A 57,671-nucleotide genomic window follows, 5' to 3' on the forward strand; every position below is an offset into this window, starting at 1 on the left:
TTTTGCCATCTCCAATTTTGCCGGTATAAGCCGCCTTGCAAATGGCATCAATTGCAGCTTCCACCATCGTATCAGGCAACGCCAGTTCAATTTTAATCTTTGGAAGAAAATCAACGACATATTCCGCCCCTCGATACATTTCAGTATGGCCTTTCTGGCGGCCAAATCCCCGGGTTTCAGAGATAGTAATTCCAGGTACACCTATTTCCATCAGTGCTTCGTGGACATCATCAAGTTTAAATGGCTTGATAATTGCGGTCAGCATTTTCATCATGATTCCTTTTAGATATTACATGACTAAAAGCCTTAAATTTTGCTAGACTGTCAGCCATTAGAAAACACGCAGGAGATTTGCATGTTTAACACCAGACAACTTGACGAGTTAGCAAAGAAACTGCTCGCCACCTTGCCCTTAAGTGTACAAAATTTTGAAAAAGAGATTCAACAAAAATTCAAAGAAGTTTTACAAGCCAGCTTTGCACGACTGGATCTGGTGACCCGCGAAGAGTTTGATATACAAACTAAAGTTTTGGCAAGAACGCGGGAGAAACTGGACGAATTGCAGATAGAAATTGAAAATTTGATAGCAAAGAATAAAACAACCAAGTAAACTCCCTGGTGCAATAAAAATAACATAACAAGTAGTCAAGATGCGCTTGTTAGTCCAACTATCAGGAAGAATAATGAATCTCGCTTTTAGCAAAACGCGCAGTGCCGTAGGCATCTATGCGCAACCTGTTTCAGTGGAAGTCCATTTATCTAATGGGCTGCCGGGCTTTACTATTGTTGGCCTTGCGGAAACCGCCGTCAAGGAAAGTAAAGACCGTGTCCGTAGTGCCATTATCAATAGTCAATTTGAGTTCCCCTGCCGTAAAATTACTGTCAATCTGGCACCTGCTGATTTACCCAAATCAGGCAGCGGCTTTGATCTACCCATTGCAATTGGCATTCTTGCTGCCTCAGGGCAAATTCCCATGCAGAAATTAGCCTCACATGAATTTATTGCCGAGTTGGCTTTAAGTGGAAATTTGCGCGGCGTTTCAGCCATTATCCCCATAGTACTCGCTGCTCATCGTGACAAGCAGCAACTCATTATTTCTGAAGTTAATGCCGAGGAAGCATCACTTGCCGGATATAAAGGCGTCTACGCTGCCAGTAGCCTGCGTGAAGTTTGCAGTTATCTATGCCAGGATACAGCCCTGCAGGAATTACCTGCACCACCTGAAACAGAGCAGCTGTCAGCAAAACTTGATTGGTCGGACATTAAGGGACAATATCACGCAAAACAGGCTATGGAAATTGCGGCCTGCGGCGGGCACAGTATTTTATTATGCGGCCCTCCTGGCAGCGGCAAGACGATGCTGGCTAAACGTTTTAGCACCTTGCTTCCGGAACTCTCTGAAACTCAAGCCCTGGAATGCGCTGCAATTAACTCGATTCGCGGACATCTTCCTGACTTCAATAAGTGGCGCCATCCTCCTTTTCGCTCACCCCATCACACCGCATCACCTGTGGCATTGGTCGGCGGAGGGAATCCGCCCAAACCGGGTGAAATTTCGCTGGCCCATCATGGTGTCTTATTCCTTGATGAACTGCCTGAGTTTCACAAGCACGTCCTGGAAACCTTACGTGAACCGCTGGAATCAGGCAACATTTGCATTTCTCGAGCAGCCATCCAAAGCGAATTTCCAGCTCAGTTTCAGCTTATTGCCGCAATGAATCCCTGTCCTTGTGGCCAATGGGGCAACCCTCAGGCCAATTGCTTATGCACCCCCGAACGCATCAGCCGTTATCTGGCGAAATTATCAGCGCCCTTGCTGGACAGAATTGATATGCAGGTCACAGTACAAGCCCTCTCACAGGAAGAACTAATCAAACCTAATCAGGCAGAAGCAGGACAAAGCATGACGATAAGAGAACGCGTAACTAATATTCGCGCGTTACAATCAGAGCGTCAGGGCTGTACTAACGCTCAGCTCAGCGCCAAAGATTGCGAAACCCTATGTGCCTTGGGAGAAGAAGAACAAGGCTTCTTAAATCAGGCAATGCAGCGGCTGAAATTATCCGCCCGCGCTTATCACCGTTTATTAAAAGTGGCGAGAACCATTGCGGATATCAATCAATCAGAGAGAGTGACGCTTGGTGCGCTACAACAGGCACTATCCTTTAAGCAGACACTCCAGGCTCCCAGATAACGGCGAAACTATCAGTATCGCCAGCCGCTACTCTCGTTTAATGAGCGATTCCAGAATGGCCATACGCATAAAAACCCCGTTACTGACCTGGTGCAATATAAAGGATTGCGCTCCATCTGCTACCTGGCTATCGATTTCAACGCCCCTATTTATAGGGCCGGGATGCATGACCATTGCATCCGTTTTGGCATACTTGAGCATGTCTTCGGTGATGGCGAATTCGCGCCGATACGTTTCTAAATCAAGCTGCTCATTTTCCTGCAAACGTTCACGCTGCACCCTTAGGCAAATGATTACATCCGCATCCTTCAAGCCTTCTGATAAAGAATCAGTGACATAACCGAAATGTACAACGCTTGGTTGCCATATCCTGGGGGCAATCAGAGCAAGCGCTTTAACACCTAAAGAAGAACAGAGACATTGCAGCGAATTCGCCACCCGCGAATGGCGAATATCACCCACTATAGCCAGTTTAAGTTGCTTTAAATCCGGTTTTTGTTCGTAAATAGTCATCAAATCCAACATTGCCTGACTGGGGTGTGCATGGCGGCCATCACCCGCGTTAACAATGTGGAGCTCGTTTTTCAACTCAGCCGCTAATCGTGACTGTAATCCATCCTGATTATGTCGGATTACAAACAGGTTAATTCCCATAGCAGCCAGGGTTCTTAAGGTATCCTCAATGGTCTCGCCCTTTGCTTCAGAAGAATGCTGTAAATCTACATTGATTACCGGCATGGATAGCTTTTTTGCTGCCAACTCAAAACTGATGCGTGTTCGGGTGCTATTTTCATAGAAAAGATTGGCAACGGTATGTTGAGCGTAATCAGGGTAAACTTTGCTATTTTTAAAATAAATTGCTCTTTGCAATAAAGAGTCTATCTGCTGTCGGGAAAGCTGGCTAATATCTAAAAAATGCTTCATATCTTTAATTTAATTATATTGCAGCCACTGCTCCAATATAATACAAGCAGCGATGCTATCAACCTGAGATTGCCTGATTTTACGGTATCCGCCCTCAGCAAACAACTGGGCCCGCGCCTCTACAGTCGATAAACGTTCATCGACCAAATGAACAGGCAAGGCAAACCGTTTCCTTAACTGGCGGGCAAAACCTCGTGCAGCGGCTGTCGTATATTGTTCACGATCATCAATACAGGTAGGTAATCCAACAATCAGTGCCTGAGGTTGCCATTGAATTAACAGCTCCTGGATCTTCCCCCAATCCGGTACTCCTGTCTTTGCATCCAAAGTAGTCAATGGCCGGGCGCTGCAAGTGATTTTCTGACCAACAGCCACCCCTATTCGTTTGTAACCAAAATCAAATCCCAAATAAACACCCTCAGGCATATAAGAAACCCCAATCGTATTGGATATAAGCACTCTGCATCGTTATGTAGTTATGGAGCCGTTGGCTGCACTTTGTTTAACCCAATATGCCTGGATTATACCCAAGATACTTCAAAGCTAAGCATGTCCTACGACAGAAGTTAATTGGTTCATTTTAACACCAATTATTGAACCAGCGTACTCCCAGCGTTCAGCAAAAGGTACTTCATAAAGTATTTCGGCATTAAAAGGACAAACCAACCAGGAATTATCCAAAACCTCCTGTTCCAACTGGTGTTCCCCCCATCCAGAATAGCCTAATGTTATTAATACATCCTTTGGACCCTTATCTGCAGCGATAGCATGAATAATATCACTGGAAGTAGTTACTGCTACCTCTTCCCGTAATGCCAGACTGGATCGCCAACCACTCTCTACAGGTCGATGGATGACAAAACCTCGTTCCGGCTGTATCGGCCCCCCGAAAAGCAGTGGTTTTTGATTTTGTTCATGCCGTGCTGGTTCAATTTGCATTTGCTCAAAAATCATGCTTAGAGGGTATTGCATTGGTCTGTTAATAATTAATCCTACCGTCCCCTGAACATGATGTTCGCAAATATAGATCACTGATCGTTCAAAATTGGGATCAACCAGTGAAGGCATGGCGATCAACAGGTGATTGGCCAAAGAGGAATTGATAGCCATGACACTCCCCCAAATCCCGTAAAGTTAATATAAGTATATACTAAATAATGATTTTAAACTGGTTGCTATTCTCTATATTATGTTTATCTTATTAATTTTAAATCGATTAATCTGCTAAAATAAAAAGGATACAAATCCTGTTTCTGTTAATCTCGGATTAACAGATTTTCCCAATTAAAGTTCAAAGGATTTATGGTGGAAACAATTGAGCTTACAAAAAGAGATGTGTTTTTTTTACGCGCCCTGGAAGTCGATGAATTGATCCTGATGATTATTGTTGCAGGCTTAATCCTTTTGCTGACTACGGTTTACTTATGGGATAGGGCTCAGAAACGCCATGCTGTTTTACGCAATTACCCTATTATTGGTCATTTCCGTTATTTTTTTGAGTTTCTTGGCGAGTTTTTCCGTCAGTATTTTTTTGCAAACGACCGGGAGGAAATGCCTTTCAACAGGGCAGAGCGCTCCTGGGTATATCGAGCAGCCAAAAACGTTGATACAACTATCGGCTTTGGTTCAACGCGCCCTCTTCATGATACCGGGACGGTTTATTTCGTAAGCGCCCCCTTTCCGCCACTTACCCGGGATGAGGCAACTATTCACCCTGTCACAATAGGCCCTTATTGTAAACAGCCATATACTTCAAACCACATTTTCAATATTTCCGCCATGAGTTATGGTTCAATTTCCAAACCAGCAATTCTGGCGCTGGGAAGGGGCGCAAAAAAAGCAGGCTGTTGGCTTAATACAGGGGAAGGAGGCATTTCTCCCTACCATTTAGAATCTGGCTGTGACATTGTTGCACAAATAGGCACAGCAAAATATGGATTCCGAGATGCGGAGGGGCATCTGTCGGATTCCAGACTGCGCGAACTGGCTGCACATGACAATATCAAGATGTTTGAAATTAAACTCAGTCAAGGTGCTAAACCCGGTAAGGGGGGCATTTTACCAGCAGTGAAAGTATCCGAAGAGGTCGCACAAATCAGAGGGATCCCTGCCCATATGGATTCCATTAGTCCCAATCGGCACACTGACATTGGCAATGTAGAAGAACTCTTGAATAGCATTGAACATATTCGTCAAGTTACAGGCAAGCCTGTAGGCTGTAAATTCGTATTAGGCAGTTACGAATGGGTTTATGATTTATGCAAAGCTATTCATAAACGGGGGGTTAAATTTGCCCCCGACTTTATTACCCTTGACAGCGCTGATGGCGGTACTGGCGCATCACCTCAGGGGCTGATGGATTATATGGGCATCCCCATTCAAGAGTCCCTTCCTGTCCTGGTGGATATTCTGGTTATGTATAATTTACGTGAACGAATCAAAGTTATCGCCAGTGGGAAACTGATTAGCCCTTCGGGTGTTGCCTGGGCTCTTTGCGCCGGCGCTGACTTCGTTAACTCAGCCCGCGGTTTTATGCTGGCTTTAGGCTGCATTCAATCCATGCAATGCCATAAAAATACCTGCCCGACAGGCATTGCCACACATAATCCTCGTTTACAAAGAGGACTGGTCGTTACAGACAAAGCTGAGCGCGTTTACCATTATGCCAATAATATGGCTCATGAAGTAGCCATCATCAGTCATTCTTGCGGCGTCGAGGAGCCCAGACTATTACGGCGAAAACATGCCCGCATAGTAAGGGAAGATGGTTTCTCAGTCTCTCTGGAAGAAATTTTCCCCTATAAAAAACCCTTGCCGGATTATGAATAAACGACTGCATTGATTGTTAAACTTTCCCAATTCTGACCCAATCAGGATTTTTTTTGTAAAAACTATTGAGAATTATACCCGTTTTACGCTATGTTGGAAAAACCACGTATAGAAGTGGGATTTAATAATTGTCATTTAAGGATGAATGCAATTGCTCAACAGTCAGATGTTGACGATTGATAAGCTTTAGCAAAAGGAGGATTCTATGGCTATAGGCGAAGTCAAATGGTTTAATAATGCCAAGGGATGGGGATTTATTATGCCAGAAGGTGGCGGTGAAGATATTTTTGTTCACTTTTCCGCAATTCATGGTACCGGCTATAAAACACTGGTTCCCGGCCAGCAAGTAAGTTACGATCTTGAAAAAGGGGAGCGCGGTCTGCATGCCTCTAATGTCATTGCATTGGTCGCTGAAGAAGCTGGCGCTTAATAATTTCCACACAGCAGTCTGTACTGCTGTGTAATTGTTCCTAAATTACCTGGCGGCTTATTTGCTGTCCTTTGATAGATTATGAAAAAAGGTTTGCTACTTATTAACCTCGGAACGCCGGACAATTCAGATGTTCGCTCAGTCAGACGATACCTGAAACAATTTCTTAAGGATAAACGGGTTATTGATTTACCATCCCCCATTAGAAACCTTATTCTTTATGGGTTCATATTACCATTCAGGCCGCAACAGTCCGCACATGCCTATCAAGCCATCTGGACAAAAAAAGGCTCTCCTTTGCTTGTCAATAGCCGTAATTTACAGGCCAAATTACAATTGCAACTTGGGGATGAATGGAAAGTATCCCTTGGAATGCGCTATGGCAACCCGTCTGTCAGTAATGCACTGAAGGAGCTTGGAGACTGCGAATCCATTACCGTATTGCCGCTCTACCCACAATATTCATCAGCAGCCACAGGCTCCTCAATAGAAGAGGTATTAAGGCAGCTCGCCCCCAATGCGGTTTTTCCTTCCTTAACCATTATCCGGGATTTTTTTCAGCATCCGGCTTTTATCGATGCTCAGGCTGCACTTATAAAACCCCATATTGCGACACATGACTACCTACTTTTCAGTTACCATGGCATACCGGAACGTCATTTGATTTATAATGGCTGTAAATCGGTATGTAACGGGCCGTGTCCTGCGGATAAAAGCAGCAAAGGCTGCTATAAAGCCCAATGCTACGCTACCAGCCGGGAACTGGCAAAACTGCTTAATTTAACCGAAAAAGACTATGGTACCGCCTTTCAATCCCGGTTAGGGAAAACACCATGGATTAAACCTTATACGGATGTTTTGTTGACTGAATTGGCAAGGAAGGGAATAAAGCGCCTTGCCATTTCCTGTCCTTCTTTCGTTGCCGACTGTCTTGAAACCCTTGAAGAGATAGGGATTCGCGCCAAAGCACAATGGGAGCAGCTTGGAGGCAGTCAATTAACTTTAATCCCTTGTGTTAATGACTCTGACCTGTGGGTTGAAGGCCTGTTTAATCTTGTGCAACAGGGTGCGCTTCCAAGTGTCAGGCCCACCGACAACAATTTATAAAATTTAAGGTCATAGAAATGGAATATCTTACCGAATTCACCCCCTATCGTGGATTAGCAGGCGGGGTTCTTATTGGTCTCAGTGCGGTTCTGTTTTTAGCGGTGAATGGACGAATTGCTGGCATGAGCGGATTAATCCATGGATTATGCCCGCCAGAAAAAGGGCAATCTTTTTGGCGCCTGGCTTTCCTGCTTGGTTTAATCGTTGGTGGTATCGCGTTTTATTTATTTCCGGCAATTCAGTTTTCATTGCGTCATGACTTTCCAATTCTACTATTGTTAATCGGCGGTTTCTGTGTCGGTTTTGGTACACGCATGGGACAAGGGTGCACTTCAGGTCACGGTGTTTGTGGAATTGCGCGTCTATCAATGCGCTCCATCCTGGCCACGTTGGTTTTTATGGCTTCGGCCTTTATTACCGTGTATATCGTACGACATCTGGGAGGGATCTATTGATGTATCATCTGATGGCTTTTATTAACGGAATAATCTTTGGAGCAGGATTGACCATTTCAAATATGATGAATCCTTATAAAGTACTTAACTTTCTGGATGTTACCGGCAATTGGGATCCTACTTTGCTTGTGGTCATGGTTGCTGCGTTATTGACGACTTTTATTGGATATCGGATTGTTCGCTTGTTCAGAAAACCGGTTCTTGGAGAACGTTTTCATATTCCTGAAAAAACAAAGATTACGAAACGATTCATCCTCGGCAGTGTTATTTTCGGCATTGGCTGGGGAATAGCCGGTTATTGTCCTGGTCCCTCCATAACTGCTTTAGCGACCTGGAATATGGATCCCTTATATTTTGTTATCAGTATGGTTATGGGTTCATATGCCTATTATTGGTTTTATATCCGCAATAAAAGGGAGTGAATTATATTTTCAAAGTATGCGGTTCCCTGAATTGATTTTCAAAAAATTGCAAAATTTATTTTTTATGCTATAGAAATTACATATTAAAATTTTCTAATGAGGTAAGTATGCCTTACAGACAATTTGCTGAGCGACTCAATAAGGAACTTGATAGTATTGACGTTCCGTCTCGCAGTGAAGAGCGTATTGAAGCTTTTGCCAAACTTGTTAGGATACCCAAGTTTAAAGCGGAGGCTTTTTTAAACGGCATTACTTTACCTGATGATAAACTATTAACCTCGATTGCCGAAGAACTGGAGGTTAATACTTCCTGGTTAATCGGTAAAAGTGAGCAGAAAAAAATAGCTACGAAATAGGGAAAATCAGAATTGTAGATGGTTTCTAATCCCAATCTTGCGGGCTATCTGCAGGCAGTTGTAAATTGCCCAGGTCATCAAAAACCCCAAGATGAAAAATAGCATCCCCTTCATTGACCAAAGGAATATTAGTCTTTCCTATAATCACTCCATCACAAGGGCATTTGATCTTAATTTCATTATCCCCAAGAGGATCGACAATATGGCAGAGGATTTCTCCTTTATTTACCTTTTCCCCAAGGGCTTTACTTTTAGTGAGCATTCCGCTCTCCACCGCGCGTATCCAGAATGTGGATTCAGCAATCGCCGAAATAAAGCCTGTTCTTCTGGGTAATTTTCTTTGCGAAGGGGAAAACATATTAAGATAAGTCATTACATTTAATATTCCACGCACCCCAATTTTTATCGCCATTTCATCAAAACGTAACGCCTCCCCCCCTTCATAGACCATCATTGGGATATTTAAATTATCAGTCGCCTCCCGCAATGAACCATCCCGCATGTTTGAAGCCACCATAATAGGGGCAGCAAAGGCTTCCGCCAGTTTTGCCGATTGAGCACATTGATGGCTGAAGCGGGTTTGCGGATAATTGGAGCGGTGGATAGCACCGGTATGTAAATCAATCCCATGGGTGGAGTGGCTGACAATTTCCTTCATAATCAAATTAGCCAGTTTGGAAGCCATCGACCCCTGCTCTCGCCCAGGAAACTGGCGATTTAAGTCTCGCCTATCCGGTAAGTAGCGTGAATGAAGAAAAAAACCGTATACATTAACAATGGGGATAGTAATCAATGTTCCGCGCAACCGCTTAATTTGCGGTGTATGATGCAATCGCCTTATAATTTCGACCCCATTGATTTCGTCGCCATGGATAGCCGCTGTCACAAAAAGCACCGGCCCGTCTTTCTTACCATGAAAAACATAAACGGGGATTTCAATAGGCGTTGAGGTGTATAACATTGCAAGTGATAACTTAATGCAACGTGATTCTCCTGCCTTGATACTTTCTCCTGCAATAACTATAGGTTGTCTTGTATTCATCCCTGAAACCGTTGATTCATACCTTTAGGTTTTGCATGCTTTTCAATATATTGAATAATCTTACCAGCAATATTAACATGCGTTGCCTTTTCAATCCCTTCAAGTCCAGGAGAAGAGTTTATTTCCAGTACCAAGGGGCCGTGATTGGAACGTAGCAAATCAACACCTGCGACCTTTAAACCCATTGCCTTTGCAGCAGCGATCGCTATTGCCCGCTCCTGGGGCGATAATTTCACCTTGATTGCCGTACCTCCCTGATGAACATTAGCACGAAACTCACCTTCCTTAGCCTGTCGCTTTACCGCAGCAACTACTTTATCACCAATTACGAAACAACGAATATCGGTTCCATGAGACTCTTCAATAAATTCCTGAACCAAAATGTTGGTAGACATTTCCTTAAAGGCATTAATTATACTTACAGCCGATTGATGGCTATCCGCTAAAATCACCCCTTTTCCCTGGGTTCCTTCCAAAAGTTTAATCACTAACGGTGCCCCTCCTACCATACGGATCAGATCCTCTGTATCGTCAGGTGATAAGGCAAAACTGGTTCTTGGCATCGGAATTCCTTTACGAGCCAAAAGCTGTAGGGCACGAAATTTATCTCTCGAGCGGGATATCGCTATTGATTCATTAAGGGTATACATTCCCATTGTTTCCATATGCCTTAAAAGAGCAGTACCATAAAAAGTAATTGAGGCGCCAATCCGCGGGATAACGGCATCGTATTGGGGTAAAGCTTCTCCTCCCCGATAATGCACCTTAGGATTAGAAGTAGCTACATTCATATAACAATAGAGTGGATTAATAACGCTGATCTCATGGCCTGCTTCCTCGCCAGCGGCTTTCAGGCGCTGGTGTGAATAAAGTCGAGGATTGGTAGATAAAATCGCAATTTTCATGGATCAATGGTTCCTTTAATTATTATTTTCATTCGTTATAAGAAAAGCCTAGCCTAAATTTAAGACACCGTAATACTAAACTTATTTCACATTCTGGAGGCAGCTATACCCTGCCACAGTAATGGCAAGGACGCACTAAGGCATTATCTGTAAAAATATCCGGATAATGCCTTTAAATCAGAAATTGGAATTAATCTTGAGAAAGCAACATCTGATAGTCTCTTGCCAGAAGAGTTGCCTGGTGTGGTGTAGTAAAGAAGGCATTTAATTCCCCCCGGGGATTAAAGAGCATGACAGCCCCGCTATGCTGCATATCATATTTCTGCGGATCATTGGTATCAGGAAGCGCTATTTTCGCATAGGCAATCCCCATCTCGCGGGTCATCTTTTTTATTGCGTCTTCAGCGCCGGTAGCCCCATCAAACTGCGGGTTAAAGGCTTTAACATAATGCTGCAGTTTTTCCAGGCTATCTCTGTCAGGATCGATAGAAATCATAACGATATGCGGCAATGGTTTAACGCCTTCCTGCTGAAGAAGCCGATACATTTTACCTAACTCGGCCATTGTGGTTGGGCATAAGTAGCCACAATTGGTAAAACCAAAAAAAAGCATTGTCCACTGGCCATGCAGGTTGTCATTAGTAAATGGCTTATTATCAACGTCAGTCAAAGCAAATTGCTCAACCTCCCGGGGTGTTTCAAGATAGGTACCGTGAAACTGATTAGGATCAATTCTTTTTTTGGAATAAAGGTAGTGTGAGACAAATATCCCGCTGGCTATAGCAATAAAAGCAAGTAGAACGGCCACTACCAAGGTTACAGAATTCTTTTTGGCAGACATTTTATCCCCTTAATATACCCTGTGAAACATCAACTGTGTCTAAAACAGATTGTTTAATTCCAGAAGGTATAATGATCAATTAATAAGAAAACAAATAACATCATTAAATAAACGATGGAAAAGCGAAAAGTATGCATGGCAATAGCTGGCTTGTCCTGGCGAAAAAGCATAATTCCCCAGTATAAAAAACGACCGCCGAGTAAACCGGCTCCAATCAAGTATAACCAGCCACTCATCCCAACCAGGAAAGGCAACATACTGACCACTAACAGCAGAATAGTATACAAAAGAATATTTAACTTAGTAAATGTAATTCCATGAGTTACTGGCAACATTGGTATTTCCGCATGCCTGTATTCTTCCAAACGATAAATAGCCAAAGCCCAAAAATGTGGAGGAGTCCAGGTAAAAATGATTAGAACCAGTAAGAGCGCCTGAGGATCCAACTGATTGGTAACCGCAGTCCAGCCAAGCAAAGGAGGCGCTGCACCGGCTAATCCGCCTATCACTATGTTCTGGGGCGTCGCTCGTTTCAAATACCCTGTATATATGCCGGCATAACCTATTAAGGTCACAAAAGTAAGAACCGCCGTTAAGCTATTAACAAAGACCACTAAAATAATAAGGCCGGAGATTCCCAGCAAACCGGCAAAAGACAAAGCCTGTCTGGCCGATATGCGCCCTTGCGCCACAGGCCGTTTACTGGTACGAGCCATGACTGCATCAATCCGCTTGTCTACCAGGTGGTTAATTGCAGCCGCACTCCCTGCACAAAAACCAATACCTGCCAATGAAGCCAGCAAGGTTGGTAAGGGCACCCAGCCAGGGGACGCTAAATACATGCCGACAATGACTGTGAGTAACATCAGAGCTACCACACGTGGTTTACAAAGCTCAACATAATCACGCCATTGTGGATTTAGATCAAACTCAGTCTTAGCGCGCATTAAAGACCCTCCCCTGGGTGAGATAAACGATCATTAACATCGTAGCAAACAATAAAGCGGCGATCCCATTGTGTGCTACAGCCACCCATAAAGGCAACAAATAAACTACATTAGCTATTCCAAGGACAAATTGAATCATCACCAGCATAATCGCCAAAGAAGCAAAAACCCGAAGGCGTTTATCCTGGACTTTGATTGCCAGTAAGGTAGATAAAGAGAAAATATAGATTGCGGTAAGGACAGCTCCTAAGCGATGGATGTATTGGATAGTCACCCTGACTTCATTATCCAGTACCCCGCCCTGGTAATTCTCCCCCACTGGAGAGAATAAATTGAATCCCTGGGAAAAATGCAAGGCAGGCCACCATTGCCCATTGCATTGTGGGAAACCAATGCAGGCAATTCCTGCATAGTTTGAACTAACCCAGCCGCCCAAAGCAATTTGACAAAAAACAATCGCCAATCCCAATCCTGCCCAAAAACGCCAGGATGGTAAGTTAACAGGAGCTATGCTGCTTAGCTGCAGGCGAAACTGACTTAGGCAGGAGAAAATGAGTATTCCACCCAGCAAATGCCCCATCACCACCACAGGCAATAACTTTAAAGTCACGGTCCACATACCCAAGGCCGCCTGAAATAATACCAAGGCAATGAGCAGACAGGGTAACCGCCAAGGTACCCTTACCCCCTGTGTCCGTTGCCAAAATACACTGCCTGCCATCAATAGAATCAGCAGGCCAAGGGAACCTGCCGCATAGCGATGAGCCATTTCTGTCCAGGCTTTCCGAGACTCTATCGGCTGATGTGGGTACCTGCTTTGTGCCGATTGTAATTGTTTATTTGCACTGGGCAAAACCATATGCCCATAACAACCAGGCCAATCCGGACAGCCTAAACCTGCATCGGTTAACCGCGTATAAGCACCAAGCATAACCACAAACAATGCCAGGATAAGCGCTATACTTGCCGTATAGCGAAGAAATTTAAATTGGGTTTCTCTATCCACGCTTTCTTTCCACACTCAATAGTTGCTTAATATCATGAAATATATCGTCAGGTTTTGCATTTAAGCCGTAAGCCAGGATTAGGTAGCCTTCAGGATTGGCAATAAACACCCGAAAATCCGAACTTAGCAGCCTTAATTGATTCCCATCAGTCTCTGAGGCATACTGCACCTGAATATCCTGCTCCTTGAAAGAAGCCGTTAAACCTTCGGACAGTTGCTGTTGCTCGCGCCCTAACATCAGCCATTGTTCAATTTCATACAAATGCCGACCCAGGGCAAGGCGAATCCGCGCCAATTTATCCAACTGCTTAAGACAATCACCAGCACAACCCTCTGGCTGCCAGAGAACAAGACGCCACTTGGTATCAGTCTGCCTTTGGCTAAGCTGCACGGGCGGAGTCAGTAACATCCCTTTGTTTGTCCTGGCAGCTCCCAGCCAGTGAGGGTGGGTATAAAACAAATAGGCTGTTATGCCCGGCGCAATAAAAAGCAAGGCCAGTAATAACAAAATCATCGAGTTACGCTGCGTCATGTTCATCGAGTTTCTTAATATTTAAAATAATAAAGAGAAGAAATACCACAAAGGCAATAGCGAACCATTGCAAGGCATAAGCATAATGGCGTTCAGGAGACATTGCTACCACAGGCCATTCGCGGATGTAACCATGCGCTTCTTCTTTGTCGAGGCGAATAATAAACGGATATACTTTTTTATGCAAAAAATGACCGATTAATGGAGTGTTAATCCGCTCAATGATGGTTAAATTCGGTCGTTTCCTTTCAATTTCCTCGCCCAATACCCAATGTTTTGCTGAAGGATAATAAGCCGTACCTCTTACCTGGATTTCAGCAGCAGGAACAGAAGGATCAGGAAATCGTTGTCGGGTAATATCACCAGCAATCCAGCCGCGATCCACCAACAGAATATTACCGGAAGCCAACAACAGGGGAGTAAGCACATTATAGCCGAACTGATGCTGATAATGCTGATTGTCTAACAGCATAATTTCAGGCATAAAAGTACCGACAACGGTAATCCGCTGGTATTGGCCGGGCATAGCCATGCCCGCCTTCCATTTCATTGGTTTTCCTTTTGCCAATCTCGCTTGAGCCGTCAGCATTTGTGTTTTTTCTTCAGCCCGATGCAATTGCCAAAAGCCCAAACGGGTAAAAAAAAGTATTGCGGCCGCTGCTAAAGCCGCCATTCGCCAACAAAGCGTGAAACGATAATTAAAACAGGTTAAACTCCACATCTTGATTCTACTGATTGAAAAGCACTGAAGTCAGACCGGGGAGTATAACAAATGTTCACTAAAGCTATCATCCTTATTATCATGTTAATTATTTTAATTGCTTTAGGCAGCGGCCTGTTCTATCTGGTTCGTGATGAAGGAAAAACCAAACGTGCCGTAAAAGCATTAACCTGGCGTATTAGTCTGTCATTACTATTATTTTTATTTCTATTTTTGGCTTTTAGCATGGGATGGATTCAGCCACATGCTTTATAGGCATCGAGAATGTGTCATCAACCAGCTCCAGGGGTGTGATTTTAAGTGCGGCAGGGCTGGTGGTAATTAATGGTATGTGTTTGATAATAAACATATTTTCTCGCATTTTGCTAGCGACCCATCCGGGCTAATACAACTTTCGAGGAAAAACCGCAGTTTTAATCGCACCTGATACGTACACAGACCCTGGAAAAAAAAATAAAACCAAGTCATAATCAATTGCTCTTAACCCAAGCGAATTGATTATGTTTGTGTCCAAGTTAATAATTCTTCATCTATATGACTATCAAAAACCCGAAGGAAGCTCTTGCCCTGTTACTCAATTCAAAAAAACAGTGAATCCCCTGGCGTTATCAACCTGTATGCGCCATATTTATGTATTCAGTACAAAACAACTTCCGAACGAAGCGCTGATACCCTCATTAATGGCTCAATTAAAGACCTCCCACCCTCATCAAAAACTCCCCCAGGTTGACGTGTGCTACGGAAAGGAAGCTTACGCTAAACTTTTACTATGGAGTATCGGCGGGTTAAATAATAAGAAACCCTTTAATGACCCACGCATCCTGGGCGATTTACGTCAATTTTGTTTTTCCTATAGTAAAGCTCCTGCTAACTCCCAAAAAAACCAGGCCTGGAATTTTAACAAAAAAATCATGGACGCCTTACTGACAGATAGCAAGCGTTTACTTGAACTGGCCAATAGCCTGCAAGAGCCATTGGAGATTAAGCGCCGCTTACTGCAAACTGCCTGTGAGCGTTGTGCCTGGGCGCGAGATGAGAATTACTTGGCAATTATCAACAGCTTTGAGTATGGGAACTTCCTTACTCAGGAAAAGATGTTAGTTCATCTGAAAGTAAAATTAGATTATTTGCAGTCGACCACAGAAAGACAACTCAACTCGCTTTCAAAATCCAGGGCAAGCTTTTTTGGTAAAGCTGTTAATATAAATGAAAGATTAACTGTTATCAGGGAATTACAGCAGCGACTGGAACTGCCAGAATATCAGGAAAGCCAGTCAATGACAGCAAATGAAGCTTGCACTGGGTCTGTCAACTTGAATCTTTAAACCCATAGGCCTCCAGAAAAGGAGGCTCGATGGAGGGTTTATTTTTACAAGATGACTGGGCTATTAAACAATTTTTCTTCCTCTTCCAGTTTCTCTAGCACTTTTTCTTTGAGTTTAGAGTCCTTGGAAGAACCAAAAATTGTCGATCTTATCCAATCGAACCGGGGATTGCGCTTATGCTCCAGCACCGGCTGATATTCTTGTAAAAACTTACTTATTGCCTCTTTAGACTGAAGCGATTCAATCTTATCAAAAATATTTTTTTCAATTGCCCGCTTGTCTTTTTTAGATAAGCTGGTCAGATTATTATTTTGAAAATGCTTAGGCAATAACTGATTGATTATCATGGTGCGAGCTTCATTTAACTTTGAGGCGCAATAGTGCTTTCCCAATAGTGGACAAGCTCACCATTATGAAAACCATACTCTTCCTCTTTTCGCGAAGTATATTTTACTGCTTTTGAAATTGCTAATAACAACACTTGCAGCGCTTCATTGACTTGTTTGCCATCAGCCATAACACTCTTTAAAAACAATCGATAAATTCAATTGATTGGGTGCGAAGCAACTTTGGGATAGTTTAGAGAGCTAACTTCAGCTTATATGAGCTGGATACCCTAACACAAACCAATAAAAGCTGAACCTATAAGCCACAGCCTGGGTTTAATCAAATCAAAGATTGTAGCCGATTAATTTCTTTACTTAATTGCCACATGTAACTGCCCGTTTATATCAATCCAGGCTCTTTTCATGACTTCGGTATTAAAAGTCATGCCAATTTCTCCCCTGGGATTCAAGGCAATAACCCCTATCTCGCCTTTGCCTTTGTTGCGCTCATGAATCACCTGCTCGCAGGCTTGTTGAAGAGGCATGTCAAATTCAGTCATCATCGAAATGGTATGGCCAATCACACCGGTTATAAGATACTCTCCTTCGCCAGTTCCTGAAACGGCACAGCCCTTATCGTTGGCGTAACAACCGGCACCAATAATACAACTGTCCCCGACTCGGCCGGGCAAACAATGGCTAGTGCCTCCTGTAGAGGTTGCGGCAGCCAAATGACCTTTCTGATCTAATGCGACAGCACCGACAGTGCCATGCATTTTAGTAATTTGCTGTTGGTTGAGGAGATTTTCATAGTCTTCATATTGATTATTAGTGATAAAATAAGAATCAGGTCTTAAGCAAAGCCCTTCCTGTTGTGCAAAATCAAAAGCACCATAACCTGAAAGCAGGACATGGCTGGTTTCATTCATAATAACCCTTGCCAACGTCACAGGGTTTTTGACATTACGAACCATGGATACTGCGCCCGCTTTTAAACTCCTGCCATCCATGATGGAGGCATCCATTTCCACCTCGCCTTTAGCGTTCAAAGCGGAACCGCGACCTGCGTTAAACAAGGGGTTATCTTCAAGAAACCTCACCGCTTCCTCAACTGCATCCAGGGCAGTGCCTCCTCGCTGTAAAATCCTGTAGCCAGACTGACAGGCCTCTGCCAATCCGTTTTCAGTTTCCTGCCCGTTTTTTTGCAGAAATAATGAATTTTCTCCTGCCCCGCCATGAACTGCGATTGCAATTTTCATCATTGTATCCAGGTTAGTTATTTATTCAGATCCATTTCAAAATTAGGTGACATCGCCGGGTTAGCCAGACTGCGTGTTTCAAGTGAAAAATAACATCCCTTGACAAGCAGGTGCACTTTCAGATTTTCGACAAAAACAGCTTCACCTTCCTTTACATTAGTAATGTTGGTTTGACATATATTCCTGCCGTCAATAATGACCACCATCCCTGACCCCCTGCATTCTGCCTGCCAGCCATTTTTAATAATCAAGGCGGTATCTTCCCCAAGGCCGATGCCAAGCTGCTCGGGGTTCATAATAATGGCATGCGCAAGACGGCCAAATCTCCCGCGTTTAATGAAATGGGTATCGACAATACAGGTAGGCAATAAACCCAGACCCGAAGAAGTCGCTAAATTCCGATATAATAATGCCTCAGTCAATCCGCCGGAGGTAATCATCACCGAAGACATCACCATCGCTCCGGCACTTGTTCCAGCGACGATAAAATTACTATCCTCAAAATATCGGCGTTTTATAATTTCAACAATTGGCGTCCCTCCTAATATGGTTGAAATACGGAACTGGTCACCCCCGGTAAAGAAAATAGCACCCGCTTCCTCCGATCTGGCCAGATAATCTTTTTTCCTTGCCTCAGATCGTGCCTTAATCGGCATAAAGCCTACATTCTTATAACCCATTTCAAGGAAAACTTTCTGGTAGGTTTTTTTTACTTCTTCCTGGACTATTGAACCGGTGGTAATAATTTCTACTCTTTTGTTCCTGCAGTCGGGCAAAAGCTCATTTAAGATCTCATAGCGAGCAACTTCTTTTCGTTGCTCAATAATACTAGGCGGCTGGTCAACCTTATCTTCGGCTCCCCCGATGATAAGTAACTTTCCTTTTGGATTCATAATGAGAATGTCTCATGGTTTGCCATTTTTGCTGCAAACACTTTCTTCTCCTCTACCATAAAGGCAAGCGAATCAAAAACATCGTCGACAGAGCAATAAATCAAGGTATCAGGTGCAGCATCTGCCATAGCGTAGCGAATTGCCGCAAACTCATTAGAAATCACTTTGACAGAAATAGATGGGTTGACGGAACGAATTCCCTGCAGGATTAAATCAGTAATTTGTTGATTAGTCCTTCCCCGGCCATCCTTATTATGCCGTATAATGATCTCATCAAAAATTTGTGCAGCATAATAGCCTAGTTTTTGAATGTCCTCTCCCTTCCTGTCGCCGGAGGCAGCAATAATCCCTGTCTTTCGCTTATAATCCATTGAATCAATAAATTTTTTAAGTTGAATATAAGCATCTTCATTGTGAGCGTAATCGATAATGACTTGAAAATCATTAAAATCGAATACATTCATTCTGCCTGGCGTATACTCCATAGAAGGGCGAAGGCTGCCAAGCGTCTGCTCAAGCCGTTTAATTGGAAATTTAGCAATAAAACCGGCAAGCACCGCAGGTAAAATATTTTTAATCATACACTCTGCAGTACCATTAAATGTAAGCGGTATATCCTTGACCCTTGCCAGGGCATACCGGGTGGGGCCTTGCTGGATAACAATTTGATTGTCTTCTATAAAAGCAGCCAAACCACCATCACTACAGTGTGCTTTAATCCGCTTGCTTTCCTCCAAAGCGAACAAGGCCACATTGCAATGTACTTCTTCTTTAATCATATAAACCAGATCATCATCTGCATTTAATATGGCATGGCCATTTTTCATGGTGCTGTAAGCAACCACTGCCTTAAGCCTTGCAAGATCTTCTATGGAATGAATATCATCAAGCCCGAGATGATCCTCACTGATATTCGTTATAATGCTTATGTCACACTGATCGAATCCAAGTCCTGATCGTAAAATTCCCCCTCGAGCGCACTCTAGAACAGCAAAATTAACTGACGGCTCTTTTAAAACAACTTCCGCACTGCGAGGCCCACTGCAATCGCCGCGAGAGATTAAATGATCATCGATATAAATACCTTCCGTTGTGGTAAAGCCCACATGATAATTGGCTTGTTTGGCAAATTGGGCAACCAGGCGTACTACTGTGGTTTTTCCATTCGTACCGGTTACTGCTACGATTGGAATCCTGCATGGACTTGCAGCAGGGTATAACATATCCAGGAAAGGAGCAGCCACATTTCGCGGCCTACCCTCGCCGGGGGATAGATGCATCCGCAGGCCTGGGCCGGCATTCACTTCAATAACGGCACCCTTTTTTTCATCAATTGGCGATCGTATATCATGGGCAACGATGTCTATACCACAGACATCAAGCTGAACCAGTCTTGAAATTCGTTCTGCAAGGCGAATATTATCAGGGTGAACCTGCTCTGTTACATCAATTGCCGTGCCTCCTGAGCTTAAATTGGCACTATTTTTTAAATATAAAGACTCTCCTTGTCCCAGCACACTCTGTAAGGTCAAATGCTTGTCCTCTAAAATAGATAATGTACTCTCATCGATTTTAATCGAGGTAAGGGGCTTCTCGTGAGACATACCGCGCCTTGGATCCTGATTCGTTTTTTCAATAAGCTGCTGTATGCTATCGATGCCATTACCCAAAATCATTGCCGGTATTCTCTTTGCTACAGCAACAACCCGATGATTAATCACCAAAAAACGGTAATCATTCCCTTCAATAAAGCGTTCTGCAATGACGTTCGCCGAGCTTTTCCGGGCAAGGTTAAAGGCTGATATAGCCCGTTCTTTATTGTGAATGTTGGTAGTCACTCCCCTCCCATGGTTGCCATCCCGGGGCTTGATTACCAAAGGAAAACCTAATTGCTCGATAGCCTTATCCAAATCATCCATAGAAGCAACAGTCAAACCTTCCGGTATTGGAATAAAACTTGAAGCCAGAATTTGTTTTGTCATTTCCTTATCAGCGACGATGTCAACGGCAATAGCGCTGGTTTGCGAAGAGGTCGCTGCCCAGATTTTTTTTTGATAACAACCCTGACCTAAAGTGATTAGCGAAGTCTCCTTAAATCTCGCCACAGGGATATTTCTTCTTCGCGCTTCCTTTACAATCGCATCGGTACTAGGTCCTAACATTCCTTCGGCAAATAATTCCCTCAATTGGGAAAGATCACGTTCCAGGAATAAATAATCTTTGCCTTCAGCCAGAGATTGCACAATCTGAATCGCCCTCTGACCTGCCAATAATCCCGCATTTTCTATCTCATAAGCAAATATAACGTGATAGACTCCTTTTTCATGGGCACTATAGGTTCTGCCGAAACCACAATCCATCCCTGCAAGGGTTTGCAGTTCCAAAGCGACATGTTCAATCACGTGGCCTAACCAGGTACCCTCTTCCAATCGCAGAAAGAATCCCCCTTCAATTCCAGGGGAGCAGCGATGGCTATACAGGGTAGGAATTAAACCTTTAAGTTTACTGGAAAAATCGCCCAGGCAATTGCTGGGCAGTTCTTCATAAGCCCCCAAATCAAGTTTAATCTCGATTAATTTTTGCCTGTTATTTGACCAGTAATTAGGGCCTCTTAATACTCTTACATTTAAAATTTTCATTCACTCATTCCCTTGGTAACGTGAAAATATTTAAATAAAACTTTAGTTGATATACTCCCTGAGATCAAAGTTTACCGAACCGGTTAAAAATATTAAATTTACATATAAATTGATAAATCACAATAGATTATGTTCACAGAAAACGATGAGCATAAGTCAACAGGTCAATTAGCACCTGTTAATAGCGAGTTACCTATGCCCGCATGACCTAATTACATGCCCCAACACCACTTAATTCTTATGATAACGTGCGGAGAATTCACTAATGCCAATAACATGATTTTGCATTGCATTGACAACCTCCTCTTTGGTTGCTTCCATGCCCAAAGGTAACAACGTGTCCAACGCATAAAGCTTAAAAAAATAGCGATGGATATCACTTGGGGGGCAAGGTCCTCTGTATCCTGTAGTACCCCAACTGTTTTTACCACTTATAGCACTTACCGGTATTTCTCCTTCGGTAAGATTTCTAACCTCAGCCGGGATGTTAAATACCAACCAATGAACCCATATACCGTTTTGCGCCTCCGGATCATCGACAATCAGGACGAATGACCGGGTATTTTTTGGCGGATTTTGCCAAAATAAGGCGGGAGAAATATCAGCACCCTCACAGGTATACTTCTTGGGCATATATTCATCCGGTTCAAAAACCGGGCTGCCAACTAAAAATTCTTTGGCGAAACTTGTCCAGCTTAAACAGCTTAAAAGAACTAATAAAAGCAAGCATGATACTCTCTTCATCACTATGCCCCTCCTACAGCATTCCTGAGGCAGATAGTTGATTTTTTCATATAACCCAAGAATACTTCTTCCTTTCTAACTATAGCCTTTCTTCCGTTTTTTAGCCTCAAACCCTGGATTTAACTGCATTTATCCATTGCTAACTCCCGGACAAATGATGAAAATAATCATCAGGATGTTACATCTGGATAAGTATGCCAAGTTATCAGGGAAACAAGTTAACAAAATACAAAGACAAACAGGGCGGCAAAAATAATAACAAGGTTGATGGATTTTATCGCAACCCGAAGGGAAAGGCGTTTTTTATCAAAAAGCCGGCCGACTTCAAAGAACTCTTTACAGAGCTATTTGCCGGGCTGTTGCTGCAGGCTTTCAAACAGTGCGAGTTAATACCCAAACATTACCATAACGCCTTTGTTTGTGCCGATATCATTCAATTTGAAGATGGCTCATATGGCCTTATCCAACCCAACGTTTCATTTACAGAACTCCATAAATTAATCGGCACCAGCTACAGAGACGGTTCTGATCGTGAGCCATTCATAGAGATGATTCTTGGTCCAAGCTATTACCTGTTGCTGACAGAGCGTGAAAACTATTTCGGTCTGTCTATGGTGCTGATGATTTCATTATTGCTAGGTGATTACAGTGTACATAGCGGTAACGTTGTTTGCCTGGAATTATCCAACAAACGGATTACCCAGTTTGCACGTATTGATTTCGGGGCTGCCTTTCGCCATTTTGGTTATGAGGAAAATAACAAGGATATTCTTTATCCGCTTGAATACCAGGGCTGGTTTAACCCTAAAGGCTATACTAAAGGTTACTTTCTCAATTACAAGAAAATAACTGGTCTTTTCCCAGCCATTGCAGAGAAAGCGAGGGGCTTGATAAATGAATTAAATGATGAGCTGCTTTTGAGCATTATGGCCATGGTACTGAATAAAATTCCCGTGAACCTGATTGATGAGGTAACTAAAAATAACCTTGCTGTATATCTTGGCCTTCCCTCATTCTCCCAAGTTCGCTTTGGAACTGAAAATCCTCAGCAATTCTCTGAGGATTTTGCAGAAATAATTAATACAAGACTGAAAAAAATCAGCGAATTAAACGATCTTCTACCCCATAATAGTCGTTCGAGATTATACCGTTCATTAAGCCTGGATAATTTTCAGGATCTGCTCCAGTCTGCTGTGGACTTATCGGTTGACCAAACGCTTTTTTTCCCCGATCAAATCGAGCACTGGCAATACGCCCTGGCCGCCAGTGAAAGTAGCTTCATTGATGTCAACACCCTTACTCTATCGCAACTGGTTGAACAATTTAATTTTTTTGTCAAAACACTTATCAGCCAGATTGAATCCATCAATCAATATCAAGCCCATATCCGCTCAAAAAACTCAGGTAATAATTTCCCTGCCATCCCGTGTCCGGAAGCCGATATTTTACGCCAGTACTATGCGCTGGAAGCGGATGCCACACCACGTCTGTCGCTATCATTAGACCAAAACTGCTTTAATAAAGATAAACATCCTCATTGGGATAAAACGGAAAAAATACTGACTGCTGGTTTTAACATCATTATTATCATCAGAGTATTAAAAGAAACACAAAATTTAATTGAAATTGAACAGGAAAACCACTCTGCCATCGGTTTTTTGTCAACCAACCTTAAACAATATTTAACTTCTTTTTACGGAGACTACCAGCTGTTTCTTAATGATTTATCAAAACCGACACCGACCCAAGACCTGTCTGTGGATAAAATCGCTTCATCAGAACAGAAAACAACAAGCCAACACCGTCAGTTTTCTCTCTTTCCAGGACATGAAACATTAAGTAAAAGAGAGGAATTTGATAAAAAAAAATCTTCTTCGGAAGTACTGCCACCTGATATTATGCTTTGACATTCATTCAATGCTTTCCTGAAATCATTATTCGCAAAATAATTCAGCAGGAGTATAATTAATTTCTTTTTCATCCAAGGCAAGTTACTTATGGCTGGTCAGGAAAACCGAACTCAATCGTATTCAGCAGAAACTGCACAACAAGATGGCCGATTAAGGCAAGCACAACTAAAGATGTTAAGCATGCTTGAAGTCATTGATAGCATTTGCGTGAAACACAAATTAGACTATTGGCTTGAAGGAGGCACCCTTTTAGGTGCTGTTCGCCATCAGGGATTTATTCCCTGGGATGACGATTTGGACATTTCTATGCCCCGCGAAAGTTATGACGCTTTTCTTCGTCTTGCCCCGTCTGAAATACCAAAAACTACATGGCTACAAACAGCCCATACTGATCCTGGTTATTTTAATTTATCAGTCCCGCTAAAAATCAGAGACTGTGGCAGCCGTTTTGTTGAACTGCATGAGAACGGCAACGAGCCTTACAATCAGGGGATATTTATTGATGTTTTTGTCTACGATAAGCTGCCTGCCAACCCTAAAAAACGCAAGCGCTACAAATTTATAGCCAAGAAGCTCTTGCGCCTGTTACGCCATAAGTACAGTACGCTGGCCATGGGGCATCATGCAGGATTATATCGAGTGATTGGCAGCCTGTTACCAAAAGCATTTCTTGAAAGTAACCTGCAGGCAATTATTGATAAAGCAAACAATGAACCAGACAATTATTTGGGTTATGGTTATGATTGCGTCAATACCAACCTCGTCACCTATGATGACATCTATCCCTTAAAGCGGGTCCCTTTTGAAACAGGCGAATTTTATATTGCCAACAAAGCCGAAGTGATCCTGACCCAGCTTTATGGGGATTATATGTCCTTACCCCCTGAGCATACACGAACAATGAAGCATTGCCGTGAATTAAGGCCTTATATAGATGGAGTATCGTCATGAGAACCAAACTGGTTATTTTTGATTTGGATGGAGTACTGGTCGATTCACGGGAACATCATTTTATAGCATTAAACAGAGCATTGGCTGAAATTGATGATCGCTACGTCATATCAAAAAAAGATCACCTGCAACTATTCGATGGCCTCAGTACCCAGCATAAATTAAACTTACTCACCAGGGAACGTGGATTAGATAGCAACCTGCACCAGCAAATCTGGCAAAGAAAGCAGGAATTAACCTTTAAGGTTATTGAGGAGTGCCTTAAACCCGACCCGCAGATTATCCAGGTATTTCAGCAGCTTAAGGCTGACGGATTAAAAATTTATGTTTGCTCTAATTCCATTCGTGAAACAGTTAAACTTATCTTGCTAAAGATGGGATTGATGGAATATGTGGATTATTTTATTTCAAATCAGGATGTTCTCTCAGCGAAACCCCACCCGGAAATGTACTGGCTGGCAATGATAAAAGAAAAAGTCTTGCCGAAGGAAACCCTGATCGTTGAAGACTCCTACGTAGGACGAACTGCCGCTCTCTCCTCTGGAGCCAATCTGTGCGCTGTAAAAAGCCCGGCGGAAGTGACCCTCTCTAAAATTTACCATGACCTGCAACGCCAGATAAAATCAGCCAAATGGCACGATAATACACTCAATGTCTTAATCCCTATGTCCGGGGCAGGCAGCCGCTTTGTCTCTGCAGGGTTCACCTTTCCCAAGCCACTGATTAGTATTGGTGAAAAGCCAATGATCCAACTGGCAGTTGAAAATCTAAACGTCGAAGCCAATTTTATTTTTATTGTCCGTCGCGATCATTATGAAACTTACCACCTGGAATCAATGCTGAAAATTATAGCACCAGGCTGCAAGATAGTGATTACCGATGGCATCACAGAAGGTGCCTGCTGCAGTACCCTGCTGGCTGCGGAGTATATTGATAATAATGCCCCTTTACTGATCGCAAACTCTGATCAATACGTCGAATGGGAAAGCGGTGCTTTCTTCCACGCGATGAATGCACCTAACATTGATGGCGGTATTCTCACGTTTGAAAGCACTCACCCCAAATGGAGCTATATTCGTCTCGATGAACATGCTAATGTAGCGTTATTGCGTGAAAAGGAAGTCATTTCCAATCAGGCAACCGTTGGCATTTATTACTGGACTCATGGCAGCGACTATGTCCGGTATGCCCGACAGATGATAGCTAAGAATATACGTGTTAATAACGAATTTTATGTAGCACCAGTGTATAACGAAGCTATAGCCGATGGAATGAAGTTTAAGGCCTATGCTGTCGATAGAATGTGGGGACTGGGTACGCCTGAAGATTTGCAGCACTTTCTCAATAACCATCCTGAGACAGGTAAAGAACCATTCCCCAATATGTGCCTGAAAAATTCCCTCAAAGGCAGGGCAGAAGCATAGTCAGGAAGCAGTTGAGGGGGCAATAAGAAATTAACTCATTATGGAGGAGAAATTACATGCAACTGTTTGATCCTGATAAATTGCTGCATCTTATCTATGCTGTCAGTTTATTTTCCCTTGGCTACCTTGTCTCCAGGCGAATCGCTTCTTTTGCTGAAAATACCCTTGGCAAACACTTTTCCAGACACCAGAGCCAGTTACTTAAGCGTTTTCTTTTTTATGGGCTTTATACTGTCTTCTTTATTGCCAGCCTGCAGCAGCTGGGATTCAAACTAGGAGTATTATTGGGCGCCGCAGGCATATTTACCATAGCCATTAGTTTTGCCTCGCAAACGGCTGCTTCTAATTTAATCAGTGGCATTTTTTTACTTTTTGAACAACCGTTTAAGATTGGCGATGCCCTGGAGGTAAAAGGAATCAACGGTGTTGTCGATTCAATTGATTTACTGTCAACCAAGTTAAAGACGCCTGATAATAAACTGGTGCGCATACCGAATGAAACCTTGATTAAATCGGAAATAACCAACTTAAGTTACTTTGCTACCCGCAGAATTGACCTGATTATCGGCGTTGCTTATGAATGTGATATTGCCCATGTGAAATCAATGTTGATGGCAATTGCCGAAAGTTGCGATAAGGTGTTGCAAGAGCCGGCTCCTTACGTCACCATTGACAATTTCGCTAATTCCACTGTAGAACTTAAATTCATGATTTGGGTCAATACGGCTGATGTTTCCACAATTCGCAACATTTTACAGGAAAAAATCAAACAGCAGTTTGATGATGAGGGAATAGAAATTCCTCTGCCACAGGCTACAATCCACCGGGCATAATATGGATCCCATTACGCAAGGTGCCCTGGGTGCAGCTTGTGCCCAGGCAGTTTTGCATAACCAGGACAGGCGTAATGCCTGGATCGCAGGTGGCCTGGCAGGGATGGCGGCTGACCTGGATATCCTGATTAACTCCCCCCATGATCCGTTATTATTTTTACTTTACCATCGCCATTTTAGTCATTCGCTTTTTTTTATTCCTGTTGGCGGCACTCTGGTTGCTCTGGCTTTAATGATTTTTAAGCGTTTTCGTCCTCATTGGCAATTTACTTTCCTGGCCTCTCTTATTGGTTATGCAACCCATGGTTTGCTTGATGCCTTTACCCATTACGGCACTGTACTATATTGGCCCTTTACAGATAAAAGAGTCAGCTGGGATATTATTTCCATAATAGATCCTTTTTTTACCATCCCTTTGCTATTAGGGATAACCTGGACAATTATAAACAAAAAGCGGCTGGGAGTGCTCATTGGTCTTGCCATAGCGGGTTTGTTCTTATTGTTTAATACTGTACAGCATCATCGTGCGATACTTGCCGCCCAAACCTTTTTTGAGAAAAAACATTGGCAAACCAACAGGCTGCGTGTATTCCCCAAGTTAGCCAGTTCAACTAGTTGGCGGGGAATTGCAACAAGAAACCAGCGATTCCTTGCCCTTAACGTTTCTGTTCCCCTCACAGAACCGGCTCACGCTTCATTAGTTGCAGATTATCCTCTTTTAAAAGGAACGGAAATACCGGATTATGTTAGAAATTCGCCTACCCTTTTACGTGATCTGGCAGTTTTTAACTGGTTTTGCGATGGTTATCTTATTTTAGTTAACAAGCTGCCGTTAACCCTTGCAGACGGCCGTTTCCTGCTGGGTGAAAACCCAGCGATTGCTCTATGGGGAATTCAATTTTTACCTGATGCCCAACATGTTCGCAAGCTTAATTTGATTAATATTGGATAATAAAATGACAATAGCTTTTCTAGCTACAGGCGATGAAATTGTTCATGGCGATACGCTCAACACCAACAGCCACCATTTGGCCCATGCATTAAGCAGCGAAGGCATTCCTCTTGGTTTACAGATGGCTTGCAGTGATAAAGAAAGCGAAATCCATGAATGTATTCAATTACTTGCATCAAAACATGACACCATCATTATTATCGGTGGACTGGGACCTACCTCAGACGATAGAACCCGTTTTGCCTTGCAACGTTTTCTTAACACCAAACTAACGGTATTTCCTCAGGCAATTGAACATATCCAAACTCGTCTACACCTGTCTGCCAAAAGTTTAAATCCCGGAAACAGGCAACAGGCCTTGTTCCCACCCGGCGCAACCCTTTTACCTAACCCTAACGGCACAGCAATGGGATGTTATTATAGCTGGCAGGGCAAAGCTTTTATTCTGCTGCCAGGCCCGCCTCATGAGTGCCTGCCGATGTTTAACCATCATGTCCTGCCTTTACTCCAGCAAAAGCAACACAGCGACAAATTAATATGTAAGTGGCGCTTATTTGGCGTTGCTGAAAGTCAGATCGCCCAAGAGCTTGATGAAGCGTTAGCTACCTTGGATTGTCAAACTGGCTATCGTCTGGAAACACCGTATGTGGAATTTAAAGTGCGCTGCAAACATCATTTGATAGAGCAAGTTAAACAGGTTATCGAACCTATTGTGGCTCCGCTTATCATCGCTCCACCGGAAAAAAAAGCCTCCGAACAATTGCGTGAACGAATTCTGCAATTGCAGATTCCCGTTTCTATTGTTGATGAAGCAACTGGCGGTCTCCTGCAAACACTTATTCAACAGCCTGGCAATTACCACCTACTGAAATTTAACCTCTGTAACGAGCATAACGACAGCTTACACTTCCATCTGCGAGGGCTTAAAGAGTACTGGAATCAACAACAGGGAAAAGACAGGACAGATTTATCAATTGAGTACAGCAAAGGCCATGAGCAAGGCACTGAAAGACATGAAATCCCATACCGCAGTGCCCTGGTCACGCATATTGCCGCAGAATGGCTAAGCTTCCGTCTCCTTCATCTCATCAATCAACTGCATCAATGAATAGCAAAGTTGTTGCGTGCCTTCACCACTGATAGCAGAAATAGAAAAAACCTGACCCTGCCACTGTAGCCCATCAACAATCGCCTGGACAGCTTCCTTCCTTGCCTTATCGTCAGGCAATAAATCCAGTTTATTTAAAACCAGCCATCGTGGTTTTTGTAATAAAGCGGGATCATACTCCTCCAGTTCTTTGATAATCGCCTGGGCAGAATCAACGGGATTACTCCCATCTACAGGAGCAACATCAACCACATGCAGTAAAACACAGGTACGGGCCAAATGCTTAAGAAAACGATGCCCAAGACCAGCACCCTCAGCCGCTCCTTCAATTAAACCAGGGATATCAGCCATAACAAAACTCTTATGGGCAGCAACACTAACAACCCCCAGTGCAGGATGCAAGGTAGTGAAAGGATAGTCCGCCACCTTTGGCTTTGCACTGGAAACTGCGCGAATAAGCGTTGATTTTCCCGCATTAGGTAAACCAAGCAGTCCCACATCAGCCAATACCCTTAACTCCAGCCGTAAATGGCGCGCCTCCCCGGGTGTTCCGGGCGTTGTTTGTCGCGGCGCTCTGTTTATACTGCTTTTAAATCGAGTATTTCCAAGGCCATGAAAACCACCCTGGGCAACCAGCAAGCGTCCTCCAGCCTCATTGATGTCTCCAAGAAGCTCACCAGTATCCATGTCAAAAACCATCGTTCCCACCGGTACAGGAATAACCCGGTCCTCACCTTTTTTTCCGGTACAATTTCCGCCCATACCAGGCTGACCATTTTCAGCTTTAAAATGGCGCTGATAGCGAAAATCCACCAGGGTATTTAAATTAGAACACCCTTCAAGGAACACACTGCCGCCGTCTCCGCCATCTCCACCATCCGGACCACCACGGGGAACATATTTTTCCCGCCTGAAACTTAGGCAACCGTGGCCGCCGTTTCCGGCATCTACCTTAATGATTGCTTCATCGACGAATTTCATGATAATTACCAAAAAAAAGGCCCGTCTACGGGCCTGTTCTGTGCATTTCAAAATTAAGATACTGATTAACGGGAAGTGCGGAATTCAAAATAAACCCTCAAAAACGCCCCCCTGAACAGCACCTTTGTTCTGTAGATATAAACTGCTTATTGTTTCTGGGCAGCAACAATAGTAACGTATTTGCGGTTCTTTTCACCCTTAACAGTAAACTGTACCGTACCTTCTACTAATGCATACAGTGTATGATCACGGCCACAACCCACACCTTCTCCCGGGTGAAAACGAGTACCGCGCTGACGCACAAGAATTTCACCTGCATTGACCATTTGGCCACCATAGCGCTTGACACCAAGGTACTTAGGATTTGAATCGCGCCCGTTACGAGTACTACCACCTGCTTTCTTATGAGCCATTTCTTTCCCCTCTTACTGACTAATCGCAGTAATTTTTACTTGTGTATAATATTGTCGATGGCCCATTTGTTTCATATGGTGCTTACGACGACGGAATTTAATAATTTTAATCTTCTTATGACGGGCATGAGCAAGCACTTCGGCCTTAACCACGGCATTTTTGACAAGTGGTGCGCCACAAGTGAACTTGTCACCATCAGCAATCATCAGCACCTCAGAAAAACTGACCTCATTACCAACCTCATCAGACAGCAATTCCAACTTAAGTACATCGCCTTCTTTTACACGGTATTGCTTACCACCCGTCTTAATCACAGCATACATAGCTATTCTCCAACGCGCCAAACGGCTTTCACAAATTCAACAAAGTGGCATATTCTATGAAATTACCGCAACGACTTCAAGTTGATTTTAAATTATTATATACTACGTCGCCTTTTCCTGCTTTTTAGGTGTGTCCTGGTCGCGGGCAAATAAAGGGCTTTACTTACATTTACGGAGACTACAATGTCATCAATTATTTTAGAAGCTGAATCAAGAAACGATATAGGGAAAGGTGCGAGCCGCCGCCTGCGTCGTCTTGAAAATAAAGTCCCTGCAGTTTTATACGGGGGTGATAAAGAACCTAAAACGTTAAATCTGCTGCATAATAAGGTCATCAAGGCACTGGAAAATGAAAGCATTTACTCAAGTGTGTTTGACTTAAAGGTTGATGGTAAGGTTGAGCACGTTATCCTGAAAGACTTGCAACGCCATCCTTACAAGCCTGTTGTTCTGCATATGGATCTGCAGCGTGTTTCTGCAAAAGATGTCCTGGTAAAAAATATCCCTGTTCATTTCATTAATGAAGAATCCTCAAAAGGTGTCAAGGCAGGCGGTATTATTACCCACACAATGACCCAGGTAGAAGTTCGCTGCCAGGCAAAAAATTTACCTGAATTTATTGAAGTTGACATGGCTAATGTCGGCATGGATGAGGTTGTTCATTTATCCGATTTAAAACTTCCAAAAGGGGTACAATTAACAATTGATATCGCTGATGGCAGCCATAACTTACCCGTTGTCAGTATTCATGCTCCAAAGGGTGGTCCAGTTGAAGAAGAAACAGCTGCCCCAGAGGAAGAAAGCGCAGAGTAACATAACATCATACTGCAAGGTAAAAGAATACCAGGATGGTATGGGTTCACCTAAATTCTTGTCTGTTCCTGGGTTTGGCAAAAAAGGCTTCGCTGCTGGAGCCTTGTGCTAAACTCAGCAAGACAAGAGGGTTCTGTGGCTCAAAATATAATTGGCTCACAGAGCCTGAACAAGACAGCTTTTCCTTGAGTCCGCGTTGCTTTCCAATTAAGAGATAATTTATAGAAATCTCATGGCAATTAAATTAATCATTGGCCTGCGTAATCCCGGGTCGACCTATGAACATACACGGCATAATGCCGGTGGATGGTTTGTTGAAGCACTCGCCCGACACTATGATGCTTCGTTTAAAACCGACAAAAAACTGCATGGTGAATTAACCAATTTAGTAATCAATAGTCATCCCTGCAAGGCATTGTTACCATTAACTTTTATGAACCATAGCGGTTTGCCTGCAAGAGAGGTAAGCCAGTTTTACCGGATTGATGCCAGTGAAATTCTCGTGGTTCATGATGAACTTGACCTGCCAGCCGGGCGAATAAAAATAAAAACAGGCGGCGGGCATGGTGGACATAATGGCTTGCGCGACATCATGACCCAACTTGGAAGATCAGATTTTCATCGCTTGCGAATCGGCATTGGCCACCCCGGACATAAAGAACTGGTACTAAACTATGTGCTGGGAAAACCGTCTCCCGATGATCGTCAACTGATAGTGGAGGCGATTGACAGAGGCGTGGCGGCGATACCAACAGTAGTAACAGGCACCATTGCTGCAGCAATGAATTTATTAAATGGCTAGAATCTTATTGGCAACTATTCTCAAACATTAAGATTATAAAAATTGAGGTGAAAATTATGGGATTTAAATGTGGGATAGTCGGGTTGCCCAATGTAGGCAAATCCACCTTGTTTAATGCCTTAACAAAAGCAGGTATTGAAGCATCCAATTATCCCTTCTGTACCATCGAACCCAATGTGGGCATTGTTACTGTCCCCGATCCACGATTGGATGCGCTGGCTGAAATAGTAAAACCACAGCAAACACTACCTGCAACCATGCAATTTGTCGATATTGCGGGGCTGGTGAAGGGTGCATCCAGTGGAGAGGGATTGGGTAACCAGTTTTTAGCCAATATCCGGGAAACGGACGCCATTGCCCATGTTGTTCGTTGTTTTGAAAATACAGACGTTATTCATGTGGAGGGAAAGGTAGAGCCTTTAAGTGATATTGAAGTGATCAACACTGAACTTGCATTAGCCGATATGGAATCCGTTGAAAAGGCATTGAATAAAGCGAACAAAAACAGTAAGAGCGGTAATAAAGAAGCATTATTTGAAAAACAGACATTAGAAAAAGTAAAAGTCCATTTGGATGAAGGACTTCCGGTAAGGACTTTAACACTAACCAATGAGGAAGAAACCCTGGTTCGCCGTCTGTTTTTACTTACTGCAAAACCCGTACTTTATATCGCCAATGTTGATGATAATGGCTATACCAATAATGTGCTTTTGGATCAGGTTACAGCACTGGCCGCCAACGAAGGAGCAAGTATTGTCGCCTTATGTGCTTCAACTGAGGCTGAACTAATGGATTTGGATGAGGAAGAGCGTCAGGAATTTATGGCTGATTTGGGCCTTGAAGAACCCGGTTTGCATCGAGTTATCCGTGCAGGCTATCAATTGTTGGGATTACAAACCTATTTTACTGCAGGCGTTAAAGAAGTACGGGCCTGGACTATACCTAAGGGAGCAACAGCACCCCAGGCAGCTGGAGTTATTCATTCAGACTTCGAGAAAGGTTTTATTCGCGCAGAAGTAATCTCCTATGAAGCGTTTATCGCCCACCGCGGCGAACAGGGTGCAAAAGAAGCAGGAAAATTAAGGTTAGAGGGTAAGGATTATGTCGTTTGCGATGGAGACGTAATGCATTTCCGCTTTAATGTCTAAACCAGACTGCTATCCCCTTGACTGTCGGAAGAGGTTGATTCTCCTCTTCCAATGGTTCTATATCAATTTGCTGAAGTGATTTTCCAGCATCAATATAAGAAAATGCAAAGCTAAAGTCTCGTAACTCCATTTCCAAGGTAGACTTTTCTGTCCTATGGAAAAGATAAGCCAGTTTTTAACCGCGCTAATGGCCCTGTTTACCGATGAGTCAGTAATTATTTGAAGCTGGTAATACAGGACATCCAGCACTTTTCCCTGATAAAGCACTTCTTATTCCTTAGTCAACTGGCTGCTGGCGCTCCACCCATCCTATAACTTTCAAGGAAAAACCGCAGTTTAAGGCGCACCCCTTGACGCTTTTAAACTTGACATTATTTCAAGCCACCCTTAGCATGCATAAATTCCAGGCCAGAGGATAAATAATGACGGTTGCCCGTTTAAAAGCATTGGTTAGCGCAGATTTTGATGCAGTAAATGCCCTGATTGTTGATAAGATACAGTCTCAGGTAGGGTTGATTGATGATTTAGCCCATCATATTGTGCAAAGCGGAGGCAAACGCTTGCGACCTCTGTTAGTGCTTTTAGCAAGTCATGCCTGCGGCTATAAAGGTCAGGAACACATTACCCTTGCTGCGATGGTTGAGTTTTTTCACACAGCCACCTTGTTGCATGATGATGTGGTTGATGAGTCAACATTAAGGCGCGGACGGGAAACAGCCAATGAAATTTGGGGAAGTAAAGCCAGCATTCTGGTTGGCGACTACCTGTTTACCCAGTCTGTACAACTTATGGTGAGTGTGGACAACCTGAAAATCCTTCATCTACTGGCAGATACCTCTCATCAGATAAGCTGCGGTGAAGTGAAGCAACTAACCAATCGCCATAATTCCTCTCTTAGTGTTGAGGAATACCTCGATGTCATTCGCGCCAAAACAGCGCTTTTATTCGCAGCTTCTGCCGCAATTGGTCCTCTTTTAAATCATGCAGATAAAGCAACAGAAAAAAGTTTATATGACTATGGACTCCATTTAGGAAATGCCTTTCAGCTTATTGATGATGCCTTGGACTATTGTTCCGATGCCAGTACTATTGGTAAAAATATTGGCGATGATTTGGCTGATGGCAAAGTAACGCTTCCTTTGCTTCATGCTTTAAAAAACGGTAATGCCACGCAGCAGCAACTCATTAAGGAAAGTATTGAGGAAGGAAGTCTGCATAACCTGGCCGCTATATTAACTGCTATCGAAGAAACAAAGGCGATAGAATATACCCGTGATTTTGCCAAACTTGAAGTTGACCGCGCGTTATCCAGCTTACAAATTTTACCTGACTCAGTATATAAAAAGGCACTGGAAGATCTGGCACAATTTGCATTGCAACGCGATCATTAAACCATTAAACGGAGTGTAGCTCAGACTGGTAGAGCACTGCCTTCGGGAGGCAGGGGTCGCAGGTTCAATTCCTGTCACTCCGATCAATGAATCAAGGGTTACGTGAGCCTTTTGGCGGGGCGCATTCTATTTAGAATTTGCCAGCTTGATAAGCATAAGCACCAAACGATCCGATCATCAAATGTTTCTGCAAAAAAGATTGACTGAGCGCCTTCGAGCAAACCTCGTGTAATGTCTCGCCATTATCAAGTGCCCATAATATCTCGTATTCGCATTTAGACAACGATTCAAAGCAAACCTGTGTATCGCGACGATTGTTCGATTTGTTTTTGATTGAGTATGCCTGTCATTTCATTTCCTTGATTTGTGGCCATTGATATTCCATTTTTAATCATGAGATTAACTTGGGTTTGTTTTGTTGGTAATTGGTGTGGCTTTGGGACGCGGGCACAATGTTAATCACCCAGAAAGGGAACAGCGGAACCAAACGCAAAAATAATAAATAAGAAAACGCATTTTCCTGAAACCCTTCCCGCATCCGGCTCATCCATCCAGTTGCTTTTTGCGCAAGCCAATCGCCAAGAGAAGTTTTGACTGCAAAATACAAAAGCGTTGCCCCCATGGTGGCACTGAGAACCACTAAGATACTGCCAAACACAGACCCAAATAGAAAAATGCCTGCTAAGGTTAAAAACGTACCGCCGGTATCGAAACTGCCACAGCAACGATATCGCTTCCATTGGGCTAACAAGAATCGCTCTTGGTTATAATACTCATTATTTTTGCTCCAATCCCCACCCAAAGCGGCAATTTCCTTAGAAAACGCCCGGCACCCGTAAAAAACAAACTGAATATGGCAAAATAGCTTACCGTAAATCAACGCCGTTGTTTAACTTGAGGTATATCGCACGTGCGTAACATGAGTTATGAAGGCATTGTGGAGCAAACTGGTCAGGCTTTGAATAAAGGCGTTATTTTTCCAACGTTTTTTTGAGAATACAACGGTGCATCAGCAGCGACATTAATATAAAAGCCTCCGTTTTTCAACTTACCATTCTCGCTTGGGTGTGGTTTAAAGTGCGGTTCACCTGATTCTAACCAGTACGTGCATCTGATTATCAAGAATTATTTTTTGATAATCTCTAGCCCCCCCAAATAAGGCTTGAGTGCATCAGGAATACGGATATTACCTTCCTTATCTTGATAATTTTCCATAATGGCAACAAGTGTTCGCCCCACTGCAAGGCCCGATCCGTTTAAAGTATGCACTAAATGTATCTCCTGAGTTTCCGGATGCCTGTAACGTGCCTTCATGCGGCGCGCTTGAAATGCCTCCATGTTGGAGCAAGAAGAAATTTCCCGGTATGTATTTTGACTAGGTAGCCAGACTTCAAGGTCATAAGTTTTAGCCGCACTGGCCCCCATATCACCGGTGCACAAATTCACCACTCGATAAGGTAAATTGAGCCGTTGCAGAATAACCTCAGCATGTTTCGTTAGTTGTTCAAGCGCATCATAAGATGTCTCTGGTGTAGTAATCCACACTAATTCAACTTTTTCAAACTGGTGCTGCCTTATCATTCCTTTGGTATCTTTGCCATATGAACCTGCCTCGCTACGAAAGCAGGGGGAATGACAGGCATAACGAATGGGCAGGGATTCCACAGCCAGGATCGTATCACGAACCGTATTTGTCACAGGAATTTCTGAAGTAGAAGTAAGGTAATAATTATCACTACCTTGTAATTTAAATAAATCCGCTTCAAATTTCGGTAGTTGTCCAGTCCCTAATAAACTGTCGGCGTTGACAATATAGGGCACATTAATTTCTTCATAACCATGTTCTTTGGTATGAATATCCATCATAAACTGAATTAAGGCCCGATGGAGTCTGGCAATTTGAGATTTCATGACTACGAAACGGCTGCCGGTAATCTTTGCCGCTAATGCAAAATCCATCTGCCCCAGAGATTCCCCTAACTCATCGTGAGATTTAACAGTAAAATCAAAAGCCGGTACTTCTCCCCAGCGACGGATTTCCTGGTTATGTTGCTCATCTTCCCCTACTGGCACCGAAGCATGAGGCAAATTAGGCAGGCTAATCAGTATTGCTTCCAGTTGTTTCAAGATTTGTTCTAATTCAGATTTTTTACTATCAAGCTCCTTCCCGAGCCGGTTTACTTCTTCCCGCATCGGCTCAATATCTTCACCCTTCGCCTTTGCCTGGCCAATTGCTTTGGAGCGCTGATTACGCTCATTTTGTAAGGCTTGGGTAGCGACTTGCAATGTCTTTCTTTGCTCTTCCAATGCTATAAAAGCATCCTTGTCAAAGTGGAAGCCACGCTTTGATAACTGTTCAGCAACCTGCTCTGGATTATCACGAAGTAATTGAGGATCTAACATAGTTCATCCTTATTTTAGTAGTCTTGGAACTAAAGCGACTCTGCCAGCCAGGATAAGATTCTGCCTGCTTCAATTTGGTGGCTGAAATGCTGCAGAATTTTTTCAACTTTCTCAGCCTCATCAAAAAACTCCAGCACCATTGGCAGATCAAAATGCATATCCAAAAAAGTTGACTCGCGGGTTTTACCACTACCGCCATAACCTTTAACGCCACGAAATATAGTAGCCCCTCTGATATTTTGTTGGTGCAAAAAATTATAGATTTCATTAAGCAAAGGAGCATCTTCACTTAAATAGATACGCACAACCCTCACCTGTGTCATAAATTAGCTTCCAATCAAACGAGCACAATGAATACCTAGTAAAGCCAAAGTTAACGATCCGAGATTATTGATTATCACATTAAACAATGCAGTAACAGATTGACCATTCTGATACAGCGCCCAGGTTTCCCAGGAAAAACTCGAAAAAGTAGTATAAGCCCCAAGAAATCCTACAACCAAAAATAAACGCCAGTAATCACTTGCAGCCATTCTTTCCATGATTAAAATCATTAAGAATCCTGCTAAAAAAGAGCCGATGCAGTTCACCATCAAAGTTCCATACGGATAGCGTGAACCTAAAAGGTTCTGCATCAGCACCACCGTAGCAAAACGGGATACCGCTCCTATGGCTCCGCCTAATGCTACCGCAAGCATAATCAGCATTTTTTATCTCACTATACCTCGTGTGGCTTGATTTAATGCATCAACCATTGGAAGTACTTCAGGACAATCACCCTGCATAAGCTCCAACTCAGCAACGGCTTGTTGAACCGTGAGTCCTTTACGGAAAATAATCTTATAAGCTCGGCGTAATTGATCAATGGTTGCTGAAGAAAACCCCCGTCGTCTTAAACCAACTGTATTAATCCCGCAAGCAGAAGTCGTATGGCCAGCTATCATGACGTAGGGCAATACATCCTTGCTGACATAAGTGGCTCTGGCAATAAAGGCATAAGCGCCTACCTGGCAAAACTGATGAACAGCAGCATACGGGCCTATAGTGGCATAATCATTTACCGTAACATGACCTGACAATGCCGCATGATTCACCATGATTGTACTATTACCAATCATACAATCGTGGCCAATATGAGTATAGGCCATTAAATAATTTTCATTGCCCAGACGAGTTACCCCTCCTCCCTTGACTGTTCCTCGGCTAATCATGCAATATTCACGAATAATGTTATTGTCGCCAATTTCTAGCCGCGTAGGTTCACCTTTGTAGGTAATATCCTGAGGCTCATCGCCTACCGATGCAAATTGAAAAATTTTATTATTCTTACCTATGACGGTGGGACCTTGAATTACAACATAAGGCCCAATCCAGGTGTTCTCACCTATCTCAACATCAGCACCAATCAGGCTGCCAGGACCTATGGAAACCCCTTTTGCCAATTTCGCCGAAGGGTGAATTATTGCACGCTCATCTATCACTTTTAATTTCCTTTGATGCACTCATTAAATCGGCGGAGCAGGCAAGCCTGTCACCAACAAACGCCTCGCCATGCATACGCCAAAAATCTCGCTTCTGAGCAACCAACCTGATTTCCAATCGCAATTGATCACCAGGAGTCACTACCTGCTTAAATCGGGCATTATCAATACCTGCAAAAAAATATAAAAACTCATGCCCTTCCTTAGGCTTTCTTGACAAACTGGATAATATCGCTCCCGCTTGAGCCAACGCTTCAAGCATTAATACACCCGGCATAATCGGATTACCGGGAAAATGACCGGTAAAAAAAGGTTCATTTATTGTTACATTTTTGATAGCTATCAAATAATCCATTACTTTGTAATCCATTACCCGATCAATCAGGATAAATGGATAACGATGTGGCAATAAGTCGAAAACCTTTGTTATGTCAATGACTTCACTCATACGTTATCTCTCTTGATTCTTTACTATTTAACTAAACTTATCTGTCAACATGCTATTCTGTATCATGTCGCCCATCTTTCTCTAATTTAATCAGCCGCGCAATATAGTCATCCAGACGACGAAAACGTGCAGCATTTCGACGCCATTGTCGATGTTCGCAGACCATGGTGCCTGAAGAATAAATGCCTGGTTTAGTCAATGATTTACTCACCGTAGACATGCCTGTAATTACGACATCATCAACCAAATGAACATGCGCAGCAATACAACTGGCACCACCGATGATACAATGCTCACCAATCTGCGCATAAGCCCCCATGGTTGCGCATCCTGCAACCGCTGAATTTGCGCCAATGATAACATCATGTGCAATCATTACCAAGTTATCGATATGTACTCCGTCACCTATAAAGGTATCCCCCAAAGCCCCCCTGGTAATGATTGTGTTTGCACCAACATGAACATAATCTGACAGAAAAACACCACCGACAGCAGGGCCTGTAAACCATTTCCCTTGCTTTTTTATACTATTAAAGGGGGCGGCTCCCAATATTGCACCACTTTCAATCACAATCTGCCTACCCAGTTTAGAGCCGGAATGAATTACAACGCCATTCTGGATAAGGGAATGCTCCCCTACAGAGACGCAGGCCTCAAGTACACAATTGGCTCCGATTTTGACATTATCAGCAAGGTTCGCGTCTTCACCAATGATGGAATTAGCGCCTACCGATACTCCCTCCCCAAGTCTGGCGGAGGCTGAAATCAACGCGGTGGGATGAATTTCTGCCGCGTTATTGGCAGTGTCTGCAAACAGCTCGGCAGCTAGCGCCATGCTTGATAAGGGATTGGAAATAACAATGGAATTAACCGGGTGGTGCTGCAAATGCTCCTCCTTTAACAATACTGCACCAGCCTGAGTTACCTTGAGTAACTTAAACAGTGCAAAATTATTAAACGAAGACAATTCGCTCTCCTGCGCACAACTGAGAGAAGCTACCCCCCGGATGGTTTTTGTTGCATCGCCGTACAAAACACCATCCAGGTGGTAGGCCAGTTCCGCAAGAGTATAGGTCTTACCCACAAATTAATTGATTTCTTTTATTACACTTTCTGTGATATCTAATTTTGAAACACTGAAAGGTGCTGCATCTTTTTGCAAAATAAGATCATACTTCTCTGCCTCAGCAACTTTATTAATCGCTTTGCGAATTTTACCATAGAGTTCTTCCATTGCTTCATTATGAGCTGTACTTAGTTCCTGTTGATATTGTTGCCCTTCTCTTTCAAACGTCTGCTGTGCAGCAACAATTTTCTTTTCTAACTCTTTCTTCTGAGCCTGACTCATTACCGTGCTTTCACGCTTGAATTTCTCCATGCTGTTTTTCAAGCTCTCTTCCATAGCAACCAATTTATCACGCCGTGGTTTAAAATCACTTTCCAATTTTTGTTGAATGGTTTTCATCTGGCTGGAGGTTTGCATAATCTTCTGCAAGTCAACCACACCTATCTTTGCTCCATCCGCAAAAACACCGACACTCGTAACAGTCAAGGCCAGCGCAATTAAAATCCCCATTACACGCTTCATTATTTATCTCCTGATTAAAAGACTTAGATGCTACCATAATTCAAATGAGGTTGCGATAAGCCCCGGACGCCCTCCCAATAAAAATAATTAACGGCATGCTACACAGTACCAGCGATTACTTCTGGAGGAAAAATACCCTGGATTATACTTTGTGGTTAACTTATCTCACGAGGCAGTGCGGCTATCGTTACAACCTGATGAACTCAAAAAATGCTGATTATCAATATTGATAATCAAGAAAACCATTCCAGGGAATTTTTTTTCAGCCAGGATGATGAGGTTAGGAGAATTGAACGGATTCCTGACGCCGGATTTCTTCAGATGTGCCGCTCCGCTCCTCGTGCTTCACCCTCTGTTTCTCGTGCAGCGTCTTCGGCTGCTGCCACTGCATGCCTATACTCTCGATGATCATAAATCTCATCCCCATCTGCACGCAGCCCACAACCATGCATGCCCATGACCCTGATTTTATCTAAGGCATCCCGATACGCTTCCTGCGCCAGTGTTGCCGTTACACTTTTGCCGAACGGTTTCCAGGTATCATCAGCTGTCCGATCCTGAAAAGGTGAATCATTATTAGCAGCGCTTCTGGCGAAGTAACGGAGTATATCAAAATTACCAACATGATAAGCTGCCAGGATTTGATTAAGCGCCAGTATCTTATGATCTCTTCGCGAGTCATGGGCATAATGACGAAATGTCGCGCTACGGGCAGCCCTCAGTTCCATAAGCTGTATTTCCAATCGACCTATAATATCCGGATCGGGGATAAAGCGGTCCAATCCCTTACTTTGTGAAAATCGAGCTCGTTCCCTTGGCTCATGTGTTCTTATCCACTCGGCCGCCTCCGAGATGGTTCCATAGCGCATGATTCCCAGTTTTTGCGCAAAAACCAATTGACCGCTTGGAACGCAGTCACTCATACGAACCCAACAAGCGAATGGAATAGTACTGTAACTTCAGACTGATTTTCCGTTCTGACATGACTGGGCTTTTACAAACCCAGCCTACGTTGAGAACAGCTCAAAAGGCACTAAAATCCTTTTTAAAAGCCGGAAGACAGAGTAAATTGAAAAACTTGCTGATCATCATAAGGTTGTTTATTCAAAGGCTTGGCAACACTGAAAGCCAATGGACCAAAGGGTGAGCGCCATTCCACACCTATACCTGCAGAATAACGTAAAGGACCGCCACCAAACCCTCTTAGATCAAAAGGGGTACCTCGTGAAAACACATTACCTGCATCAGCAAAAAGGGTAGTCCTGACGGTATCGCGGCTCAAAGGATAAGGTAGAATAATACCCGCACTTCCATTAACCAGAAAATTGGCACCCATGGCATTTCCCTGATTGTCCAGAGGGCCTAATGAATAGCTTTGGTAACCTCGAACCTGACCAGGAGAGGCAATACCACCCGCATAGTAATTTTCAAAGAAAGGCAAACCGTTACCTTTAAAGGTATTTCCATAACCAACATTTCCCAATAAAGTGAAGATAAAACCTTTGGCTATGGGTTGATACCAGTGCGCTTGATAGTTTGTTTTATAGTAAGATAGCGATCTTGAAGAAGCAGGTAATGCAACCAGGGCACTTAGTTGCTGATTGATGCCTCTGGTTGGAAACGGTATCTGGTCATAGCTGTTGCGGTTCCAGCCTGTTGTTAGACGAATTTGATGGAAATCGCGTCCATACTGATTGACGAAATTCTGGATTTGTAATACAGAACCAACTGACTTAATCCTCAAATCCTGGTAACCATAGCCCAACTGAAAGCTGCTTTTTTCTGAGAGCAGCATATTGTAATTGACATCACCTCCGAAACGGTCGGATGAATAGGAAGATACATCGAGTTTTTTAGGATCAACCGTCTGAAAATAAAAATTAATCCCCCGGCCAATTCCTGTATCCGTATAAAAAGGGTTGTAATAGCTTAACGAATAATCCTGCCCCCAGTAACTGGCGTTAAAACCTAAGCCAATAGAGCGTCCCGTTCCCATAAAGTTATGTTGATTAAAGGCAGCATTAAATTGAGGCCCGTTGGTACCATAACCAAGTGAAGCGGTAGCTTCGGCAGAGGGAGCCTCTTCTACCTCAATATCCAGGTCAACCTGGTTATTTGCACCAGGCACCGGAATTGTTTTGACATTAACATTTTTTAAATAACCTAAAAGCCTTAGTTGTCTTTCCGATTCCTTAATATTATGCAACGATAACAAACCGCCTTCATTCTGGCGAATGACATTACGTAACACATAATCACCCGTTTTGGTATTGCCATGGAAATTAATGCGTCGCACATACACATGGCGGCCTGGTTCAACAATAAAGGTTATGAATACAGTCTTGTCCGTCTCATCAATTCTTGGATCAGCATTAATTGCCGGAAAACCATAACCAAGATCGCCTAAAGCCAAACCAATCGCCGAAATACTTTCCGTTACCCTTTTACGGGAAAAAACATCACCCTCTTTAACCTGAATTAAAGAATCCATCTTTTCTCTGGCCAAAATAGGGTTACCTGCCACTGCGTAACCAGCAAAGCGATATTGAGGTCCCTCTTCAATGTGAATATTAATAAATACATCTTTTTTATCGGGGGACAGCAATACCTGAGAAGAGACGACATTAAATTTCAAGTAACCGCGATCAAGATAAAAGGAACGAAGCGCCTCAAGCGAAGCGTCCATAGACGCTTTGGAGTATTGATCCTTTTTAGTAAAGTAGGTAAATATTCCGCTTTCAGAAAGGGATAACTCCGACATCAGCTCATGTTTGGAGAAATCATGATTCCCTATGAATTTAATTTCTTTAATACGCGATACGCGCCCCTCGGAAATAGTGACATTGATAGCCACTCTATTTTCAGTCAGCGCTGCCACATTAGATTCAATGCGGGCATTATATTTGCCACGCGCATTATAAGCCTGCTTTAACTCCTTCTCCAGGCGTTCCAGGGATGCTCTCTGGAATACACGTCCCTTAACCAGTCCCATCTGTTTGAGCAACTCTTTCAACTTATCACTCGGGATTTCCTTATTACCGACAATATTAATAGAACCTATTGTCGCCCGCTCAATAACTTTGACAATTAAGGTATTCCCTTGTCTTTCCAGAGAAACTGACTGGAAAAAACCGGTATCATATAATGACTTGATAATTTGTGCGGTAGACCCAGGCCCAATTTCTTCACCGATTTGAACCGGCAAATAGTTTAAAACCGTACCAGCACTTACACGCTGCAGTCCAGTGACTTTAATATCTCGTACAACAAAATTTTCCGCTGCGTAAACATGAACAGACCACGCTAACATTGTCGAACAACATATACCCAAAATAATTTTTTTACTGACTTTCTTCATTATTATTTTACGTCCAGAAAACTACAGGAATAAACTCTGGGATCTCCAGCAAGATTACTTTAACTGCCACCCCTTTTATAGGAACTGACCAGCTCTGTCAAGAAATTGATCCAACCGAATTTTTAACTCGCAGGCTATTCGGCGCTTTAATTTATTCATTTTAAAGCAATAAAGATCACCAAGAAAATTTTTTCACCCTTACCAGCTAACTCATTAGCCGTGTTATGTCATTAGTGAGGGCAAGAACCATCAACACCCCCAAAAACATTAAACCTAAATAAATACCAATCGATCTGGCTTCATCAGAAAGCGGCTTCCCTTTAACTATTTCAACCAGAAAATAGAGTAAATGCCCGCCATCAAGCATCGGAATGGGCAATAAATTAAGAACCCCCAAACTAATACTGACCAATGCCAAAAATGATAAGTAATAACTGAAACCGCTTCGACCTGATTCGCCTGCACCCTGAGCAATACCCACCGGCCCGCTTATCGTTTGAAAACCCAGTTTGCCTGTAACAAGACGGCCAATTAAAGAAAAAGTAGCACCGGTTAATTCTACCGTCTGGGAAAACGCTGTTCCGACTGCTTCAATGGGACCTTGTCGTTGCAGCCTTAACCATTGGGATGGCCAATTGACCTTTTGTGAGCGCAATCCAAGAAAACCTTCCTTGAGATTATCGTCCTGGGTACCGATATGCACATTGATTTCATGAACCTTGCCTTGCCTTAATACAGAAAGCCTCAGGGGTGTACCCGGATGTTCCCTGACATAGCCAACCAACTGCAACCAATCATTCAGTGGCTTGCCATCCATCTGTTCGATTACATCAGCCTCCTGCAAACCGGCACGTTGCGCGGGAGAGTTTTCAACCACTTCACCAATGATTGGGGGTATATTGGGAATAAAGGGGACGATTCCCAAACTGCCTAACGGATCGGGATTTTTTGCATCCAGCTCCCAGCCGGCAAGTGATAAACTCAGTGACTTTTGCCGCCCATCAAGGAGTGATTTTACTTTTATATTGACTGTCTCCTCGCTACCAACCAAAGGTATGAGGGCAAATTGAAAATCCCGCCAACTACCGACTGTCTTATTATTCAGGGCCACAATTTCCTCTTTTGGCTCAAGGCCTGATAATGCAGCAATACTGTTTGGTTTTACATCATCAATGATTGGCGCTAATGAATGAATTCCAATAATCAACACTAACCATAGGGCAACAAAGGCAAAAAGAAAATTGAATAACGGGCCGGCGATAACAATCGCGATACGGACCCACACTGACTTGTTATTGAATGCAAGATGGCGTTCACTTTCAGAAACCTCTTCCTCCGATTCATCCAGCATCTTTACATAACCGCCAAGCGGAAAAATCGACCAGGCGTATTCTGTGCCTTTCTTGTCATACCAGCGTGCCAGAACTTTACCAAAACCAAAAGAAAAGCGAAGCACTTTAACACCCAAAAGACGAGCCACCAGAAAATGGCCATATTCATGGATAGTAATCAGCAAAACTAATGCAAGAAAAAAATAAAATAAGGTAGAAACCATAATTATAATCCAGGTGCAAAAAAGCGTAGCCCACAATAAAATAAAAATGAAGCAGCAATCAAGCTATCCAGACGATCAAGAACCCCGCCGTGTCCAGGTAATAAATGCCCCGTATCCTTTAGTTTAGCCCTTCTTTTAAGAATGCTGATAAACAAATCGCCTAATATTGAAATCAGCGCTGTAACAGCAGCTATCAGGAACCAATTAACGGGCATTAACGGTTGTAAACTGTAATAACCAATCAGTGCTATTACCATAGACAGGAGAAAACCACCAAGCGAACCCTCTATTGTTTTCCCGGGGCTTACAGCCGGGATAAGCTTATGGCGCCCCCATCGTTTGCCGATCAAATAAGCCCCAATATCTGCCGCCCAAATCAGAAAAAGAAGATAAATAATCAACGGCTTGCCATAGGCATGGGAATGTATTCTTGTCATGCTTTGCGCAAATAGGGGTAATGTCAGCAACCCTGCTCCCGTCACTACCCAGGGCTTTCCCCATATTGCCTGAGAAGCAGGAAATGTAACCACTGCAAGCAAGATTAAAGTCCAAATAATTAGACCTGCCAATAGCCAATATTCAAAACCATAGGACATAAGCCACATTAAAACCAATAAAGCAACGATAAAACTTAACCTTAAAGGCAGTCGTCGAGCAGGAATTAACTGCGGCCATTCAAAACCACAAGCTAACAGTAACACGAACATCAGGCCGGCAAACATCATATTGCTGCTATAGTAGATAGCCAGCAACACCAAAGGAACAAGAACCAGGGTAGTTAATAGCCGTTGTCTAAACATGATTTGCCTTATTGAGTTGCTGGGAAGTTTTACCGTAGCGCCGCTCTCGCACACTAAAGCTGGCCAGTGCTTTTTTAAACTCATTTTCGGTGAAATCAGGCCAATGAACATCAGTAAAGTACAATTCCGTGTACGCTAATTGCCAGAGAAAAAAATTGCTGACCCGTTGCTCACCACTTGTACGAATAAATAAATCCGGATCTGGTAATCCGTTAGTACTAAGTGCTTGCTCGATTTTTGCTTCATCAATCGCATCGATGGTCACCTCGCCTGCCAAAACGCCTTTTGCGATTGTCTTTACCGCTTGCACAATATCCCACTTACCACCGTAACTGACGACGATATTAAGGATTAAACGTTCATTCGTTGCAGTTAGCGATTCAGCAACCTGCATTTGCTCCTGCAGTTTTTCTGACAGGGTTGTCTTGTCCCCGGTAAAACGCAGGCACACCCCATGCTGATGTAACTCCTTCACTTCCTGGCCTAAAGCTTCAATAAAAAGCTGCATGAGAAATTCCACCTCACTCTCAGGTCTTGACCAATTTTCACTGCTGAAAGCAAATAAACTAAGTACAGGGATTTGCATTTGTAAGCAACAACGAATGACGGTCTTGACCGCTTCAACACCAGTGCGGTGTCCTTCAATACGCAACAACCCACGATTCTGTGCCCAACGGCCATTGCCATCCATAATAATGGCAATGTGCTGGGGTAATCTATCATTCAACCCATTCACCTAACATTTAAAATGACCGATAGTCTAACCCCTTTGCAAAAAAATATTAAGTATCAAGTCGGGAAATTCAGTAACCCTGATAAGAGAACGGCAATAAAAGGCCATGCAGGCAAGAAATCGTTCAAATGAAGTTCGATTCTCCGCGGTTGACTTTTCATTTGTAGCCCTGGTTAAATGAAAGCTCTGAGCTATTAGCCAGTACTTGCCTCCTGTCTTTTACCATCTCCTCGAAGGCTTTGGCCGAATCAGTTTTCAAGGAAAACAGGAAAGTAAACAAACCTTGGCTGGTATTAATTATTCGATATTCAGCCGATTGTTTAATTTTATCGACGCAATCCTCTACTTCCTTACCACTGGCACAACGATTAAGTTGCTCTTTAAAATTCTCAAGGATCGCGCCTTTCAGGCGATCCCCTCTAAGCGCTCTATTCTTACTTAAAAATTCAGAGGATTGTGGAGAAACTTCGACCCTGGCTTCATTCCAGAAATGGTATCTGCGTGGGTTTTGAGCATAAGGGTAATAATCGGCCGTATCCAGGCCTGTTTTTTCCTGAGGCTTATCTAATAAAGGCAACTTCTCAATAGATATCTTTTCGCCAGTAGCTAAGCCAGGCTCTTCTGACGCTTGTTTTTCAATATCAGGTATTACTTTTAGCTTCCTGGCCTGCATTTTTTTGATTTCAATGGAGAAGTCAATCTCATTTGCCTTGTTAAATTCCATTACTTCATCGCCCTGAAACAAGGTAATATCGTAGTTGTTTTTCTTGGCACGATTGATGATTAAACAATCATAGGCAATCTGCTTATCCTGAAGTAAGCCTTCAATTTTTACCTGTATCTCAGCCAGCTCATCCGCTCTTTTTAACTGATTCTCTTTAACCAGGTGAACCAACAAATCATAAAAAGTAGACTTGTCTTTCTTTTTCCATATCTTGGCACCGGATATTTGATGATAGCTATCCATCTGGTTAAAGATTGCCTGTTGCCAGCGTTCTCCCATGCCACTCATCCCATCAATGAGGCTAGCAATATTGTTAACAAATTTCTTCTTTTCTCTGTATTTTAGTTGCAGATCAGTAAGTTGCTTAATGATACCGTGATATTTCTCATCTGTAATCATAACCTCAGGTGCAGCTGCCCTATATCCTCCATGCTGCAGGCTTCGTTTTGTTGCTACTCTCCCTGATTCTGCAGCCATCTTTTTCGGGACAACAGCCACCTCTTTTATCGTTTTGGCACCAATGAATGTATTTTCAGGGCGATTCAGTTCAACTCTCAAATCGGCAACATCCATAATGCAATACGCTTCTTGCATTGCAACCAGTTCCTTTCGCTTCTGAAAAATTTGCTGTCTGCTAGTTGAGTTTTCCTTTCTTAATTGCCGTAAGGTTGCCAGATCAGCGTGCTTTATTGCTTCACGCCGGCCCTCCAACTGAGTTTCTAATTCATTAACTTCCTGAGAAAGTGCTTCATACCGCCTGGTGCTGAGAAAAGCGCGGGTATCCCCCATTTGGGTACCCTCTATTTTGCCTTTTACCCCTACCCTGGTGACCATCTCAACACGCATGCCAACATACTCTGAAGAACAATCGACAGGACTTGTAACCACATGAACTTTAATGTTGTTAAATCCTTTTTTATGTAATTCACAGGCTAATTGCCTGGCGTAGCAAGGATGTTCAGGCGAGTCATTCCAGCCGGCCTCACAGGCGATAAGGTAAATATCTTTAATTTTTCCTTTATCCCCCCATTTATCAAAACAGGCCGCCATTTTTTTCGCCGTCAAACCACCTACCGTTTCTCTCTTCTCTTTCCAGAGGGTAAAATCGTATATTGCGTCTTGAGTATGTCCTAAAATAACAATAGGCTCTTCGACATTTAACCTTATTGCAGAAGAGTCTTTATCATTAAGCTCTATAACCGTTTTTATTTGGGGAAACTGAGCCTTGGCAGCGCTTCTGCTATCTTCATTAATATCTTCAAAAGTCAGTAATGGCATATGGAACAATGCTCCCTTAATAAATGAACTGTTAGTTAATTATCGATAATAAAGCGTCATTGGTCCCTATTACAACCAGCAGCAGGCAACCTGAGACAAGTAAGGAGAAATAAATAAACAATTATACCAAATGACTTTTTTTCAATCAAATTTGAACTATATTAATTAGTGTGAACATAGTTTGAAGGGAAATACTATGAGAAAAAAGCTGCTATTGATGTTAGCAGTAAGTCCCTTATGTTTCTCCTTCCCCTCCTCTGGATTACTATATGAAAGGGAAGGAGCCACTAACCATACCAGTCCGGTTACAGCCGAGGTAATGGCACTTCTCGACCCGACAAACCATTATTCATATCCTGAAATAAAGACCATGCTCCACCGGGAAGGACAGACTTTAAATGGGGCAGTAATCACCAAAGTATTAACCGCAATAAAATGTGCGCAAAAACATTATGTTGGACATAATAATATCTTAACCGTTATTGATTATTCCCTTCCTTCAAATCAAAAACGCCTGTGGGTATTCGACCTGAAAGAGAAAAAATTACTTTTCCATACCTATGTCTCACACGGCATAAAATCAGGAAAATTATTATCAAATAATTTTTCAAATAAAAACAATAGCAAAGCCAGTAGTATAGGAATCTACAAAACCGAAAACGCTTATTATGGCCGGTATGGGCTCTCATTAAAATTATACGGTTTGGACAAAGGATTTAACGATAATGCGGCGAATCGGGCAGTGGTCATGCATAGTGGATGGTATGTTGATGAACATTTCATAAAAAAATATGGAAGGGCTGGCCGCAGCTGGGGATGTCCGGCCCTTCCTCCCGATCTGACAGCGCCCATCATCAATACCATCAAAGAAAACGCTTTATTTGTGGCATTTTACCCCAGCGACAATTGGTTTTTAAAATCAAAATTCCTCAATTGCAACAATTTTTCGTTGTTAAATATCAATAGGCTGCAAATTGAGGAACAGCAATCGGCAGAAGAATCACGAGAAGAAATCCTCTTCGCTGACATAAATAAAAATAACAAACGTGAAGAGAATGAGCCTATTGTCGTAATCACGGCTGAGGATTACGAACGTATCTTTCATACCAAAGCGCCGCTAACACGTATGCTTAGACGCCAAATCAATAATATTGAATATATCGCATTAAGCAATGGGGAATTTGAAGAGATTATTAACCAGAGAAAAAATACAGAAAATAGTGATACCGATTTAAATCGTATTTACTTTGTAATTCCCGTGGTAAAAATGCTTCGCGGCTACTATGCGACTGAAATGAAAATTATGAGCCTTGGAAAAATTAAAGGCGTCGAATCGCATGTAAATGCAACAACGCAGGAAGATAAAAAAAGCTATACCGTTTATTTTGAATCGAACCCCCTGATTAATCTAAAATCGACTAACCATTTCATCCGTTGGCTAGGCTTGTAAACCTTATGGGAATAAACGGGTGCGATTAAAACTGCGGTCGATTAATTAATGACAGTCTGGATGGAGCGCCAGCGAAAGGCTACGACTTTCAAGGCACCAGCCGCATCAACCAGTAAATTTTTGTCTATATTTAAAGCATAAGATAGCCATGGAGGGGACTTATGTTTGACTTGCTTCCAACCGAAGGCAGGATAAATAGCCTGAAAAGAAGACAGATTAATAGGCTTAATGCCGTCCTGAAAAAAATTAATCAGTATGAAAATACCAATCCCCAAGGCTTACAACGTTATCTCGATAAGCTAATTTCATTTCACCAAAAAACCATTCAAAAAGGCAGCGCTGATAAGGTAATTAAAGACTGGTTTACAGCCCACCCTCTTTTTCGCACGCAGCAGCAGATTGGGCAAATACTAAATAGCAAGCAGATTCAATTGGATATCAGACAATTGGTTGAGAAAATCGATATGAAGAGTATTTACCGCAACTACGAAGGAAAAGACAGCTTCAAAACACTAATCGAGAACAAATTTACCGATTTCAACCCTCAATGCAAGGTGGAATCGCTTGGAGGGGGGAATAATCCTGCCGTTAAAGTCACTCTGAACGATGCCCATCCTTTTGTTGTTCGCTTTCTAAGGGTAGACAGCAACGAAGAAAAAGAAGGATTATCACCACGTGTTGCCAGGGAACGTGTAGCCCACATGCGGCAAATAGCTCAACCTTATTTACTAACCTGGATTGAAGATGATTTCCAGGAAACCACTTATCTGGAATTCAGTGCCTACTATGAGCATGGCAATCTTGAGGAACAGTTTGATAGGCTGCATCGGCAATGCCAGAGAAACAAGAAAACGCCTCCAGGCACGTTAAATCCATTAGTTCTTTCCTATGCGCGTCAGTTTCTCGAATTTTTCCTTGAACTGAATAAACAGGGAATTTGGTATACGGATCTCAAACCCAGCAATGTTTTATTAAATAGCGATGGCAGTATTGTCATCAGCGATATTAAAGGGCTTGTGACAGCAGAGGAAAAAACCGTTTCTAGTTTCAGAGCAAGTACTTCGCGGGCTTATTATCAATCCACAGTCTATGAAGGCAGGGCCATTAATCTTGAACGCCTGCAGCAGCAAACATTGGCAAATACCCTATATGAATTAGCTTGCAATAAGTTGCCGATCCCTAAAGTAACCCATCAACCTCACTGGAAAAACAAGTATGATTTTGATCTCCCCTATTTCCACTCCGCTGAAGGTCAGTTAATTAAGTCCATGATTCAGGAGCTAAATAAATCCCAACCCCAACCCCTGAACAAATTTTTGACCATGATTGACACCTTTAACAAGGAGCAGGAACAAAGCCATCAGCAAAAGGCAGGCAGGCTATTTTCCCGTAAATTTGGATGATTCATCCTCTTCTACCTTTAAATTGATAACTTACTTTTAGCCTGCTATGTTTTCTTGGCCACAATGGTTGGAAACATACATTGACTATCATAAACTATACTTTCAACTTCAAATCCAGCTGCAGTCAATTGCCGGGAAGCCTCATCTTCCAACTGATATGACTGCCAATTTGCCTGAATTATCTCAGTAAATATAAGTTGCTGTTTCCTGGTGTCTTCGATATTAAAATTTTTCCAGGGCGACTGTGGAGAAACAGCGGGGGGCGGTGTCACAAAGCTGGTGATTAAAGTCCCATCGTTTTTAAGCGCCTCATGGTATTGCCTGTAAAGATTGACAAGACGGGCTGGGTCAGGCTCATAAATATTTAATCCGTTACTCACAATAACATCAAACTGCTCAGTAATATCCAGTCGCCAGGCATCCTTTTTTAAAAACCGAACAAACTCAATTCCATGGTGGTGAGCATTTTCTTCTGCCAACGTCAGAGACAAGCTGTCCAGGTCAATGCCTGTCAATGAGATAGTTGAAACACCATGGTAATCAAGCGTTAGCAGGTCATCCATGAGACCACATGGGATGGATGCTAAAGCCATATTATCTGACAATCTTTTTTGCAGTTGCTCTTGAAAGATATAAAACCGCTCTCTTGTCGCTTTAATGGCAGGAGCCTGATGAAGCAACCAGGTCTCTAATGATGATAAACTTGTTTGATGAATGCCATGTAATATCAGATAGGAGGTCCAATATCCATTAAGCCCTCGATGGGTTAATAAAAATCGTCCTAACGCAAATTCACTTAGGCAGGTTAGCAATTCTATTTTTTTGGCAGCCAGCTCAGGCTCAGGCGTATGCTCTTTAATAAAATCAATATGCAGATTGATATTAAATTCTGTCTCTTTTTTATGTGAAATTAACATATTTTCCCAGTCGATTGAAACGGTGTCACGTTGCCTTTTTTACAAACTCGGATTTTAACTTCATAGCGCCGATACCTTCAATTTTACAATCAATATCATGATCGCCACTAACCAATCTAATGTTTTTAACTTTAGTTCCAACTTTAACAACCAGTGAAGAGCCTTTTACTTTTAAATCCTTTATTACAGTAATTGTATCCCCATCCTGGAGTATGTTCCCATGGGCATCCTTGACGATTTGCGCACTATCGTTATTTTCCACAGTCTCTTTCCACTCATGCGCACACTCCGGGCAGATAAAAAAATCACCATCCTTATAGGTATACTGGGAATTGCACTTTGGACATTCAGGCAAGGTATTCAAATGTTTGACTCTATTTATAGCTTGATAACGCAGTATATCACATCATGACGGACAAATAATGGTTTAAAGCTCAGGTCTTCGCCGATAAAATTCTATCCAGACTATTGGCAAAATTCTGCACTTCTTTCTGACTTAATTTTGCAGGTCCGCCTGTTAATAAATTACAACTTCGCAATGATTCATTGAAATTTCGCAGAGCCAGGTGGCTTTTAATATTGTTAGCAGTATACATTCCCCCCCTTGGGTTTAAGACCACTCCTCCTTGAGTAATTACAGCATCAGCAAGCGGAATATCAGCGGTGATTACCAGGTCACCCTGTTTCATATGATTAACTATATAGTTGTCAGCGACATCAAATCCTAATCCGACCTGGCATTTTTTTATAAAGGGTGATGCAGGGATTGCGATGTTATGGTTTGACACCGCAATTAAGTAGGTTTTTGTTCTGACTGCCGCACGAAATAACAGCTCTTTTATTGTTCTGGGACAGGCATCACCATCAATCCAAATATTCATTATTAACCCGAATTCTCTTAATATCCAATTTGCTTACTGACGAATTAACCGTATGTTTTTCTCTTTAAATGCAGTCTTTTCTGTTGAACGATAAGGGTTAATATCTAATCCCCCCCGTCTTGTATAACGCCCATATACGGTTAATTTTTCAGGTTTGCAGTAGTTCATCAGATCAACAAAAATCCTCTCAATACATTGCTCATGAAACTCATTATGATTTCTATAGGAAACCAGGTATTTTAACAGCCCTTCCCGATTAATTTTCTTTCCCTTATAGGCTATTTGTACACTTCCCCAATCAGGCTGATTGGTGACCAGACAGTTTGATTTTAATAAGTCGGAATACAAGATTTCCTCTACCACTTCATCGCTAACGGAAAGAAAAGAAGGTTCCACCAAATAAACAGAACATTCAACATCAAGACTATCGATAGACTCACCAGCCAATGATTGCAAAACAGTCTCTTGTTTAGCTTGTTCCAAAGAATAAATTTTAACAAAAACTTCAGCCTCAAGCCGCTCTGCCAAATCCTTTTTAACCGTATTTTCCAACTCCGCGGCAGACTCAAATTTTGAGTTGTTGAACGAATTAAAGTAAAGTTTCAATGACTTGGATTCAATTAACCTGGGTGAGTTACAATCATAGATTATTTCAGCAATGCCAACCATCGGTTTGCCTTTCTCATTGAGCCAGGACACTTCATAGTGATTCCAGCAGTCAAACCCCACGAAAGGGGGGTTATCAGGATCAATCCCTATTTCCTGCCGCTTTTTAGCTCTGGAAATAGGATAGAGGCGATGAGGGTTATAGCCTGGATCATAAGCTGATTTTTTACCTAATTCTGATTCAATAGCCGACTGAGATTTAAATCCAGGCTCACTCATGTATTTGACTCCACTATTCAATGATTTTTGCAATACTTGCCGATTTACAGGCTGAATCGTTTTTATTGACTAACCATATCACCAAACAAAGGATTACATCCCTATTAAGGGAAAAGAACATTTTATCATGCCTTGATGCTTTTGCTGGCAACGGTATTAAGACGCTTATTAAAAACTCCTGTAACTGATAATTCTGATTCATTGCGCCCTGATGGCAGGAGCGCAATAAATGGTTTTCTGTATTATCAAAATTTGGTATAAGGCGTTGAAGAGGATTCTAATTCAACATATGCATACTGCTGGCTTGCCTCATCAGGTGCGGGGATAAGCTGTTTCTCCCGCTTAAATTCCTCAGCCTGTAAATACTTATACAATTCTTCCTCACTGTTTTCAGGAAGTCCATTTTTAAAAGCAGCCTCAGCTTTCTTGACAAATTCTTCCGCTTTTGCTTTGATGGATGAAGCATTTTCCCACTTACCGTTAACAAAACCAATACGCCGATGCCGATAGAGGTGCTTGCCTTTGTCATAATAGGAAATGGTGAGCAGACCGGGAACCGAACTTTCCCTGAGCAACCATACTTCTTTTGACTCTTTATACGCAGCCGAATTTTCAGATAATTTCTTCTCCGCTTTTTGTTGGCTTGCTCTGAAAATTATTGAAGCCCCCTCTTTTTTCTTCTCATATTTTGATTCCATAATTTGCCTCCGTTATGATGGAATTTTGACAATCGTTATCAAAACCATCTCTAGTATAGACTATGACCTTGGATCCTTTATGTAAGGTGAAATGGAGTGCAAATATAATACAATATATTTTACAATCCAACTATTCGCTAACCCGTAAATCATACCATGACCTCTTACTCAAAAGATTGAGGCTTTCTTCTCGATGCCTTGAGCTGACCTTGCCTGTTTTTTTCATCCAACATTTTTTGCCTGGAGCGTCTTGAGCGCCGTTTCTTTTGACGCTTTATTTTTTCAACTCGCTGCTGCGCTTTTGTTATTTCATCACCTAATATCGCGTGTAATTTTTCACAAAGCCGCTTTCTTGCAAAATATCGGTTATCTTCACGGCTTCTGGAATCCTGGCACTTTATTTCCAGACCCGATGGCACATGCTTTAAATAAACGGTTGAAGCAGTTTTATGCAGCTTCTGACCACCCTGGCCACTGCCGAGGATAAATTTCTCGACAAGTTCAGCATCATTGATACCAAGCTTAGCCATCCACTCAGCCAGTTTCTCCCATTTATCTTTACTAATCATGAAATTAGCTATTATCCTGTAAAAAGGTCGAAACAGCTCCCTGTACTGCCATTGTATCATTAAAGCCAAGTTTGATTAGTTCGCGGGTGAATGCTTTTTCAAATAAAAGAAAGCTTAATAAATCACCGGAGTGACGTTTGGCACCAAGAAAATTAAGCAGGAGGCGTAGTAACATGGGGATACTATTGTAATGAGATTGAGCAATAGCGCCTATATCCACACTTGGCCTTAAATGTAAGATTTGAACGGTTCGCCAGGGGGATTGCTGTTGTTTCTCCATCGGCAACAAGCGAACAATATTGTTCATATGGTTAATCATCTCAATATCACGATCGAGATTATCTAAAAACAATCCATTGATCATACCCCCCAAAACACGTGAAAAATCAATATCATTATCCGGTGATTTTTCTGGATTACCCCCCTTTATTTGCCGATTGCCAATAACTAAAATTTTATCAACCTGACAATGGATCGCCCCTCGCAGGGGTGCTTCCAACCCTAAATGACCATCTCCATAATGGAAACCATTTATTTTTGGAGGCGGAAAAAACAACGGCAATGCGGCAGATGCCAGAAAATACTCCATTTTCAAGTTAACCCGTTGACTAATATGAAGTGGATGATCCCAATCTTCAAAATTCTCTGCATGATGTTGATAGAAGGAGATGGTTTTTTGGGTTTCATAGCAATTACTGATGATTTCCATCGTTTCTAAATGCTTATTCTTAACAGCACTCTCCACACTATCAAAATCAATGCTGCTACTCAGAAAACCGTGCAGGGGAGAGGTATCCAGAATATGTCCTAACAGGCGTTGTTTAAAAAGCATGCTGCTCATATTGCGCATAGCCGTTTTACTGAGGGCATAATTGCTGGTTTTAAAAATTTGCGTACAGGTGATATCACCCCATAACGCGCTCAACTTATGGGTGCCAGCGAAAAAATCCTGTGCATTTTCAGCTAACACAGCAGCATTAATACTACCAACACTGGCTCCAGTGAGCATGCTAAAAGGGATTTTTTTGGAATCCAAAATTGTACTGACCGCTTTGAGAACCCCAGCCTGATAAGCTCCTCGGGCTCCACCACCGGCCAAGTAAAGCGCTATTTTTGTCATTTCTTACTGATTTAGGGAGCAGGTGAAAAATATAGCGCTGTTGCACGTCACTGGCAAGTAATAGCTTAACTTGCAACACGATGCATTCCTAATTGAGTGCAGGATAATCCTAGAAACATTCTGGAGCAGATTTAAACTGTTTCATCCGGGTTCGGATTGCAAAGAGGTCATTTCATAACGCGGTTCATACTTCAATACAAGCAAAGCAGCAAAAGCCAATAGAAGGATATAAAATACAGGAGCGATTGGTAATTTCAATGAATATTGCAAATAGTTTGCAATCAATGGAGCCGTTCCTCCAAAAATAGCCATACTTCCCCCCCAGGCAACAGAAACACCACTATATCTGATCCGGGTTGGAAAAAAATCATTCAATAGTTTAAATATCGGTGCACCGACTAGCGCATTGCATAAAGCATAAGGGATTTGTGA

The 57,671-nt window shown here is 42.7% G+C and carries 64 protein-coding genes and 1 tRNA gene (2 of these 65 running past the window's edge); 23 read left to right on the forward strand and 42 right to left on the reverse strand.

Features of this window, described 5'->3' with window-relative positions:
• Positions 1-271, reverse strand: the 5' portion of a protein-coding gene (locus E1O65_RS01465; protein WP_133131883.1) for a P-II family nitrogen regulator. 68 nt of this gene lie to the left of the window's left edge; the window shows 271 of its 339 coding nt (coding positions 1-271); its start codon is at positions 269-271; its stop codon lies beyond the left edge, outside the window.
• A gap of 84 nt (positions 272-355) precedes the next feature.
• Between E1O65_RS01465 and E1O65_RS01470 the strand changes: the two genes are divergently transcribed.
• Together E1O65_RS01470 and E1O65_RS01475 are read left to right on the forward strand one after the other, a co-directional pair.
• On the forward strand, positions 356-610 hold the full coding sequence (locus E1O65_RS01470) for an accessory factor UbiK family protein (protein ID WP_133131822.1): 255 nt from the start codon (positions 356-358) through the stop codon (positions 608-610).
• A 73-nt stretch (positions 611-683) separates the two neighbouring features.
• On the forward strand, positions 684-2,195 hold the full coding sequence (locus tag E1O65_RS01475; RefSeq protein WP_133131823.1) for a YifB family Mg chelatase-like AAA ATPase: 1,512 nt from the start codon (positions 684-686) through the stop codon (positions 2,193-2,195).
• Positions 2,196-2,222: 27 nt separating this feature from the next.
• On the opposite strand, the gene E1O65_RS01480 is transcribed toward E1O65_RS01475, so the two are convergent.
• From E1O65_RS01480 to E1O65_RS01490, 3 genes are all read right to left on the reverse strand, one after another.
• On the reverse strand, positions 2,223-3,119 hold the full coding sequence (locus E1O65_RS01480) for an aspartate carbamoyltransferase catalytic subunit (RefSeq protein ID WP_133131824.1): 897 nt from the start codon (positions 3,117-3,119) through the stop codon (positions 2,223-2,225).
• 9 nt (positions 3,120-3,128) lie between these two features.
• Positions 3,129-3,545 (reverse strand): Holliday junction resolvase RuvX, encoded by a 417-nt coding sequence (gene ruvX, locus E1O65_RS01485; protein WP_133131825.1) that lies wholly within the window; start codon positions 3,543-3,545, stop codon positions 3,129-3,131.
• Positions 3,546-3,662: 117 nt separating this feature from the next.
• Positions 3,663-4,229, reverse strand: coding sequence for a YqgE/AlgH family protein (locus E1O65_RS01490; protein WP_133131826.1), 567 nt, complete (start codon positions 4,227-4,229; stop codon positions 3,663-3,665).
• Positions 4,230-4,421: 192 nt separating this feature from the next.
• On the opposite strand from E1O65_RS01490, the gene E1O65_RS01495 reads away from it, so the two are divergent.
• From E1O65_RS01495 to E1O65_RS01520, 6 genes are all read left to right on the forward strand, one after another.
• Positions 4,422-5,948: an FMN-binding glutamate synthase family protein gene (locus tag E1O65_RS01495; RefSeq protein WP_133131827.1), complete on the forward strand. Its 1,527-nt coding sequence runs from the start codon at positions 4,422-4,424 to the stop codon at positions 5,946-5,948.
• 205 nt (positions 5,949-6,153) lie between these two features.
• On the forward strand, positions 6,154-6,378 hold the full coding sequence (locus tag E1O65_RS01500) for a cold-shock protein (protein ID WP_133131828.1): 225 nt from the start codon (positions 6,154-6,156) through the stop codon (positions 6,376-6,378).
• Between the two features lie 81 nt (positions 6,379-6,459).
• Complete coding sequence (hemH, locus tag E1O65_RS01505) at positions 6,460-7,485, forward strand: ferrochelatase (protein WP_133131829.1); 1,026 nt, start codon at positions 6,460-6,462, stop codon at positions 7,483-7,485.
• Positions 7,486-7,502: 17 nt separating this feature from the next.
• Positions 7,503-7,940, forward strand: a complete 438-nt coding sequence (locus E1O65_RS01510) for a YeeE/YedE family protein (protein WP_133131830.1) — start codon at positions 7,503-7,505, stop codon at positions 7,938-7,940.
• On the forward strand, positions 7,940-8,362 hold the full coding sequence (locus tag E1O65_RS01515; RefSeq protein ID WP_133131831.1) for a DUF6691 family protein: 423 nt from the start codon (positions 7,940-7,942) through the stop codon (positions 8,360-8,362). The genes E1O65_RS01510 and E1O65_RS01515 overlap by 1 nt, the downstream gene beginning before the upstream one ends.
• A 107-nt stretch (positions 8,363-8,469) precedes the next feature.
• Entirely contained in the window at positions 8,470-8,718 is a 249-nt protein-coding gene (locus E1O65_RS01520; protein WP_133131832.1) for a hypothetical protein, read from the forward strand.
• Positions 8,719-8,743: 25 nt separating this feature from the next.
• On the opposite strand, the gene E1O65_RS01525 is transcribed toward E1O65_RS01520, so the two are convergent.
• The 7 genes from E1O65_RS01525 to E1O65_RS01555 form a co-directional block, all read right to left on the reverse strand.
• Positions 8,744-9,760: a succinylglutamate desuccinylase/aspartoacylase family protein gene (locus tag E1O65_RS01525; protein ID WP_242601507.1), complete on the reverse strand. Its 1,017-nt coding sequence runs from the start codon at positions 9,758-9,760 to the stop codon at positions 8,744-8,746.
• Complete coding sequence (gene rimK / locus E1O65_RS01530; RefSeq protein ID WP_133131833.1) at positions 9,757-10,665, reverse strand: 30S ribosomal protein S6--L-glutamate ligase; 909 nt, start codon at positions 10,663-10,665, stop codon at positions 9,757-9,759. Before rimK ends, E1O65_RS01525 begins: the two co-directional genes overlap by 4 nt.
• Before the next feature lie 190 nt (positions 10,666-10,855).
• Positions 10,856-11,506 (reverse strand): SCO family protein, encoded by a 651-nt coding sequence (locus tag E1O65_RS01535; protein WP_133131834.1) that lies wholly within the window; start codon positions 11,504-11,506, stop codon positions 10,856-10,858.
• A gap of 53 nt (positions 11,507-11,559) precedes the next feature.
• Positions 11,560-12,453, reverse strand: coding sequence for a heme o synthase (cyoE, locus tag E1O65_RS01540; RefSeq protein ID WP_133131835.1), 894 nt, complete (start codon positions 12,451-12,453; stop codon positions 11,560-11,562).
• Entirely contained in the window at positions 12,443-13,459 is a 1,017-nt protein-coding gene (locus tag E1O65_RS01545; RefSeq protein ID WP_242601508.1) for a COX15/CtaA family protein, read from the reverse strand. The genes cyoE and E1O65_RS01545 overlap by 11 nt, the downstream gene beginning before the upstream one ends.
• Complete coding sequence (locus tag E1O65_RS01550; protein ID WP_133131836.1) at positions 13,452-13,997, reverse strand: hypothetical protein; 546 nt, start codon at positions 13,995-13,997, stop codon at positions 13,452-13,454. Before E1O65_RS01550 ends, E1O65_RS01545 begins: the two co-directional genes overlap by 8 nt.
• Entirely contained in the window at positions 13,978-14,712 is a 735-nt protein-coding gene (locus E1O65_RS01555; protein WP_133131837.1) for an SURF1 family protein, read from the reverse strand. The genes E1O65_RS01550 and E1O65_RS01555 overlap by 20 nt, the downstream gene beginning before the upstream one ends.
• Positions 14,713-14,763: 51 nt before the next feature.
• Between E1O65_RS01555 and E1O65_RS01560 the strand changes: the two genes are divergently transcribed.
• Both E1O65_RS01560 and E1O65_RS01565 read left to right on the forward strand, forming a co-directional pair.
• Positions 14,764-14,967, forward strand: coding sequence for a twin transmembrane helix small protein (locus E1O65_RS01560; RefSeq protein ID WP_133131838.1), 204 nt, complete (start codon positions 14,764-14,766; stop codon positions 14,965-14,967).
• 251 nt (positions 14,968-15,218) lie between these two features.
• Entirely contained in the window at positions 15,219-16,037 is an 819-nt protein-coding gene (locus tag E1O65_RS01565; protein WP_133131839.1) for a hypothetical protein, read from the forward strand.
• 44 nt (positions 16,038-16,081) lie between these two features.
• On the opposite strand, the gene E1O65_RS01570 is transcribed toward E1O65_RS01565, so the two are convergent.
• From E1O65_RS01570 to E1O65_RS01590, 6 genes are all read right to left on the reverse strand, one after another.
• Entirely contained in the window at positions 16,082-16,384 is a 303-nt protein-coding gene (locus tag E1O65_RS01570) for a hypothetical protein (protein ID WP_133131840.1), read from the reverse strand.
• Between the two features lie 14 nt (positions 16,385-16,398).
• Complete coding sequence (locus tag E1O65_RS12520) at positions 16,399-16,554, reverse strand: hypothetical protein (RefSeq protein WP_165474871.1); 156 nt, start codon at positions 16,552-16,554, stop codon at positions 16,399-16,401.
• Positions 16,555-16,734: 180 nt separating this feature from the next.
• Complete coding sequence (locus tag E1O65_RS01575; protein ID WP_133131841.1) at positions 16,735-17,625, reverse strand: isoaspartyl peptidase/L-asparaginase; 891 nt, start codon at positions 17,623-17,625, stop codon at positions 16,735-16,737.
• Positions 17,626-17,639: 14 nt separating this feature from the next.
• Complete coding sequence (locus E1O65_RS01580; RefSeq protein WP_133131842.1) at positions 17,640-18,515, reverse strand: cyanophycinase; 876 nt, start codon at positions 18,513-18,515, stop codon at positions 17,640-17,642.
• Positions 18,512-21,154, reverse strand: coding sequence for a cyanophycin synthetase (gene cphA, locus E1O65_RS01585; protein WP_133131843.1), 2,643 nt, complete (start codon positions 21,152-21,154; stop codon positions 18,512-18,514). Before cphA ends, E1O65_RS01580 begins: the two co-directional genes overlap by 4 nt.
• Before the next feature lie 231 nt (positions 21,155-21,385).
• Entirely contained in the window at positions 21,386-21,898 is a 513-nt protein-coding gene (locus E1O65_RS01590) for a YbhB/YbcL family Raf kinase inhibitor-like protein (protein ID WP_133131844.1), read from the reverse strand.
• 194 nt (positions 21,899-22,092) lie between these two features.
• Between E1O65_RS01590 and E1O65_RS01595 the strand changes: the two genes are divergently transcribed.
• From E1O65_RS01595 to E1O65_RS01620, 6 genes are all read left to right on the forward strand, one after another.
• A complete protein-coding gene (locus tag E1O65_RS01595) occupies positions 22,093-23,805 on the forward strand; it encodes a hypothetical protein (protein WP_133131845.1) in 1,713 nt (570 codons plus the stop codon).
• Positions 23,806-23,895: 90 nt separating this feature from the next.
• Complete coding sequence (locus tag E1O65_RS01600; RefSeq protein WP_133131846.1) at positions 23,896-24,759, forward strand: LicD family protein; 864 nt, start codon at positions 23,896-23,898, stop codon at positions 24,757-24,759.
• Positions 24,756-26,183 (forward strand): HAD-IA family hydrolase, encoded by a 1,428-nt coding sequence (locus E1O65_RS01605; protein ID WP_133131847.1) that lies wholly within the window; start codon positions 24,756-24,758, stop codon positions 26,181-26,183. The genes E1O65_RS01600 and E1O65_RS01605 overlap by 4 nt, the downstream gene beginning before the upstream one ends.
• Before the next feature lie 56 nt (positions 26,184-26,239).
• A complete protein-coding gene (locus E1O65_RS01610) occupies positions 26,240-27,016 on the forward strand; it encodes a mechanosensitive ion channel family protein (protein WP_133131848.1) in 777 nt (258 codons plus the stop codon).
• Position 27,017: 1 nt separating this feature from the next.
• The gene (locus tag E1O65_RS01615) at positions 27,018-27,968 is read left to right on the forward strand and encodes a metal-dependent hydrolase (protein WP_133131849.1); all 951 of its coding nucleotides are present in this window, start codon (positions 27,018-27,020) and stop codon (positions 27,966-27,968) included.
• 4 nt (positions 27,969-27,972) lie between these two features.
• Complete coding sequence (locus tag E1O65_RS01620) at positions 27,973-29,076, forward strand: competence/damage-inducible protein A (protein ID WP_133131850.1); 1,104 nt, start codon at positions 27,973-27,975, stop codon at positions 29,074-29,076.
• Here the strand turns inward: E1O65_RS01620 and cgtA are convergent.
• The 3 genes from cgtA to rplU all read right to left on the reverse strand — a co-directional run bounded on the left by cgtA (position 29,032) and on the right by rplU (position 30,794).
• Entirely contained in the window at positions 29,032-30,057 is a 1,026-nt protein-coding gene (gene cgtA, locus E1O65_RS01625; protein WP_133131851.1) for an Obg family GTPase CgtA, read from the reverse strand. The genes E1O65_RS01620 and cgtA overlap by 45 nt on opposite strands.
• A 146-nt stretch (positions 30,058-30,203) precedes the next feature.
• Entirely contained in the window at positions 30,204-30,470 is a 267-nt protein-coding gene (rpmA, locus tag E1O65_RS01630; protein WP_133131852.1) for a 50S ribosomal protein L27, read from the reverse strand.
• Positions 30,471-30,482: 12 nt separating this feature from the next.
• A complete protein-coding gene (rplU, locus tag E1O65_RS01635) occupies positions 30,483-30,794 on the reverse strand; it encodes a 50S ribosomal protein L21 (protein WP_133131853.1) in 312 nt (103 codons plus the stop codon).
• Between the two features lie 183 nt (positions 30,795-30,977).
• Here rplU and E1O65_RS01640 point away from each other — a divergent pair, with 183 nt between their 5' ends.
• The 5 genes from E1O65_RS01640 to E1O65_RS01660 all read left to right on the forward strand — a co-directional run bounded on the left by E1O65_RS01640 (position 30,978) and on the right by E1O65_RS01660 (position 35,031).
• Positions 30,978-31,607: a 50S ribosomal protein L25/general stress protein Ctc gene (locus E1O65_RS01640; protein ID WP_133131854.1), complete on the forward strand. Its 630-nt coding sequence runs from the start codon at positions 30,978-30,980 to the stop codon at positions 31,605-31,607.
• A gap of 232 nt (positions 31,608-31,839) precedes the next feature.
• A complete protein-coding gene (pth, locus tag E1O65_RS01645; RefSeq protein ID WP_133131855.1) occupies positions 31,840-32,409 on the forward strand; it encodes an aminoacyl-tRNA hydrolase in 570 nt (189 codons plus the stop codon).
• A 56-nt stretch (positions 32,410-32,465) separates the two neighbouring features.
• On the forward strand, positions 32,466-33,557 hold the full coding sequence (gene ychF, locus E1O65_RS01650) for a redox-regulated ATPase YchF (RefSeq protein WP_133131856.1): 1,092 nt from the start codon (positions 32,466-32,468) through the stop codon (positions 33,555-33,557).
• A 422-nt stretch (positions 33,558-33,979) separates the two neighbouring features.
• On the forward strand, positions 33,980-34,948 hold the full coding sequence (locus tag E1O65_RS01655) for a polyprenyl synthetase family protein (protein WP_133131857.1): 969 nt from the start codon (positions 33,980-33,982) through the stop codon (positions 34,946-34,948).
• Between the two features lie 9 nt (positions 34,949-34,957).
• A tRNA-Pro gene (locus E1O65_RS01660) sits at positions 34,958-35,031 on the forward strand.
• A 308-nt stretch (positions 35,032-35,339) separates the two neighbouring features.
• On the opposite strand, the gene E1O65_RS01665 is transcribed toward E1O65_RS01660, so the two are convergent.
• The 14 genes from E1O65_RS01665 to E1O65_RS01730 all read right to left on the reverse strand — a co-directional run bounded on the left by E1O65_RS01665 (position 35,340) and on the right by E1O65_RS01730 (position 49,316).
• A complete protein-coding gene (locus E1O65_RS01665) occupies positions 35,340-35,750 on the reverse strand; it encodes a VTT domain-containing protein (RefSeq protein WP_242601509.1) in 411 nt (136 codons plus the stop codon).
• Between the two features lie 323 nt (positions 35,751-36,073).
• The gene (gene serS / locus E1O65_RS01670) at positions 36,074-37,351 is read right to left on the reverse strand and encodes a serine--tRNA ligase (protein ID WP_133131859.1); all 1,278 of its coding nucleotides are present in this window, start codon (positions 37,349-37,351) and stop codon (positions 36,074-36,076) included.
• 29 nt (positions 37,352-37,380) lie between these two features.
• Entirely contained in the window at positions 37,381-37,656 is a 276-nt protein-coding gene (locus E1O65_RS01675; RefSeq protein WP_207384213.1) for a DUF190 domain-containing protein, read from the reverse strand.
• A gap of 21 nt (positions 37,657-37,677) precedes the next feature.
• Entirely contained in the window at positions 37,678-38,058 is a 381-nt protein-coding gene (crcB, locus tag E1O65_RS01680; protein ID WP_242601510.1) for a fluoride efflux transporter CrcB, read from the reverse strand.
• A gap of 3 nt (positions 38,059-38,061) precedes the next feature.
• On the reverse strand, positions 38,062-38,832 hold the full coding sequence (gene lpxA / locus E1O65_RS01685) for an acyl-ACP--UDP-N-acetylglucosamine O-acyltransferase (protein ID WP_133131861.1): 771 nt from the start codon (positions 38,830-38,832) through the stop codon (positions 38,062-38,064).
• Entirely contained in the window at positions 38,822-39,280 is a 459-nt protein-coding gene (fabZ, locus tag E1O65_RS01690) for a 3-hydroxyacyl-ACP dehydratase FabZ (protein WP_133131862.1), read from the reverse strand. Before fabZ ends, lpxA begins: the two co-directional genes overlap by 11 nt.
• Before the next feature lie 52 nt (positions 39,281-39,332).
• Positions 39,333-40,364, reverse strand: a complete 1,032-nt coding sequence (lpxD, locus tag E1O65_RS01695) for a UDP-3-O-(3-hydroxymyristoyl)glucosamine N-acyltransferase (RefSeq protein WP_133131863.1) — start codon at positions 40,362-40,364, stop codon at positions 39,333-39,335.
• A 3-nt stretch (positions 40,365-40,367) separates the two neighbouring features.
• Positions 40,368-40,868 (reverse strand): OmpH family outer membrane protein, encoded by a 501-nt coding sequence (locus E1O65_RS01700; protein WP_133131864.1) that lies wholly within the window; start codon positions 40,866-40,868, stop codon positions 40,368-40,370.
• 317 nt (positions 40,869-41,185) lie between these two features.
• On the reverse strand, positions 41,186-41,791 hold the full coding sequence (locus E1O65_RS01705; RefSeq protein ID WP_133131865.1) for a hypothetical protein: 606 nt from the start codon (positions 41,789-41,791) through the stop codon (positions 41,186-41,188).
• A gap of 122 nt (positions 41,792-41,913) precedes the next feature.
• The gene (gene bamA / locus E1O65_RS01710) at positions 41,914-44,226 is read right to left on the reverse strand and encodes an outer membrane protein assembly factor BamA (RefSeq protein WP_133131866.1); all 2,313 of its coding nucleotides are present in this window, start codon (positions 44,224-44,226) and stop codon (positions 41,914-41,916) included.
• Positions 44,227-44,431: 205 nt separating this feature from the next.
• Entirely contained in the window at positions 44,432-45,781 is a 1,350-nt protein-coding gene (gene rseP / locus E1O65_RS01715; protein WP_133131867.1) for an RIP metalloprotease RseP, read from the reverse strand.
• 2 nt (positions 45,782-45,783) lie between these two features.
• Positions 45,784-46,581, reverse strand: coding sequence for a phosphatidate cytidylyltransferase (locus E1O65_RS01720; protein ID WP_133131868.1), 798 nt, complete (start codon positions 46,579-46,581; stop codon positions 45,784-45,786).
• Positions 46,574-47,308 carry an isoprenyl transferase gene (locus E1O65_RS01725; RefSeq protein ID WP_133131869.1) on the reverse strand — a complete coding sequence of 245 codons (735 nt, stop codon included), beginning with the start codon at positions 47,306-47,308 and terminating at the stop codon, positions 46,574-46,576. Before E1O65_RS01725 ends, E1O65_RS01720 begins: the two co-directional genes overlap by 8 nt.
• Positions 47,309-47,471: 163 nt before the next feature.
• A complete protein-coding gene (locus tag E1O65_RS01730) occupies positions 47,472-49,316 on the reverse strand; it encodes a hypothetical protein (RefSeq protein ID WP_133131870.1) in 1,845 nt (614 codons plus the stop codon).
• 196 nt (positions 49,317-49,512) lie between these two features.
• On the opposite strand from E1O65_RS01730, the gene E1O65_RS01735 reads away from it, so the two are divergent.
• Positions 49,513-50,766 (forward strand): murein L,D-transpeptidase catalytic domain family protein, encoded by a 1,254-nt coding sequence (locus E1O65_RS01735; protein ID WP_133131871.1) that lies wholly within the window; start codon positions 49,513-49,515, stop codon positions 50,764-50,766.
• Positions 50,767-50,927: 161 nt separating this feature from the next.
• Positions 50,928-52,169, forward strand: a complete 1,242-nt coding sequence (locus E1O65_RS01740; protein WP_133131872.1) for a protein kinase family protein — start codon at positions 50,928-50,930, stop codon at positions 52,167-52,169.
• A gap of 44 nt (positions 52,170-52,213) precedes the next feature.
• Here E1O65_RS01740 and E1O65_RS01745 read toward each other — a convergent pair whose 3' ends face one another.
• From E1O65_RS01745 to E1O65_RS01780, 8 genes are all read right to left on the reverse strand, one after another.
• The gene (locus E1O65_RS01745; protein ID WP_133131873.1) at positions 52,214-53,086 is read right to left on the reverse strand and encodes a class I SAM-dependent methyltransferase; all 873 of its coding nucleotides are present in this window, start codon (positions 53,084-53,086) and stop codon (positions 52,214-52,216) included.
• A gap of 25 nt (positions 53,087-53,111) precedes the next feature.
• Positions 53,112-53,450 carry a zinc ribbon domain-containing protein YjdM gene (locus tag E1O65_RS01750; protein WP_133131874.1) on the reverse strand — a complete coding sequence of 113 codons (339 nt, stop codon included), beginning with the start codon at positions 53,448-53,450 and terminating at the stop codon, positions 53,112-53,114.
• 70 nt (positions 53,451-53,520) lie between these two features.
• Positions 53,521-53,967, reverse strand: coding sequence for a YaiI/YqxD family protein (locus E1O65_RS01755; RefSeq protein ID WP_133131875.1), 447 nt, complete (start codon positions 53,965-53,967; stop codon positions 53,521-53,523).
• Positions 53,968-54,000: 33 nt separating this feature from the next.
• Entirely contained in the window at positions 54,001-54,852 is an 852-nt protein-coding gene (queF, locus tag E1O65_RS01760; RefSeq protein WP_133131876.1) for an NADPH-dependent 7-cyano-7-deazaguanine reductase QueF, read from the reverse strand.
• A 245-nt stretch (positions 54,853-55,097) separates the two neighbouring features.
• Positions 55,098-55,550 carry a hypothetical protein gene (locus E1O65_RS01765; protein ID WP_133131877.1) on the reverse strand — a complete coding sequence of 151 codons (453 nt, stop codon included), beginning with the start codon at positions 55,548-55,550 and terminating at the stop codon, positions 55,098-55,100.
• Positions 55,551-55,714: 164 nt separating this feature from the next.
• Positions 55,715-56,119, reverse strand: a complete 405-nt coding sequence (locus E1O65_RS01770) for a peptide chain release factor-like protein (protein ID WP_133131878.1) — start codon at positions 56,117-56,119, stop codon at positions 55,715-55,717.
• 4 nt (positions 56,120-56,123) lie between these two features.
• Complete coding sequence (locus E1O65_RS01775; protein WP_133131879.1) at positions 56,124-57,239, reverse strand: patatin-like phospholipase family protein; 1,116 nt, start codon at positions 57,237-57,239, stop codon at positions 56,124-56,126.
• A gap of 141 nt (positions 57,240-57,380) precedes the next feature.
• On the reverse strand, positions 57,381-57,671 hold the 3' end of the coding sequence (locus E1O65_RS01780) for an MFS transporter (protein WP_165474872.1). The gene runs 963 nt beyond the window's last position; 291 of the gene's 1,254 nt are visible here — the last part of the coding sequence; the start codon falls outside the window, past its right edge; it ends in the stop codon at positions 57,381-57,383.

Origin of the sequence: Legionella sp. W10-070, from assembly GCF_900640175.1 — a bacterium.
Classification (GTDB): Bacteria; Pseudomonadota; Gammaproteobacteria; order Legionellales; family Legionellaceae; genus Tatlockia.

Coding starts and splice junctions, on each gene's coding strand:
- E1O65_RS01470 (WP_133131822.1), top strand. CDS start 356: ATGTTTAACACCAGACAACTTGACGAGTTAGCAAAGAAACTGCTCGCC.
- E1O65_RS01475 (WP_133131823.1), top strand. CDS start 684: ATGAATCTCGCTTTTAGCAAAACGCGCAGTGCCGTAGGCATCTATGCG.
- E1O65_RS01480 (WP_133131824.1), bottom strand. CDS start 3,119: ATGAAGCATTTTTTAGATATTAGCCAGCTTTCCCGACAGCAGATAGAC.
- ruvX (WP_133131825.1), bottom strand. CDS start 3,545: ATGCCTGAGGGTGTTTATTTGGGATTTGATTTTGGTTACAAACGAATA.
- E1O65_RS01490 (WP_133131826.1), bottom strand. CDS start 4,229: ATGGCTATCAATTCCTCTTTGGCCAATCACCTGTTGATCGCCATGCCT.
- E1O65_RS01495 (WP_133131827.1), top strand. CDS start 4,422: ATGGTGGAAACAATTGAGCTTACAAAAAGAGATGTGTTTTTTTTACGC.
- E1O65_RS01500 (WP_133131828.1), top strand. CDS start 6,154: ATGGCTATAGGCGAAGTCAAATGGTTTAATAATGCCAAGGGATGGGGA.
- hemH (WP_133131829.1), top strand. CDS start 6,460: ATGAAAAAAGGTTTGCTACTTATTAACCTCGGAACGCCGGACAATTCA.
- E1O65_RS01510 (WP_133131830.1), top strand. CDS start 7,503: ATGGAATATCTTACCGAATTCACCCCCTATCGTGGATTAGCAGGCGGG.
- E1O65_RS01515 (WP_133131831.1), top strand. CDS start 7,940: ATGTATCATCTGATGGCTTTTATTAACGGAATAATCTTTGGAGCAGGA.
- E1O65_RS01520 (WP_133131832.1), top strand. CDS start 8,470: ATGCCTTACAGACAATTTGCTGAGCGACTCAATAAGGAACTTGATAGT.
- E1O65_RS01525 (WP_242601507.1), bottom strand. CDS start 9,760: ATGAATACAAGACAACCTATAGTTATTGCAGGAGAAAGTATCAAGGCA.
- rimK (WP_133131833.1), bottom strand. CDS start 10,665: ATGAAAATTGCGATTTTATCTACCAATCCTCGACTTTATTCACACCAG.
- E1O65_RS01535 (WP_133131834.1), bottom strand. CDS start 11,506: ATGTCTGCCAAAAAGAATTCTGTAACCTTGGTAGTGGCCGTTCTACTT.
- cyoE (WP_133131835.1), bottom strand. CDS start 12,453: ATGCGCGCTAAGACTGAGTTTGATCTAAATCCACAATGGCGTGATTAT.
- E1O65_RS01550 (WP_133131836.1), bottom strand. CDS start 13,997: ATGAACATGACGCAGCGTAACTCGATGATTTTGTTATTACTGGCCTTG.
- E1O65_RS01555 (WP_133131837.1), bottom strand. CDS start 14,712: ATGTGGAGTTTAACCTGTTTTAATTATCGTTTCACGCTTTGTTGGCGA.
- E1O65_RS01560 (WP_133131838.1), top strand. CDS start 14,764: ATGTTCACTAAAGCTATCATCCTTATTATCATGTTAATTATTTTAATT.
- E1O65_RS01570 (WP_133131840.1), bottom strand. CDS start 16,384: ATGATAATCAATCAGTTATTGCCTAAGCATTTTCAAAATAATAATCTG.
- E1O65_RS12520 (WP_165474871.1), bottom strand. CDS start 16,554: ATGGCTGATGGCAAACAAGTCAATGAAGCGCTGCAAGTGTTGTTATTA.
- E1O65_RS01575 (WP_133131841.1), bottom strand. CDS start 17,625: ATGATGAAAATTGCAATCGCAGTTCATGGCGGGGCAGGAGAAAATTCA.
- E1O65_RS01580 (WP_133131842.1), bottom strand. CDS start 18,515: ATGAATCCAAAAGGAAAGTTACTTATCATCGGGGGAGCCGAAGATAAG.
- cphA (WP_133131843.1), bottom strand. CDS start 21,154: ATGAAAATTTTAAATGTAAGAGTATTAAGAGGCCCTAATTACTGGTCA.
- E1O65_RS01590 (WP_133131844.1), bottom strand. CDS start 21,898: ATGAAGAGAGTATCATGCTTGCTTTTATTAGTTCTTTTAAGCTGTTTA.
- E1O65_RS01595 (WP_133131845.1), top strand. CDS start 22,093: ATGCCAAGTTATCAGGGAAACAAGTTAACAAAATACAAAGACAAACAG.
- E1O65_RS01600 (WP_133131846.1), top strand. CDS start 23,896: ATGGCTGGTCAGGAAAACCGAACTCAATCGTATTCAGCAGAAACTGCA.
- E1O65_RS01605 (WP_133131847.1), top strand. CDS start 24,756: ATGAGAACCAAACTGGTTATTTTTGATTTGGATGGAGTACTGGTCGAT.
- E1O65_RS01610 (WP_133131848.1), top strand. CDS start 26,240: ATGCAACTGTTTGATCCTGATAAATTGCTGCATCTTATCTATGCTGTC.
- E1O65_RS01615 (WP_133131849.1), top strand. CDS start 27,018: ATGGATCCCATTACGCAAGGTGCCCTGGGTGCAGCTTGTGCCCAGGCA.
- E1O65_RS01620 (WP_133131850.1), top strand. CDS start 27,973: ATGACAATAGCTTTTCTAGCTACAGGCGATGAAATTGTTCATGGCGAT.
- cgtA (WP_133131851.1), bottom strand. CDS start 30,057: ATGAAATTCGTCGATGAAGCAATCATTAAGGTAGATGCCGGAAACGGC.
- rpmA (WP_133131852.1), bottom strand. CDS start 30,470: ATGGCTCATAAGAAAGCAGGTGGTAGTACTCGTAACGGGCGCGATTCA.
- rplU (WP_133131853.1), bottom strand. CDS start 30,794: ATGTATGCTGTGATTAAGACGGGTGGTAAGCAATACCGTGTAAAAGAA.
- E1O65_RS01640 (WP_133131854.1), top strand. CDS start 30,978: ATGTCATCAATTATTTTAGAAGCTGAATCAAGAAACGATATAGGGAAA.
- pth (WP_133131855.1), top strand. CDS start 31,840: ATGGCAATTAAATTAATCATTGGCCTGCGTAATCCCGGGTCGACCTAT.
- ychF (WP_133131856.1), top strand. CDS start 32,466: ATGGGATTTAAATGTGGGATAGTCGGGTTGCCCAATGTAGGCAAATCC.
- E1O65_RS01655 (WP_133131857.1), top strand. CDS start 33,980: ATGACGGTTGCCCGTTTAAAAGCATTGGTTAGCGCAGATTTTGATGCA.
- serS (WP_133131859.1), bottom strand. CDS start 37,351: ATGTTAGATCCTCAATTACTTCGTGATAATCCAGAGCAGGTTGCTGAA.
- crcB (WP_242601510.1), bottom strand. CDS start 38,058: ATGCTGATTATGCTTGCGGTAGCATTAGGCGGAGCCATAGGAGCGGTA.
- fabZ (WP_133131862.1), bottom strand. CDS start 39,280: ATGAGTGAAGTCATTGACATAACAAAGGTTTTCGACTTATTGCCACAT.
- E1O65_RS01700 (WP_133131864.1), bottom strand. CDS start 40,868: ATGAAGCGTGTAATGGGGATTTTAATTGCGCTGGCCTTGACTGTTACG.
- E1O65_RS01705 (WP_133131865.1), bottom strand. CDS start 41,791: ATGAGTGACTGCGTTCCAAGCGGTCAATTGGTTTTTGCGCAAAAACTG.
- bamA (WP_133131866.1), bottom strand. CDS start 44,226: ATGAAGAAAGTCAGTAAAAAAATTATTTTGGGTATATGTTGTTCGACA.
- rseP (WP_133131867.1), bottom strand. CDS start 45,781: ATGGTTTCTACCTTATTTTATTTTTTTCTTGCATTAGTTTTGCTGATT.
- E1O65_RS01720 (WP_133131868.1), bottom strand. CDS start 46,581: ATGTTTAGACAACGGCTATTAACTACCCTGGTTCTTGTTCCTTTGGTG.
- E1O65_RS01730 (WP_133131870.1), bottom strand. CDS start 49,316: ATGCCATTACTGACTTTTGAAGATATTAATGAAGATAGCAGAAGCGCT.
- E1O65_RS01735 (WP_133131871.1), top strand. CDS start 49,513: ATGAGAAAAAAGCTGCTATTGATGTTAGCAGTAAGTCCCTTATGTTTC.
- E1O65_RS01740 (WP_133131872.1), top strand. CDS start 50,928: ATGTTTGACTTGCTTCCAACCGAAGGCAGGATAAATAGCCTGAAAAGA.
- E1O65_RS01745 (WP_133131873.1), bottom strand. CDS start 53,086: ATGTTAATTTCACATAAAAAAGAGACAGAATTTAATATCAATCTGCAT.
- E1O65_RS01755 (WP_133131875.1), bottom strand. CDS start 53,967: ATGAATATTTGGATTGATGGTGATGCCTGTCCCAGAACAATAAAAGAG.
- queF (WP_133131876.1), bottom strand. CDS start 54,852: ATGAGTGAGCCTGGATTTAAATCTCAGTCGGCTATTGAATCAGAATTA.
- E1O65_RS01765 (WP_133131877.1), bottom strand. CDS start 55,550: ATGGAATCAAAATATGAGAAGAAAAAAGAGGGGGCTTCAATAATTTTC.
- E1O65_RS01770 (WP_133131878.1), bottom strand. CDS start 56,119: ATGATTAGTAAAGATAAATGGGAGAAACTGGCTGAGTGGATGGCTAAG.
- E1O65_RS01775 (WP_133131879.1), bottom strand. CDS start 57,239: ATGACAAAAATAGCGCTTTACTTGGCCGGTGGTGGAGCCCGAGGAGCT.